We start from the raw sequence: 55745 nt of genomic DNA, 5'->3' as shown, positions 1-55745 counted from the left end.
GCGGCCGGAGGCCGGGGCAGAGCAGACCGCGGTCTGAGTCCGGCCGGGTATCGCCCGGTGGGCGGGTCAGGGCGAGAATCAGGGCGAGAAGGGGACCCAGCGGGGCGTGGCGTCGCGGTCGTAGTGGGCCGGAGTATCGGGGACGACGGCCGTCAAGGGGATCCACTCGTCGTCGGGACACCAGGCGGGGTCGCCGACGGCCTGGGCGGCAAGCGGTGAGTAGGCCCAGGAGATCAGGGCCCGGGGCGGGACGGTGTCACCGGGCGGCGGAATGTCGTCGGGATCTTCGCCGGCGCCGGGATCGTAGCCGTTTCCGTCCTCGTCGACCAGGACGATCCAGCCGAGGAAGTCACGGCCGTCGCGGAGGGTGAGACCGACCTTGTCGCAGCGGTCGGCGCGGGTACGGAGGTAGTCGCACAGGGCTCGGGTCACACCGTCCACGCGACGTACCGCCTCTCCGATGTCGGCACGGCCGGGGGTTCGGGTCGGGCCGGGTCAAGGGGGGGGTCCGGTCGTCATGGGTGGGAGTGGTCGCTCACCGTCGTGGACGAGCCGGGCCCGGGGCCGCTCCCGCACCGGCCCCGGGCCCTCCCGCGTCCCCGCGTCATTCCGCCGGGGTGTGGGGCCGGGGTCAGTCGGCCAGGATGCCGGTGCGGTAGATCGTGCCGGAGCAGTAGCCGACGAGCTGGGCATCGGCCGAAGCGACACCGTTCTCGGTGGTGTGGTGCACAAGGACGACGGGTGCGGTCGGCGGCTCGTTCGGCCCCGGCTGGTTCTCGCCCTCCGCGGGCGGTGCGCCGCCCGGGTTCTCGGCACCGCCGCCGGTGGCGCCCTCGGTGGCGGTGGGATCGGGTGACGGGTTGCCGGTGGGACAGTTCTCGCCCGGGACGAAGCCGAATCGCACCCGGTAGGCGTCGCCGGGCTTCAGCGCCACCGATGCCAGCTCCGCCGACGGGTCGGGCAGACCGGAGGAGGCCGCGTCGCCGCCGATGTGCTCGACGACCTGGATCTTGGACATATCCGCGTCGCCGCTCGCGCCGACGAGCAGTTCGCCCTCACCGCGAACCTCGCAGGGTGTGTCGGAGGAGTTGACGACCCGGAAGGAGCCGTAGATCACTCCGTCCCCGTGCATCGATTCCAGGCCTTCCGTGTCGATGCGGAGTTGGCCCTGCCCGCAGGCCGGAGGGTCGGCGGCGATCACTCCGCCGTCGACGCCACCGGATTGCTTCGGTCCCCTGACGCCGGTCTCGCCGCCGGTGCTGCCCGAGGGGTCACCGGGGCGCTTGTCGGGCAGGTTCTCCTTGCCCTTGCTCGGCGTCGCCGAGGGCCGGGCGGGGCCTTCGCGGTCGCCCGTGGTGCCCGGTTGCCCGCCCTCCTGGCCGCCGGTGGGCTGGTTGTGGCTGGCGTTCGCGGTGTTGGTCCTGTCGCTGCCGCTCGTGTCCGCCACATGGACCAGGGCCGGTACGGCGGTTCCCGTCAGGACCACCGCGGCGACCGCGCCGATCAGCATCTGGCGCTTTCTGGCGCGCCGCGCCGGGACGGCGGTCCGCAGCCGGTGCAGGGCGTTGTCGGCGGGCCGGAGGTCGTCGACCGCGTCGTGGAAGAGCCGTCCGAGGTCGAGGTCGAGAGCGAGCTCCGGTTCGGATCCGGGGACGGGGCCGGGGCCGGAGGCGTGGGCGGGGGCCGTGTCCGGATCCGGGGAGTCCGGCGTATCGGGTGCATCCGGTGGATCGAGCCGCTGTGACGCGTCCGAGGATTCCGGGGCGTCGGAGGAGTCCGGCGCGCCCTCGTCGTGTTCGTGTTCCGGCCCGTTGTTCACAATTCCGTTTCCAGTCCGGTCGTCGGGGGGTCCGTCCGGCCCGTACCGTTCAGATGCTGTGCCGTCGTCGTGCGCGCCGCTCATTTCGTGGCCTCCATGGCCACGCGCAGCGCAGCGATGCCCCGGGAGCCGTACGCCTTCACCGAGCCGAGGGATATGCCCAGCGTCTGGGCGACCTGGACCTCGGTCATGTCCGCGAAGTAGCGCAGGACGAGCACCTCGCGCTGGCGGCGCTGGAGCCCCCGCATGGCCTTGATCAGGTCGTCCCGTTCGAGCTGCTCGTACGCCCCCTCCTCCGCGCTCGCCATGTCCGGCATCGGCTTGGAGAGCAGCTTGAGTCCGAGGATGCGGCGGCGCAGCGCCGAGCGGGACAGATTGACGACGGTCTGCCGCAGATAGGCGAGGGTCTTCTCGGGGTCCCTGACCCGTTTGCGCGCGGAGTGGACCCGGATGAACGCCTCCTGGACGACGTCCTCGCAGGAGGCGGTGTCGTCGAGGAGCAGCGCGGCGAGTCCCAGCAGGGAGCGGTAGTGGGCGCGGTAGGTCTCGGTGAGGTGGTCGACGGTCGTCCCGAGTGCCACCGCGGGCACCGTCGCCGTCATGGTCGCCGTCCCGGCCGGCCGCTCCGCGGTCGTGGCCGGCTTCTGGGCGCCGTCACGCTGCGGAGGGATGCCGGGGGCGAGCGCCGGAACGGCGGCCCGGGAGCCGGGGGGCGTCGAGGGGGTGGACGGCACGGGCGCGATCACCGGCATACCCCCCGGCAGGCGCCGTGGCCTGCGGAAGGGGCGGACGGGGACGCGGGGGGCCGACACCCCGGTGAAATCGAGTACCTCTGCCACGCCTGTTGGACACGCTTCCCCCCGTCAGGGTTGTACGTGCACGCCACCGCTTTTGACCGTCGATTGTTTGCAGCCATGCGTACTCGCTCTTCCCCCATGCCCCTTTGTCGCGGCCTCGACCGGCGATGCCCGCAGAGACGCTTGCGGCACGGCCCGCGGTTGCACCCTCCGGGGGCGGTATGACGGCCGTTCGTCCTCACGCCCGGATCCGAGCCGTGACGACGGGCGGCGGCCTCCGCCGTACCGGCCGTTCGACGTGCTCACGGGGCGTTCACAGATCCTACAAAGTGTAGGTGTCATTTAGACAGGCCGAACGGCCGGAAAAGAGCGGGAAATCGATCATGGGACGTACGGTTCGGAACCGTACAGTTCGGAACCGTACGGTTCAGAACCGCTCGGGCTCCGCCGGCCCGGCCCATGTCTCCGTCAGTGACTGGGCGATGGACTCGGCGATCTGAGCGGTGTTCAGCGCCGCGCCCTTGCGGAGGTTGTCCCCGCAGACGAACAGCTCCAGCGCGCACGGGTCGTCGGGCGAGCGCCGCACCCGGCCCACCCAGACCGGATCGGTCCCCACCACATCGGCGGGTGTGGGGAACTCCCCGGCCGCCGGGTTGTCGAAGAGGACCACTCCGGGCGATGTCGCGAGGATCTCGTGCGCCCGCGCCACGGTCACCTCGGACTCGAAGCGCGCGTGGACGGCGAGGGAGTGCCCGGTCAGTACGGGGACCCGGACGCAGGTCGCGGAGACCCGCAGCCCCGGCAGGTCGAGCACTTTGCGGATCTCGGCCCGCAGCCCCAGCTCCTCCGACGACCAGCCGTCCTCGGCGGGTTCGCCGGTCCAGGGGACGACATTGAGGGCGACGGGCGCCGGGAAGGGCCCGAAACCGGACACCGCCACCGCCGCGCCCCCGGACCCGGGGCCCGGGCCGCGTCCTGTCGTGTCCTCGACGGCCCGCCGGACGTCCCCGGGGGTCTCCCCGAGGTCGGTCCCGGCAACCAGCGCCAACTGGGCGCGCAGGGTCGCGACGGCGTCCCGGCCCGCGCCGCTGACGGCCTGGTACGAGGAGATCACCAGCTCCCGGAGCCCGAACTCGGCGTGCAGCGCGCCGACCGCGGGGAGCGCGGCGAGGGTCGTGTCGTGGGGCCCAGCGACGATGCCGCGGGGTCTGACCCGTACGGCATGGGGGTTGATCTCGGGGACGACCAGCGGGACGTCCGGGTCGAGCCGGAAGGCGGCCGACGCGTCCACGACGACCGCGCCCTTGGCCGCCGCGATCGGCGCCCACTGCGCGGAGACCGGCGCGGGCACCAGGAAGAGCGCCACGTCGATGCCGGTCAGCGCCTCCTCGGTGAGGGGGACGACCTCGCACTCCTCCCCGCGTACGGCCAGCTTGCGGCCGGCCGAGCGCGGGGAGGCGACGAGGCGTACGGCGCCCCACACGTCTTCGTTGCGCGAGAGGATCTCCAGCGCCACCGCGCCGACGGCTCCGGTCGCCCCGACGACCGCGAGCGCCGGCTTGCGGGTCATCGCCCGGTGCCTCCGTAGACCACGGCCTCGTCGGAGTCGCTGTCCAGGCCGAAGCGGGTGTGCACGGCGCGCACCGCCTCGTTGACGTCGTCGGCCCGGGTGACCACCGAGATCCGGATCTCGGAGGTCGAGATCAGCTCGATGTTCACCCCCGCGTCCGTCAGCGCCTCGAAGAACGAGGCGGTGACCCCGGGGTTGGTCTTCATGCCCGCGCCGACGAGGGAGATCTTGCCGATCTGGTCGTCGTACCGCAGCGACTCGAAGCCGATCCCGCCCTTGGCCTTCTCCAGCTCCTCGATCGCCCGCGCGCCGTCCGTCTTGGGCAGCGTGAAGGAGATGTCGGTCAGGGCGGTGGTGGCGGCGGACACATTCTGGACGATCATGTCCAGATTGATGTCGGCATCCGCGATCGCGCGGAAGATGGCCGCCGCCTCACCTGGCTTGTCGGGCACCCCGACGACCGTGACCTTGGCTTCGGAGACGTCATGGGCGACTCCGGAGATGATGGCGTGCTCCATCTGCTGGTCTCCCTGCGGTTCGTTGCTCACCCAGGTACCGCGCAGTCCGGAGAAGGACGAGCGGACATGGATCGGAATGTTGTAGCGGCGGGCGTACTCGACACAGCGGTGGAGCAGCACCTTGGAGCCGGAGGACGCCAGCTCCAGCATGTCCTCGAAGGAGATCCAGTCGATCTTCCGGGCCTTGGGGACCACCCGGGGGTCGGCGGTGAAGACGCCGTCCACATCCGTGTAGATCTCGCAGACCTCGGCGTCCAGCGCCGCGGCCAGGGCGACGGCGGTGGTGTCGGAGCCGCCGCGGCCGAGGGTGGTGATGTCCTTCTTGTCCTGGGACACGCCCTGGAAGCCGGCGACGATGGCGATATTGCCTTCGTCGAGGGCGGTACGGATCCGGCCCGGCGTCACATCGATGATGCGCGCCCTGTTGTGGACCGAGTCGGTGATGACGCCCGCCTGGCTGCCCGTGAAGGACTGGGCCTTGTGGCCCAGGTTTTTGATCGCCATGGCCAGCAGGGCCATGGAGATCCGCTCCCCGGCGGTCAGGAGCATGTCGAACTCACGGCCGGCAGGAATCGGGGAAACCTGCTCCGCGAGGTCGATCAGCTCGTCCGTTGTGTCGCCCATCGCGGACACCACGACGACCACCTGATGGCCGTTCTTCTTGGCATCGACGATCCGCTTGGCGACGCGCTTGATGCCTTCGGCATCGGCAACGGAGGAGCCTCCGTACTTCTGCACGACAAGGCCCACGTGGCGCTCCTCGATCGGTTCTTTCCGCCGCAGTCCGGTGGTGCTGCGGTCGGCTCAGTCTAACGAGCGGCCCCGGGCCGACCTCGGGCACATCACATGGTGAGATGCCCGGCTCGCCCGGTGAACGATGCCTCCCGGCTGACCTACTGCCCCGGAGTCGACGGGCGTACGCACCATGTGGGCCGGGTCACAGGATTCCCACGGGCCCCGGGCGGATCGAGAGCACCGGGCCTCCGCGACCGCTCGGGGCCTCCGAAAGCGCCGCCGGCTCAGGGGACTCAGCGAGCTCAGGAGGCTCAGGGGACTCAGCGGGCTCAGGGGCTCCGCAGCCCCAGCGGCGCCGCGATCTCCGCCGCCATCACCCGGCCCGCCTCCTCGGCGAGCGCGTCCTCGGCCAGGTCCTCGTCGGTGTCGAGTCCGTCCAGCTCCGCCAGCGGCTGGTCCAGCCGGACATGCGCCACCAGCGACTGGAGCGCCCGCAGGGTCGCCGAAGCGGTCGGCCCCCAGTTGGAGAAGTAGGAGAACTGCCACCACCACAGCGCCTCGGTGGTACGCCCGGCCCGGTAGTGGGCGAGCCCGTGCCGCAGATCGGTGACGATGTCCGCGACATTGTCCGATACACGGAACGCGACCGGGGCCTTACGCGGCTCGTACGGGTCAAAGACCTCGGAGAACACGTCCACCGGCTCCAGCAGCCTGGCGAAGCGTTCCCGCAGATCGTCCACGTCCGGTTCGGGACCGGTGTCCGGCTCGTACCGCTCGTCCGGGAGGATGTCCTCGTGGGCACCCAGCCGGCCGCCGGTCAGCAGCAGCTGGGAGACCTCCAACAGCAGAAACGGCACAGCGCTGTCCGGCTCGTCACCCTTCGCGACCTCGGTCACGGCGACGATGAAGGACTCGATCGAGTCCGCGATCTGGACCGCGAAGTCGGCCGGATCCTGATTCACGGCGTGCAGCATGGCGTCAGACATCGAGAAGTCGTCTCCCCTCGAAGGCACGTCCCAACGTGACCTCGTCGGCGTATTCCAAGTCTCCCCCCACAGGGAGACCACTGGCCAGCCGGGTGACCTTCAAACCCATCGGTTTGATCATCCGGGCCAGGTAGGTGGCCGTGGCCTCGCCCTCCAGATTGGGGTCCGTGGCCAGGATCAGTTCGGTGACCGCGCCGTCCGCCAACCGGGCCAGCAGCTCCCGGATCCGCAGGTCGTCGGGGCCGACGCCCTCGATGGGGCTGATCGCCCCGCCGAGGACGTGGTAGCGGCCCCGGAACTCGCGGGTCCGCTCGATCGCCACGACGTCCTTCGACTCCTCCACCACACAGATCACGGCGAGGTCGCGGCGCGGGTCGCGGCAGATGTTGCACAGCTCCTGCTGGGCGACGTTGCCGCAGACCGCGCAGAAGCGGACCTTCTCCTTCACTTCCAGCAGGGCGTGGGCGAGCCTGCGGACGTCCGTCGGCTCGGCCTGGAGGATGTGGAAGGCGATCCGCTGCGCGCTCTTGGGACCGACGCCGGGCAGCCTGCCCAGCTCGTCGATCAGATCCTGGACCACGCCTTCGTACAACGGACTGCCTTTCCCCGCTCGGACCTCTGTCTTACCGCCCTGCCGCCGCCCCGCCCTCACCGTAGTGGCTGAACCGCCCCGTTCAGAAGGGCCGCCCCCGCACCTGTCCCGCGTTCACCGGAGCGGTGCGGACGAGTATGAATTGGTACGGATTTGTACGGATCGGCAGGTAATGGTACGGATCGGTACGTTCCCACGGGCCGGGGCCCGGAAGGCTCCTCAGAAGGGCAGTCCCGGCATCCCGCCGAGGCCCTGGGCCAGCGGGCCGAGCTTCTGCTGCGCGAGCTGCTGGGCGTTCTCGTTCGCGGCCTGGACGGCGGCGACGACGAGATCGGCCAGGGTCTCGGTGTCCTCGGGGTCGACCGCCTTGGGGTCGATCACCAGGGCCCGCAGCTCGCCCGAGCCGTTGACGGTCGCCTTCACCAGACCGCCGCCCGCCTGGCCGTCGACCTCGGTCCGCGCCAGCTCCTCCTGCGCCCGTGCGAGGTCCTGCTGCATCTTCTGGGCCTGCTGAAGCAGCTGCTGCATATCGGGCTGGCCACCACCGGGGAACACGGTCACTCCAGGTATCTCGGGACACCACGGTCTCGCGGTACGCGTCGAGCCTACGTGGTCGTGGAACGGACCGCCGCACCGAGCGGCGGCCCCCGCTCCCGAGGGGCTAAGCTGCGGGGCCACTACCGGATCAAGGACGTCCCGTGGACGGAAATACCGGGATTTCGGCCACACGGCCCCCCATTCGGCGGTAGGAAGGGCCTGTTGTTCCGTACCAGCACGCCAGGAAGACGTCGCACAACGTCGTACAACGTCGTAGAGGAGTGTCCCGGTGAGCCAGCCGGAGATGCAGCCCGGGGGCCCGGCCCGGGACGAGCGGGGCGAGCGGCGCGAGCCGCCGCGCGGTGATCTGACCGGAAGGCCGTTCCCGCTGGGCGACTGGGGCGAGCCCGCCGAACGCCTCGACGAGCTGTACCGCTGGGTGGAGACGGCCGCCCTGCGCACGGTGGACTGGTATCTGGCGGACCGGGTCTGGAAGCGCCGTACGGGACGCCTGCTGCGCCTCGGTACGGCCCTGGGCACGATCGCCGGGGCCGCGCTCCCCCTGCTCGACCTGACCGGCCTGGTGGGCGGTGCGGCGGGCTGGGGCTATCTCGCCCTGCTGCTGGGCGCGGCCTGCTACGCCTGCGACCGCTACTTCGGGGTCACCGCCGGCTGGATGCGCAATATGGCCACCGCGCAGGCCGTGCAACGGCGATTGCAGACGTTGCAATTCGATTGGGCGTCGGAGAGCGTACGGGAGGTCCTGGGCCCGACCGAGGGCACGGCGGGTGAGGCGGCCGAACGCTGCCTCGCCGTGCTGCGCCGGTTCTCGGAGGACGTCCAGGAGCTGGTCAGGGCCGAGACGGCGGACTGGATGCGCTCCTTCCACGGCGGTCTGGACGCCCTGGTGCTCCAGGCGGGCGCGCTGCCGCTGCCCGGCGGGCTCCCGGCGCGCGGTCTCGACCCGGGCGCCCCGGCCGGCCGGACGACGCTCCCCCCGGGCACCCGCCCCAATATGCCCCGCCAGCGCCCGCCGGAGCCGCCGCGCTGATCGTCCGCCGCCCCCGGGCCCGGGGTTCTCCGGAGCCCGCGGCGCCGGTCAGCGCCAGCGTTCGGGGATGTTCGCGATCTGCCGGAACACGTCCCAGCCCTCGGGCCGGAACTCCGGCATCTTCCATCCCATCCCGCGCCCGACCCAGTACCCGCGCAGCTCCCGTATCTGCCCGAGGTTGTCGTCGCCGATCCCGGACTCGTTGTAGCAGCACGGGCAGATGACGTAGTTGGGCATACCGCCCGAGTCGAAGACCTCGTCCCCGTCGTCGTACCCGCAGATCCGGCAGGCGGTCTCGGTGCGGTCCTCTTCGGGTGTCGCGGGTGCCGCGAGTACCGCGGGTCCCGCAGGTGTCGCGGGTGCCGCGGGTCCCGTCGGCTGCGCTGATCGGTCGTTCGTCACGCGGCGCAGCGTACGGAGCCGCGCCGCGCCCGTACAACATATTTAGGGACAAGAGGCCAGGTCACGGGCGTGATCACCACGCCCTGCGGTCAGCTGAAGACGATCATCGACCCCTGGCCGAGGCTCCGGGTGGCCGCCGCGTGGAGGCCGAGCCAGACATGGCGTTCGCGGGCGAAGGGACCGCCGTCGTACGGCACCGGGCCCGCGGGTTCCTCCAGGGCCGTGCCCCGTTCCGGGGGCCGGGGCGCGACAGGCGGGTTCGCCGGGTCGATCCCGATCACGGGGGCGACGTACTCCAGTTCCCGCAGCAGTCCCTGGGTCGACCCCAGCGGGCCGCCGCCCGCGAGGAGTTCGTCGGTGGACAGCGGGGCCCGGAAGTCGACGGGGACGTAGGCGCCCGCGTGGTCGTAGTGCCAGACCAGATGGGACTGCCGGGCCGTCGGCTCGAACATCTCCAGCAGCTGCTCGTAGTCCCCGCCGAGTTCGTCGACCGGGGTCACCGCGAGTCCGCAGAGCTGGAGGAGATAGGCCCGCCGCAGGAAGTGCAGGGCGTCGTAGTCGAATCCGGCGACCGGGGCGACGTCTCCGGAGAGCCCCGGCATATAGGCGAAGACGGGGACGGCGGGGAGTCCGGCGGCCGTCAGCGCCTGGTCGTAGACGGCCAGCTCTTCGGCGAAGGGGTTGTCGGGGCTGTGACAGAGGACGTCGACGAGGGGGACCAGCCACAGGTCACAGGCCAAGGAAGGGCTCGCTCTCCACGGAAGGAAGACACTCGGACAGACAGTGCCGCACCACACGGCACGGTGCCGTGTAGCGCGCGCACCAGCCTAGGTGCCGTCGGGCCCGCCGCGAAGAGGGTCACCGGGACCGGCTCGGATCCTCCGCGCCGTCCCCCACGTCCCAGACGAGCACCCCGTCGACCCAGACGCCGGGCCGTTCCAGCAGCGCCTCCAGCGTCGTCTGGAGCGCTTCCTCGTTGTACCCCGGCGGCAGGACGACCACGCCCGCGTCCCAGGCCGCGAGATCGGCCCGCGCCTGTTCTTGCTGGAGCGGCCCGATGTCGGGCACCCGGCCGGTGTCGCGGACCCGGTCGAGCAACTGAGACGTATGACGGGGTACGGCGCCGTAGATGCCGAGGTCGTCCGGGCCCCAGGGGCCCATGAAGTAGCCGCCGGCGAGCGGGAACCAGGAGCCGGTCGACGACTGCCAGTGCAGGGCGTCGGCGTTGCCCGGGTTCGGCAGCGGGACGGTCACCAGGGACTCCCCCGGGCCCAGATAGCGCCGGTACGTCCCCTCGGTGACGAAGTCGGGGACCGGGTCCCGTTCCCGTACGGGATAGGGCGTGGGCAGGATCGGGAGCAGGGCGGCGGCGAGCGCGGCGGCGCCCAGGACGCGTACCGCGGGGGTCCGGAACCGGCCCGTGCGCGCCGTTCCGTCCATGACCGTCACGGTCGCCGTGGCGAGGAGCATGCCGAGGACCGGTGCGCAGATCATCGCGATACGGGACTCGATCACCGCCTCCAGCAGCGGCGCCTTGCCCAGCGGCGTCCACGGCCCCGGCACGGTGTGGTCGGTGAACGGGATCGGGATCTCCGCGCCGAGGGAGAGCAGCGCGGCGGCCCCGGCGGTCAGCGCGAGCGCGGCGACGAGGGTGCGGTGCCAGAGGCGGACCGCGATCGCGCCCGCGAGGGCGAGCAGCGGCCAGCCGTAGAAGGCGTTCTGCTCGGTGCGGTTCATCGCCAGCGGATCGGCGCGTTCGTCCGTTCCGGCCAGGGACCGGCCGGCGAATTCGAGGAAGGCGCGGGGGCTGTTGAACGTCTCCGGGCTGTGCAGGACCCCCGAATAGCTCTGCGGGCCGAAGAACTGCCAGGCCAGCGGCCCGGCGACCAGCGGCAGACAGACCGCGAGCCCGACCCCGGTACCGCGCAGCAGGGGCCGCCAGGAGCGGCGGGCCGCGTCGCGGTCGAGCAGCGCGTAGCAGAGCGCGAAGAGGAGCATGCCCATCGCGGCGAGCAGCAGCGGCTCCTCGCCGATGAAGATCTGGTACGTGGCCAGCAGGCCGAGCACCACCCCGTCGCGGACCACGTCGCGGCCCGCGCAGAGCCGGAGCGCGCGGTCGACGATCAGCGGGAGCACGAAGAGGACGAGGAAGTTGGGGTGGGCGTTGCCGTGGGAGATCATCGGCGGCGCGAAGGCGGCGACGGCCGCGCCGATGACGGCGGGTCCCCGGCGGCCGGGTGTGACGCGCCGGACGATCAGCCAGTACCAGGCGGCGGCGGTGGCGGCGAGGCCGAAGGTGAGGACGAGGGCCCAGGTGACGGCGGGGCCCAGCAGGAGGGTGACGGGTGTCAGCGGTACGGAGAGTCCCAGCATCACCGTGTTCGCCATCAGATTGACCCCGTCCGGGGCGTTCTGGGCGGTGGTGAAGAGGGGGTTCCGGAAGTTGGTGACGTTGTCGGCGGTGACCGCGAAGAACCACTCCCACTGGTTCTGGTCCTGGCCCGCGTCGGCGAGGTAGCCGCGGTCGAGGTCGAACCACAGGTCCTGGTAGAGGAAGAAGGACGCGAGGCAGAACAGCGCCACGACGGCGAGGTCGGCGCGGGAGACCGCGGAGGTCCGCAGCCGGACGAGTTCGCCCAGGACGCGACCGTAGTCGAGCGGTCTGACCTTGGACCCGGTCCGGTGCGACCAGCGGACGGGCGCCTCCAGTACGGGCCAGCCGGAGCGGCGGAAGTACCGGAGGATCTCGACGTCGATGGCCCAGCCGTCGAGCCGGGACGCGGCGAAGGCGGTACGGGCCCGCTCGCCGTCGAAGAGCTTGAAGCCGCACTGCGTATCGCGCAGCCCGGGTACGGCGACGAGCCGTATCAGCAGGTTGCCCGCGCGGCCGAGCCACTCCCGGCCGCGCCACTGGTGGACGTCGATCCGCGAGTCGGGCAGCGCGCGCGACCCGATAACGGCACCGACGGCGGTTCCGGCCGCGGTTCCGTCGGTGCCGCTGTCGGTGCCGCCGTCGGTGACGAGCAGCTGGTCGAGCTGGTCGAGTTCCTCGATGGGGGTGGCGAGGTCGGCGTCGGTGACGAGGACCCGCCGCCCGTACGAGGCGAGTACGCCCAGCCGCAGGGCGTGCCCCTTGCCCCGGTTGTACGGCGCGGACACGAGATGGATCCGGGGGTCGTCGGCGGCGGCCTCGCGGGCGATGTCCGCGGTGTCGTCGGTGGAGCCGTCGTCGACGACGATCAGCTCCCACGTGCCCCAGCGACCCGGGTCGATGTCGAGGTGGTCGCGGATGGCGCGGAGGGTGGGGAGCAGCCGGGAGGACTCGTTGTAGGCGGGCACGACGACGCTCAGATCGACGGGGTCGCCTCCGGCGCGGGGCGCGGGGGGCACCGCGGCGACGGGATCGCCTCCGGCACGGGACGCGGGGGGCACCGCGGCGACCGGGCCGCCCACGGCCGGGCTCCCGGCGGTGTCCACGGCCGGAGCCGTGCGGACCGCCACTGCCCCGGTGTCCGGCGGCGGGACGGCGGCCGACCCGGTGTCCGGCGGCGGAACGGCGGCCGACCCGCCCGGTGCGGTGTCGCCGGTCGCCGTCGCGGACGCGACGCCCTCCGGGGCGGCGCCGGCGGTCGGGGACGGAGCCGTACCGCGCGCGCGGGCCCTGCCGGGTGCGGGAACCGCCGGAGGCGCGGGCGGCGCCGGAGCCGTGGAAGCCCCCGGACCCCCCGGAACCGCCGCGGGCGCCGGTGGTGGGTTCGGGGGGGTATCCCCGGGCCCGGGGGTGTCCGGGAGGGACGGATGCGTCATGACGTGAACCGTTCGTCGAGCCGGTCGGCCCAGGACAGGGACAGCTCGTGGTAGCCGTTCAGTACCCCGCGCGCGGTCTCCAGCTCCCCGGTGACCAGGGCGTTGATCAGGTCTTCGTAGCCGCTGAAGAGCCACCGCCGGACGTCCGGCTCAATGCGCAGGTGGGGCATGGCGAAGACCCAGATCTGTACCCGAAGCTGATGGAGGAAGTCCGAGATATAGCGATTGGAGACTATCGTCCCCAGCTCGCGCCAGAACCGGAGGTCGTAGCCGATGAGGATGTCGAGGTCACCGCCGCGCGCGGCCCGGTCGGCCTCCTCGGCCCGGCGCCGGACGGGGGCGACGGCTGCCGCGTTGACGCTCGTGCGGCCCTCCCGGTCGGCGTGCTGGAGGATTCCGTCGATCACCAGCGACCGGGTCTCCACCATGTCCCGGAAGTCGGCGACGGTGAACTGGTGGACCCGGAAGCCGCGGTGGTGGTCGGATTCCAGCAGGCCCTGGGCCGACAGATCGACCAGCGCCTCGCGTACGGGTGTCGCCGACACCCCGTACTGTTCGGCGATCTGCTTGACCGTGAACTCCTGGCCGGGCTGGAGGCGTCCGGCGAGCACCTCGTCGCGCAAAGCGTCCGCGATCTGCTGCCGCAGGGTGCTGCGGGTGACCGGGGTGCTGCCGGGACCGGGCATCGATGGCTTCTCCTTCGCCGGGGGTTCCGGACACGATAGGCCAGCCCCGCGTGAGGACGAGGTGAGCGGATGAGGGGGAACGATGGCTGATGTCTTCGAACCGGCGACCGGTGACGGTCCCGCGCGCTCCGGCGCGAACGACGAGGTGGTGCGGGCGGAGGAAGTACGGATGGCGGAAGTACGGACGGCTTACGCGGGGCTGTTGCAGATCCGCCGGCTCAGCGGCGCCGTACCCGCGGCCTGGGAACGCAATCAGCCGGTCCGCGCGGTGGCCCTGACCCTGGAGGCGGCCGGTCTGCCCCCGTCGTCCGTGACCGCCACCGGTGAACGCGCCGCCACCGGCTACCGGGTCGCCCCCGGCCCCCGCCCGGGTACGGCCCGCGTCGAGTGGCTGGGCCCGCCGGGCGGCGGGGCGCGGAACGAGGCGGGCGTCCGGCTCCGGGCGTGCGTCGCGGCCCTGGAGTCGGCGGGCGGCTGGGACGCCCTGCTGTACCGGGGTGAGCGGGGGCACCGCTACATCGAGGTCGAACCCCTGGAGTAAGGCGAACAGGGGGTGGCGGTGGGGCGCGGGTCCGGTCCGGTCCCCCGGAACCCGCGCCCGTAACGGGCCGGGCTACCTGGTCGCGATCACGTACACGCTCCCCCACCGGCGCTTGGGGTTGGCGATCGTCGCGTCGAAGGTCCACGGTTCGACGCGTCCGAACCCGGCCTCGGTGAAGAGCTGGACGAGCTTCTCGTGGTCGTACGCCCAGAGGTGCGGCGTGTAGCGGGGGTCGTCGTCCTGGTCCCGGAAGACCAGGTTCACGAGGTCGAGCCGGGTGTTGATATGCGGCCGGCAGTCCCGTCGGGAGTACCACCGGGCGATGGTCTCGTCGACGGGGTCCAGCGGCCCGTAGTAGCGGCCGAGCGCGAACGCCGCGTCCGGGACGCCGGTGACGATCCGGCCGCCGGGCCGCAGGACGCGGTGGGCCTCCGCCGCGTACCGCTTGGCCGACCGGGGGTAGTCGATGTGCTCCAGGAAGTGCTCGGAGAAGACCAGCTCGACGGAGGCGTCGTACAGCGGGAGTCCTTCGCGGACGTCCCACAGCAGATCGGCGGGCGGCCGGGCGTCGATGTTGAAGAAGCCGTCGGCGCGGTGGGCGCCGCCGCCGATCTGGACGCGGGCGGGCCGGTGTTCGATCCGGCCGCCGGGCCGGGCCCGCCGTCCGGCGAGGTGGTGGCGGTGGAGTTCGAGTTCCTTGGCCGCGGTCCGCAGGGCGCGGGCAAGGCCGTGGGTGGTGCCCGGGTCGGACAGGACGTCGGCGATCTGCTCGCCGAGCCGGTCGGCGGCGAAGGCCGACGGGCCGAAAGTACGCATGACGGATCTCCTCTCCCGTCAAGGAGGGTCGAGACAACAGGGATGAACAGGGATGAACGGAGCGGATCAGGCGGCGCTGGCGGTCGGCGCCGCCCACTGGTTGTTGCGCATCAGCGTGTACTTGATGTCCACGAGCCGGGGCGCGATCGTGAGCGGCAGCTCCTCGACGGGGTGGACATGGCCGGTGTCGTCGCGTTCGGCCCGCCAGACGCGGTAGCCGAGGTGGGGGTAGGCCGGGTTGATGCCGACCTCGCCCTTGGGCATCGTGCCGTTGAAGGGCGCGACGATGCCCATGTGGTTCCAGTAGTTCCAGGCCTGGAGGGCCTTGTACTGGTCGAAGTAGAAGTAGAAGTCGGGGTAGCGGCCGAAGGTGCGCAGCTCGCGGTGGATCAGATGCCCCAGCAGCGGTCCGAAGCGGGGCGCGAGGGCGTCGAACTCCCAGCGGGTGTGGTGCCAGGCGCTGGGGACTCCGCCGGGGGCGATGAGCCGGGCGGCGACGAGGTGGCTGATCCGTTCGACGAGGTAGTCGGCGGCGTGCGCGGGGTCGATACCCGGGTCGATCCGGCGGAACAGTCCCGGCAGCCGTTCGGGGCGCGGATGGAAGGCGGCGAGGTCGAACTTGCCCGCCATATCGGGGTAGGAGGCGAAGAGGACCTCCTTGTAGAGCCAGTTGTTCAGTTCGCCGACCTCGGCGAGGCGGCGGGTGTGCGGGGAGGTCGAGTGGAGCATCAGATACTCGGATACCGCCTCGAAGTAGAGGTAGCCGAGGATGGGTAATCGGGGTACGGCGTCGGCGAGCAGCCGCAGATAGGGACCGGCGGCGATCCGCAGCCCCCGGTGGGTGACGGCGGCGGACGTGGCGAGGAAGACGGCGGAGTTCCGTACCCGGGCCACGACGGCGTCCCGCAGCCGGTGCCGTTCGTCCGTACCGAGCAGATACTCCAGGTGCCGGTAGATCCCGAGGTGGATCTGGCCGAGCCGGAGGTAGTCGATGCCCGCGAGGCCGCGGTAGGCGTGCGGGGGTACGTCGATCTCGAAGACCAGCGGGGTCGGTACGCGGTCGGTGACCCCGAGCCGGGCGAGGAAGGCGGGCGCCTCCTTGGTGAGGATGTACTCGGCCAGGTTGTGCATCCGGAAGCCTCGGTCGGCGGCGGTGAGCGGGGCGCAGTAGACGCTGCCGACGAGACACCCGCCGGAGGGGTAGAGCACCCCCTGGCGGCTGATCCGCTCCAGGGCGTGGGTGACATGGAGCAGATACAGCCGCCCGCCGCCGCTGAGGGCGTCGAACAGGGCGTTCTGCCGCAGCAGATGCCCGTTGGGCGACTCGGCCAGCCGCCGCTCCCAGGCGGCGGTCTGCCGGGACAGGGGGTCGTCGGCCGCGGGGCCGGTGAAGGGGACCCCGGCGGCGTCGAAGAACACATGGGCGTCGGCCCAGGGCCGGTACGCGTCGAAGATCTCCATGGTCAGGCGATGTCCTTCTCCGCCAGTGCGGACAGGACGGCGGCCGTGCTGCCGGCCCCGGCGATCCGGGCCCGTTCGGAGTCGACGACGAGGGTGAAGGCGAGGTTCCTGAAGGCGTCGAAGGCGGGCAGTCTGACCTGCCGGGCGTCGGGCCACCAGCTGGTCCTCGGCAGCCGGTAGCGGTCGAGCGCGTCGGCGGCCTTGACGACGTCGCAGACGGCGGCGGTGGCGGGGTCGCGGTGGTAGTCGGCGAGTGCGGCGGCGGTGCGCGCGGCGGCGGCCGGTGCGGGGGCCGCCGGAGCCCCCGGGACCCCCGGAGCTCCCGGCCCCGTACCCGTACCCGTATCCGTGCCGAACGCCGCGTACGGGACGTCGTGCAGTCGTACGGCTGCGGCGGCGCGCGCGACGACGTCCGGTGGCGGGGCCGGGAGCCCGAAGTGCCCCCATACGGTGTCCGCGCGCTCCGTCAGCCAGTCGGCCGCGCGCTCCCCGTGGCCCCGGTCGTCCCGGTCGTGGCGGCGGCGGCAGTCGTGCACCGCCGCCGCGACGACGGCCGTGGCCGTGGTGCCGGCGTCCAGCCCGCTCGCCTCGGCGAGTACGGCCGCCAGCGCGGCCGTCCGCAGACAGTGCCGGACGCCGTGGACACCGTCGGCGAGCCGGGGCTCGGCCAGCCAGGCGGGCGGCAGCCCGGCCCGGCGTACCAGCGCCCGGGTCGCGGGTCGCGGGACGACCCGGGGCGAACGCGGCGCCGCGGGCCGGTGGGCGGCGATCCACTCGACCGTCGCCCGGTCCGTGTACTGATGCTCGGGCAGCCGCCGAAGCGCCGCCTGTTCCGTCAGGCTGTGCCCGTCGACGGATGTCGTACTCATCGCTGCCGAACCCTCCCCGTTGGGTTGACCTGCTGTCATCGACCGCGCGTTGCCCACCGTCGGCCCTTCTCACGCACCTCGTGCGTCCGGCCTGCCCCGCGCTCCCCCTGTTCCTCCCGTACCTCCTGTACGTTGCTCCGCTCCCGCTCGCGCGCCTCAAAGGCGGCGGTGAAGGCAGCCAGTTCGTCCTCGCTCATCAGGGCCACACCGAGGTCGTCGGCGACGGCCGTGATCCGGGCGACGGCCTCCGCACGGGCCGCGTCCGACGCGCCGTCCGGGAGGAGCACCTCGAACTCGGCGTGGTGCTCCCACGCCCGGCTCCACTTGACCGCGATCTCGACGCCGCCGTAACGGAAGTTGCGGCGCCGGGTGTACGCCTCGTGGCGGGTGTCCGCGAACCCGAGGGTGTCGAAGAGCCGTACGGCGGCCGGGATGTCGTCGGGCGCGAGCCCGAACTCGGTCTCGGGGAAGGCCGCGCCCCGCCCGATCCGGCCGTCCTTGAGGCTGATCTTCGCGGTCCCGGCGGAGGTGTTCTCGACGACCTTGAGCAGCCGGTCCGGGAGTACGTAGAAGTGGATGAGCTTGTCGTCGGGACCCAGGTCGTCACCGTCGCGCCGCAGCAGTGCGACGAGCCGGTCATGGACGTCCTGGGTGAAGCGGGCACGCATCTCGATCTCGATGGGCACGGTCTCTCGCCTCCTCGTTCGGGCACGACGACACCGCCGGATCCGGCTCCGTGGGGTGTGCGGGGTGTGCGGAGCCGGTCCGGCCGGTGGTTACCTGGGTGGGGCGGGTGGGGCGTGGCGGGGGTCAGTCCGGGTCGCCGAAGCGCCCCCGGACCACCCCCTCGTGGAGATACGTCGGAAGCGGTACGCCCCCGACGTCGGTCCGGCGGGTGGCCACCTGGCTCTCCGTCTCGTCCGGGTAGCCGGCCAGCAGCCGCAGACACCGCCGTACCCACACCCGGGACTCGGGCCAGTCGCCCTGGTCACGGTGGCGTACGGCGAGGGCGTACGACGTCTCGGCGGCGGCCCACCGGTCGGACGTCAACTCGTCCCGGAAGACGGACTCCAGCTCCTCGGTGGGAGCCGGACGCGGCTGGTCGCTCATGATCCCTCTCGGCGGTCTCGGCGGTCTCGGTGGTGCACCCGATGCCGTTCAACGCTCCGGCGCCCCCGAGGTGGCGCCGGAGACCGTACGACTCGGGCTCAGTAGGTGTAGATCTCCGCGAGCGTCTTGTAGTCGTGCAGCTCGTCCTTGTCGAACCAGAGCGCGATCTCCTGGTCGGCCTCCGCCTTGTTCCCGGAGGCGTGGACGAGGTTGGCCACGGCCTTGCCCGACGCGATGCTGCCGGCGGAGCTGTAGTGCGAGAAGTCGCCCCGGACGGTGCCCGCGGGGGCCTCGTTCGGGTAGGTACTGCCGACGATCTTCCGTACGGTGGCGATGGCGTCGTACCCCTCAAGGACCAGGGCGATCACCGGGCCCTGCTGCATGAAGGTCGCCGTCAACCGGTAGACCTCGGCTCCGAGCCGCTCCTCCAGATCGGAGTAGTGGCGCCGGGTGAACTCCTCGTCCATCCACGTCATCCTGGTGCCGACGATCTTCAGTGCGGCATCCTCGAATCGGCAGATGATCCGTCCCGCCAGCCCCCGCGCCAGAGCGTCGGGCTTGAGCAGAACAAGTGTGCGCTCGACGGAATGTGCCTGGTCCTCAACCATGGGTGTCCCTTCGATCCTGTGCACGGACAGCGTGACGACCCGCCGGCCGCCGGTGCCGAGGCTACCGGCGGAATCTCACCCGAACGGGTAATCGGGCGGCTCCCCGCACGAGGGATATACCATGATCGAATTCCTGTACTGTGAATCTGGAAAGGCGCCTGATTCGGCCAGTGTGCGATAACGGAGCTGTCGATCACGGCCATTCCTTTAAACTCTTCACCGTTACCGGCAGCACGGCGCGGCACCTGTTCGCATGCGGATTCGCTTTCGGAAAGATCTCCGGGCGGGCGCTTCCGCGGACCGTCCGTTCACCGGACCGCCCGCGGGACCACCCACTTCGGTGAGCCCCATTCTTTCCGGACGCTCCACGCGGCACCATGCGGTGGCAGTGCAGCCGGAGTGCACCTTCAGTGCGGACGTCACGCCACGACGGGGGACGCCGAGGGGGCCGGAAGGGGGCGGGGCGGGTGGATGTCGTCGACGTCTGGAGCGGACGGTACGCCTGTCTGCTCCAGGCCGCGTCGCGCCTCACAAACGAGCAGTTCGCCGCGCAATTGGGCATCGGCGTACGGACGGTGGCGAGTTGGCACGCGGACCCCGGGGTCGTACCGCGCCGGGAGATGCAGCAGTTGCTCGACACGGTCCACGAGCGGGCCGCCCCGGCGGTCCGCCAGCGGTTCGCCCTGCTGGTCGGGCGGGAACGCGCGGACCAGTTGAGGGGCCCGGCCGGTGCGCAGGTCCTGCGGGTGGCGATCGCGGTGGTCATCCGCGGCCACGAGGTTTTGCTGGTATGCCGGCGGGACACCGAGGTCAGCGGTATCACCTGGCAATTCCCGGCGGGCGTCGTCAAGCCCGGCGCCCGGCCGGAAACGACGTCCGTCCGCGAGACGCTGGACGAGACCGGGGTGCGCTGTGTGGTCCGCCGCCGGCTCGGGGAACGACTCCATCCGGTCACCAGCGTTCTGTGCGAATACTTCCTGTGCGAATACCTGGCGGGCGAGGCGACGAACTCCGACACCGTCGAGAATATGGACGTTATCTGGGTCGACGTAAATGCCGTGACGCGTTTCATCCCCCTCGATACGATCTTTCCACCCGTACTGGCCGCCCTGGAGGAGCAGAAATGACGCAGCAGGCAGCCGCACCTGAACCGGGTATCGCGGCGGCGGTCGTCGTCCACGAGGGGCGGCTGCTGATGGTGCGCCGCCGGAGGAGCGAGGGCCGGCTCTCCTGGCAGTTCCCGGCCGGTGAGATCGAGCCCGGCGAGTCGGCGGCCGCGGCGACGGTCCGCGAGGCGAAGGAGGAGACGGGTCTCGACGTCGCCCCGCTCCGCCTCCTCGGCGAACGCGTCCACCCGTCGACGGGCCGCCGGATGACCTACACGGCGTGCGAGGTCACGGGCGGCACGGCCCGGGTCGGCGACCCGGAGGACCTGGCGGAACTGGCCTGGGTACGGCGCGAGGAGATCGCGGAGTTCGTGCCGTACGGCTTCTTCGAACCGGTGCAGCGGTATCTGGACGAGACGCTTCCCGGAAACTAGGGCCTTTCTTGCTCCGGGCGGGGCTCGGGCTCCGCGGCGGTGTCCGGCGACGGGGCGGGTGCCCCGGGGTCCGCGAAGAGGATGTCGCGGGCCTGCTCGGCCGCGCGGGCGATGTTCTCGGAGACGAAGTCGACGAAGCGGGCGACGTTCTCGAGGCGGACGGCGGCCGGGGTGCCGGGGCCGAGGACGCCGGCGCCCTGGCGCGCGACCTCCACGAGCCGGGCGTTGGCCCGTGAGGCGGACATCATCGTCTGGTACCAGACGTCGTTGTCGACGACGTAACGGTCGCGGCGGCGCTCGTCGCGCTCCCGGCGGACGAGGTTTTGGTCCTCCAGGAACGAGATCGCCTTGGAGACGGAGGCCGGGCTGACCCCGAGGCGGCGGACGAGTTCGGACGCGGTGAGGCTGCCCGCGTCGGTGGTGTAGAGGCAGACCAGCACCCGGGCCATCATCTTGGGCAGCCCGGACTGCATGAGGACGGTGGTGAACACCTCCTCGTACTCCCGCACGGCCTCGTCGCCGCCCTCCGCCCCCCTCCCGGGCGGCCGTTCCCCCGGGGGCACGGTCCGCCCGCGCCGGTGCGCGCGGCGTTCGGTGGCGCGATGGGCGAGGTCGGCGCGGTAGGTGGTGGGGCCGCCGTTGCGCATGACCTCCCGTGTGACGGTCGAGGTCGGGCGGTCGAGGCTCCTGGCGATCTCCGCGTAGGCGAGGCCGTCGGCCAGCCCCAGCGCGATCTGCTGGCGTTCCTGCTGAGTGAGCCTGCCTCCGGGCACGGTTTCCTCCTCCATGGGGCGCGCCGTGGGGCGCGTTCTGTCGCGACCATAGCGTTCAGCGACTCATCATTGCAACGCGCAAGCGCCCCAACATTGCATTAAACAACATGCCGTTGCAACGAATTATCACCTCTGACCTGCATGTTTGATGTTCTTGCGCAACGAACTTGTTGCCCGAACAGGAAAGGCAACGTAGCGTTTCACTCATCGGAAACAGCAAGCAGTAAGCAGCAAGCCGAAGGAGCGCACCATGCAGACGTTCGCCACCACCGCCCCGGTCTCCGCCGTCCTCGACATCCCCGCGGGACGTATCCGGTTCATCGCCGCCGACCGGGCCGACACCACGGTCGAGGTCCTGCCCGCCGACGCCTCACGGAGCCGCGATGTGAAGGCGGCGGCGGAGACCGAGGTCACCTTCGGCGCCGGTTTCCTGCGGATCGCCGCCCCGGAGCCGAAGAACCGGATCCTCGGCGCCCGCGGTTCCGTCGAGGTGACGGTCCGGCTGCCCGCCGGCTCCCGGATCGAGGCGAAGGCCGCGAGCGGTGAGTTCCGCGGCGTCGGACGGCTCGGGGACGTCGCCTTCGAGGGCGAGCTGGCCACGGTCAAGCTCGACGAGGCGGACAGCGCCCGCCTCACCGTCTCCTCGGGCGACGTCTCGGTCGGCCGGCTGGGCGGCGACGCGGAGATCAGCATCCAGAAGGGCGCCATCCACATCACGGAGGCCACGCGCGGCGCGGTCACCCTGCGCACCGAGCACGGCGGGATCACGGTCGGCGCCGCACGCGGGGTCTTCGCCTCCTTGGACGCCGGGACCTCGTACGGCCGGATCGACAACGCCCTCAAGGGCGGCGACGGCGACAGCGCGACCCTGGCCATCCACGCGACCACCTCCTACGGCGACATCACAGCGCGCAGCCTGTGACCGTCCGGGGTACGCCGGGCGCGGTGTCCTCCGGACGGGGCTCCTCGCCGGGCTCCTCGCCGAGCGGTGCGACGGGCGCGTCCCGGCGCACCGCCTTCCGGAGTACGTCCCGGTAGTCGGCGCGCTCCGCGGCGCTGCCGTCGGGCCTCCGCCCGAAGGCGCTGACGAGCACGGCCGCGAGGTCCACCGCGGGCACCTCGGCCCGGATCTCCGCCAGGACCCCGGGGAACTCGTCGTCGCCGATCATCCCCAGATACTCCTGCCGCAGCCGGTACACGACCTCGACCAGCTCGGGCCGCAGCCGCATCCAGGCGCGGGAGGTCCGGATCTCCTTCTCGACCTCGCCCGTGAACCACTTCATGACGTCGTACGGAATGTCGTGGTGCGGCCCACCGGAGTCGAAGCAGACCGTCGGCTCCCGCGCGGGCTCCTCGTCGGGCACTATCGCGGTCACGAGGGTCCGCTGCCCGGCCACGAGATCCAGCTCCAGATACCAGGCTTCATCGGGCACGGAGTACATGAAGGTGATCGCGTAGGCGCCGTCGGGATGGTGCAGGGACATGACGGCATGGTGCCACGCGGGTCGGACACGGAGGTGGTGGAACCCCCCTCGGCCCGGCCTGCGGAAACATCCGCCCGGTAAAGCAATATGGCGAGAATGAACAGATCATCCGAGCGGCTGCGGGACGCGGCCGCCCTCTGGGACGAACAGCGCCGGGCCCCCTTCCCGGCCGGCCTACGAGGTGTCGCGTTCGGGGACACGGACCTGGTGCTGCTCGACGCGGACATCGCGGGCTGCGTTCTCACCTGGCTGAACAACGACGGCGTCCTCGACCTGTGGCGAATCGGCATCCTGCGCGGCTGTGTCGAGGATCTGGACCGGGTCATCCCCGAACTCACTCCGCTCACCGGGCCCGCGGGAGTCCGGTACTACGAACGCCTGCGCAGGCTCGCCCTCCTCACCCTGTCGGCAGGGCCGCCGGTCATGAGCGAGAGCCTCTGATCCCCCGGAGCGCCCGTCAGCCCGTGTCCTTGCGGATGTAGACGCCTATCCGCACCGTGCCCACCTTCCGCTCCTCCACGAGTGTGAACGACTCCGCCAGCACCTCGCGTTTCACCCGCTCCGCCGGGAACGGGTCCACGGGTTTGCCCCGGTGGTCCTGGACCGCCACCACGCGGGGCGTGCGGAGCATCGTGGCGCGGATGGCGGCCGGGGGGAGTTCCGTACCGAAGAGGGTGTGGGAGGCGCGGGGGGACGACGCCAGGGACACATCCTTGAGGGCGTGGAAGTCGGCCGGGGTCACCAGGGTGTAGACGCGGCGGCGGGTGGGGGTGAACAGCACGCCGTCGCCCGGGGACGACAGCTCCGCGACCACCTTCGCCACCTCGGCCATGTCGTTGCTGCGGCTCTCCGGGGCGCGCAGGGCCGGACCGTTGACGAGGAGGGTGGCGGTGATCGCCGCCGTCGTCGCCAGGACGAGTGCGCGGGGCCAGTAGTGGTCGAGCGCCGCGCCCAGGAGCAGGGCGGCGCCGATGGTGTACGTGAGGACGTAGCGGTCGACGTACAGCGGATGCAGTACGGAGACGGCGAGGAGGATCGCCGTCGGCAGGGCCAGGATCGGTACGGCCACCGCCGTGAGACCGGGCGGCAGGGGCAGCCGCGGGCTCACCCGGGCCAGGGCCACGACCGCCGCCACCAGGACGAGTTCGGGGGTGCTGGGGAAGGCTATCCAGTCGACCTGCTGGGACTGGGTGACGCTGAGGACCGCCAGCGGCGCCAGACCGGCGGTGACGGCGCACGCGGCGGCCCGCCAGCCGGACGGCAGGGCCCTGACGGCGGCGAGCAGCCGCTCCCCCGGGCCGTCGTGGAGCGTCCTGGTCCGGTGGGTCTGCCACAGCGTCACACCGTGCGCCACCAACGCGAGGATCGCGAACTCGTGCAGCAGACAGGCGATCAGCATCACGATCGTGTACGCGGCCCACCGGCGCCGCAGCAGCAGCCATGTGCCCCAGGTGACGAACGCGCACACCAGCGCGTACGACCGGCCCTCCTGGGCGTACCGCTGCACCGTCGGCAGCCACGGCAGCAGCAGGCCCGCCAGCAGCCCGGCGCGCGGGCCCGCGAGCCGGCGGCCGATCAGCGCGACCCCGGCTGCCGTCGCCGCCATCGCCAGCACCGACGGCAGCCGCATCGGTACGACTCCGGGCTCCCAGACCGCGAACACCGCGTGGATCAGCAGGTAGTAGAGGCCGTGGACCGCGTCCGCCGTGCCGAGCGTGCGCCAGATCTCCGGGACCGTACGGGTCGCCATGTCGTACGTGACCGCCTCGTCGGCCCAGATCGCGCCGTCCCTGCCCAGGCCCCACAGCCCGAGTACCAGCATCAGCAGGGCGGGCGGGACGGCGACCCGCCAGGCGGCGGACATCGGCACGGCGGGTGAGGCGGCGGAGGGGGCGGGGACGCGACGGACTGCGGTGTCGAGCATGGAACGAGTCGAACCGGCGCCCCTGTTGATAGGCAGGCCCCCTCTCCGGGCCCATCAATTGGCTACCCTCGCGGTCGGCGCCCCAGGGAGAGCCGGGCAGCGCCGCGACGGGGGGAGAGCCCGATGGGACGCCGTGAGAACCCGCTGGACCCGGACGCCGGGCCCGTCCAGCGGTTCGCGTACGACCTGCGGGAGCTGCGCCGCACCGCGGGCGGCCCCACCTACCGGGCCATGGCCCGCGACTGCCCGTACTCCGCGCCCACCCTCTCCGCCGCCGCCGCGGGCGAGCGGCTGCCGTCGCTCGCCGTCACCCTCGCGTACGTCGCCGCCTGCGTCGGGGACGCGTCGGCCGCCGCCGACTGGGAGCGGCGGTGGCGCGCCGTCGCCGAGGGCGCCGCATCCGCGCCGGACGACGCCGGCTGTCCGTATCCGGGGCTCAACCGCTACGGCCCCGAGGACAGCGACCACTTCTTCGGCCGGGACGACCTGGTCGCCGAACTTCTCGACCTCACCCGCCGCCGCCCGTTCGCCGCGCTCGTCGGCGCGTCGGGCAGCGGCAAGTCGTCCCTGCTGAGGGCCGGTCTCGTGCCCGCGATACGGGCGGGCGGGAGCGGGGGCGCGGGCGGGGGGCCCGCGCCGTCCGTGGTCCGGATCCTGACGCCGGGCCCCACCCCGGCCAGGACCCACAAGGACCTCTTCACCAAGGGCGCCCTTGTCGTCGTGGACCAGTTCGAGGAGGTCTTCACCCTCTGCGCCGACCCCGCCGAACGCGCCGCGTTCACCGATCTGATGGTGGACGGCGGCGCCCGGGTCGTGATCGCCGTACGCGCCGACTTCTACGGCCGGTGCGCCGACCAGCCCGCCCTGCTCCGCGCCCTCAAGGACGCCGTACTCCTCGTCGGGCCGATGGGCCGCGAGCAGATACGCGAGGCCGTCGTCGGGCCCGCGACCGCCGCGCGGCTCGTCGTGGAACGCGCCCTGACCTCCCGGATCGTGGCCGATGTCGCCGACGAGCCGGGCGGGCTGCCGCTGATGGCCCACACCCTGCGGGAGGTCTGGCGGCGCCGCCGGGGCCGGACCATGACCGTCGCCGCGTACGACGCCGTCGGCGGGGTCAGGGGCGCCGTCGCGCATACCGCCGAGGACGTCTTCGGCGCGTTCACGGCCGACGAGGCCGAGGTGGCCCGGGTGATGCTGCTGCGGCTGGTCTCCCCCGGCGAGGGCACGGAGGACACCCGGCGGCCCGCCGCGCGTACCGGATTCGCCCCGCCGGGGTACGAACACGTCCTGGAACGGCTCGTACGGGCCCGGCTCCTCACCGTCGACGACACGACGGCCGACCTGGCGCACGAGGCCCTGCTCACGGCCTGGCCCCGGCTGCGCGCCTGGATCGACGCCGACCGGGACGTGCTGCGGCTGCGCAGACGGCTCGCGGAGGGCTCGCGGGTCTGGGCGGAGCTGGGCGGCGACGCGGGCGCGCTGCTGCGCGGCGGCCAGTTGGAGGCGGCGCGGGACGCCTTCGGCGCGACGGGCGCGGGCACGGCCGGAGCAAAGGGCGCGGGCACGGGCACGGGCACGGGCGGCCCCGCGGCGTTACGTATCCGATGGCGACAAGGGTGGCGGTACGGACGGGCCGCGGCCGGTCGCGCCGTACCCGACACCGCGGAGACGCCCCCGCCCCACCCCGCCCGGATCCCCCTCACCCCCGCCGAACGCGCCTTCCTCGACGCGTCGCTCGCCGCCCGTGCCCGCGAGGCACGGGCCGCCCTACGGGCCGCGCGGAGGCTGCGCGGGCTGATCGTCGCGCTCTCCGTGCTGCTCTGTCTGGCGGCCGTCGCCGGGGGCGTCGCCTGGCAGCAGAGCCGGGTGAGCGAGCGGCGCGCCGACGAGTCGGCGGCCCGGTGGCTCGCCGGGGTGGCCGACGCGCGCAGGACGACCGATCCGAGGACCGCGATCCGGCTCAGCGTCGCCGCGTGGCGGCTCGCCGAGACGCCCGAGACCCGGGAGGCGCTGTTCGCGGCGGCGGCCCAGCCGTTCACCGATGTGTACACCGCGCCGCTCCCCGATATCCCCAACGAGATCAACAATGTGTGGATCCGGCTGAGCGACGACGCCCGCACCATGACGGCCGTCGGCCCGGACACCACGGAACGCTGGGACGTCACGGGCCGTACCGAACTCCCCGCCCTGTCCGGCATGGGCGCGCACGCCGACCACATCCTCGATATATCGCCGGACACCACGAAGGTCGCCTACTACGCCCCCGACGGCATCCGGATCCGGGATCTGCGGACCGGCGGCCCCACGGACACCGTCTACGGTCCGTCCCGCCCCCGGCGGGAACCCAACGGCGACTACGCCTGGTTCGGCCCCGGCGGCCGGACCCTCGTCACGCACCGGGACGGCGAACCGGTCCGGCTGTACGACGTCCGCACCGGCCGCGCCCTCCTGGGCACCGGACCCGAGCGGCACGATCTGCGGCGCGTCCGGGTCGCGCCCGACGCCGAATTGCTCACGTTCTGCCCGGCCGACGGGCCACTCCAGGTCTGGGACGTCCGCACGGACCGCCGGCTCCCCGGCACCTGGGCCCGGAAGGCCGGGATCTGCGACGCCGCGGAGGACCACCTGTTCCTGCCGGACGGGCGGACGATCGCCGTCACATCGGAGGACGGGATCCGGCTGTGGGACGTGACGACGGGCCGCGAGCGCCCCGGGTTCCCCACCGGCGGCTACCCGTATCCGGCCTTCAGCGCCGACGGAAGCCATGCCGTCACCGTCGCCCACGAGGAGATCCGGCTCTGGCGGCTCCCGGCGGACGCCGCGCCCGTGAGCGTGCTGCGGGTCGACACCGGGAACCGGTCGTTCTCCGAACCCCACCTCGACCTGGAGCGGGGGATCATCCGCTTCCGGGACGCCCGGTTGCCCGGCGCCTCCGTGTGGACCCTCTCGTTCCAACTGCCCTCCTCCGGCGCGGAGCGGTCGGCGGCCCCCGTCCTCGGGGCGCGGTACAGCCCGGACGGCCGGACCCTCGCCACCGAGCACGACGGCGTCCGGCGGCTCCGTGAACTCCCCGGCGGCCGGGTCGTCGCCGAACTGCCCGCGCCCCGCCGCCCCGAGCCGTGCGGGACGCTGTGCCGGGGCGCGGAGTTCAGCCCGGACGGCCGGCACTTCGCGTACCGCGAAGGACCCGGATCGCTCGCGGTCCGCGATATCCGCTCCGGCGCCATCCGCTCCGTACCCCTGCCGCCGGACGCCACCGAGGGCCTGAGCGTCTCGCCCGGCGGCCGGAAGGTCCTGACCTCCCGTTCGGCCGTGGAGCGCAAGTCGCTGGACGTCCTCGACGTCCCCGGCCGCCGCTGGTCGACGCTGTTGGACGGACCGTACGGAGAAGTACGGGCGACCGCGCCCGACGGCCGGGTACTGACCAATACGCGTTACCTGGCCGATCCCCGCACCGGCCGGTTCGAGACCGTCGTGCCGGGCGAGGACCACATCGACGCCGCCGCGTTCGACCCGGACGGCCGCTTCCTCGCCGTCGCCGACAGCGGCGGCCGGACGACCCTGTGGGACGGCACGGGACGGGAACTGATCGCCGTCCTGCGGGACACCGACCGGGCCGCGCGGTCGGTACCGGTACTCGCCTTCTCGGCGGACGGCCGGTGGCTCGCGGTGGGGGACCGGGACAGCGCGATCCGAGTCTGGGACACGGCCGCGCCCGACACGGACGGCTCGCCCCTGCCGTCCGCCGACGGGCCGGTGCTGGCGATGGGGTTCTCCCCGGACGGGCGGGAGCTCCGGGTCACGACCCCGGACACCCCGACCCGCTCCTACTCCCTCGCCGCCGAGGACGCGGTACGGGCGGCCTGCGCCCGCGCGGGCGGCGGCCCGGAGCCCGGGCAGTGGGCCGGCCATCTCCCCGGCGTGCCGTACCGCGACGTCTGCCGGGACCGGTGAGCAGGTGAGCAGGTGAGCACGTGAGCACGTGATCGCGACGTCCGCCGAGCGTCCGCCGAACCCCGTGAGCACGTGATCGTGACGAGGGGGACGAAGGGCGTCGACGGGGCGGTGTCCCCGATGTCAGCATGTGCCGTATGACCTTTATCCCCCGAGGCGGCAACGCTCCCGTCCCCGCCGTGCCGTTGCGGATCCTGGTGGGGCACGCGCATTCCCCGTCCGTGCCCGGCATCGAGGCGGTGGCGCTGCTGCTCGACGCCGGGGGCGGCTGCCGGCCCGGCCGCTCGGACGTGGTCGGTCCGACGTCGACGCCGCACCCTTCGGGTGCGGTCGGGTACGCGGGGCGGACCGACGGGCACGGCCAGTCCGCGATCTGGCTGGACGTGAATCTCACCGCCGTGGAGCCGGACGTCGAACGCGTGGTGTTCATCGCGTCCGTGGACGGGATCGAGGGGCTCGTCTTCGGGATGGTGCCGGGTCTCTACATCCAGGCGCAGGGGTACGACGGTGTGCCCGTCGCACGGCACGAGATCACGGGCGCGGCGCAGGAGCGGGCGATCCTCCTGGGCGAGGTGTACCGGCGGGACGGCGGCTGGCGGTTCCGTGCGATCGGACAGGGGTACGCGTCCGGGCTCGCGGGCGTCGTCGCGGACTTCCAGCGGTCCGCCCCGGCACCACAGGCAGCCCATATAGCCCAGTCGCCGGAGCTGTACCGGGCGCCCGTCGCGCCGCCGGATCGGTACGCGCCGGGCGCCGATGTGCCGCCGTTCGTCCCGGAGCACCCGAACGGTACGACGGGCACGATGCGGGCGCCCGTGGCCGGGCACTCGTACGCCCCGGGGCATCGGATCGTGGACCCGACGCCTCCGGCGGGCCCGGCGACCCCGCCCGGCTTCCTGGCCCCCGACCCGGGCCACCAGGCCCCGCAGTTCCAGGCCCCGGCGCCCGCGCCCGGGCATCCGTACACCCGGCCCCACGGCCCGTCCTACGCACAGTCGTACGGCCAGTCGTACGACACCGCGCCCGCCGACCCCTTCGCCGCGTTCCCCTCCTTCTCGCCCCAGCTGATCCGGGGCCACGGCAGCGCGACACCCTCCTTCCACCAGCCCCTGCCGCGCGGTCCCGTCATCCTGGAGATGGTGTTCCGGGACCGGGACACGGACTGGCCGGTGGTGTACCAGCTCAACCGGCGGCGGGAGACCGGCAATCTGCTGCTCTCCGGCGAGGGCGACGACTTCGTGGCCCGTACGCCCGCCATCGCCCCGGACAGCTATCCGCTGAGTCTGGAGATCATCACCACCGCCGAGTGGACGATCACCGCGCTCCCGCTGTCGTCGGCCCGGCGGCTGCTGGTCTCCGTACCGCTCAACGGGCACACCCACGACGTGCTCGCCTATCACGGCCCGGACGCCGAGCTGGAGATCGAGTACCGGGGCGAACCGGGGCGGCACGACGCGACGATGAGCCTGACCGCCCTGGGCCCCGGCGAGCTGGACATGGACGACGCCGACTTCGTCCAGACCGACTGTCTGCTGATGTCGGCGATCGGGCCGTTCCGGCAGCGGGTCCATCTGAACGGCGGCGCCCGGCTGATCCATGTGGACGCCAAGGGGTCGTGGACGCTCACCGCGCACCCCCTCTGACCGGCGCGAACCCGCCCGCGCGCCCGCCCGCCGCTACCAGCCGTCCGCTCACCCGTCCGCTCAGCCGTCCGCTCAGCCGGTGACGACGTACGCGTCCGCCGCCGACAGCGCCGCGTCCAGCGCCTCCAGGCCCTCCTTCGCCTCCGCCTCCGAGATGGTGCACGGCGGGACGACATGGGTCCGGTTCATATTGACGAACGGCCAGAGCCCGGCCGCCTTGCAGCCCGCCGCGAAGGACGCCATCGCCGCGTTGTCGGCCGGGGCCGGGTTGTACGGCACAAGGGGCTCGCGGGTCTCCCGGTCCCGTACGAGGTCGAGCGCCCAGAACACGCCCGTACCCCGTACCTCCCCCACGCTCGGGTGCCGCTCCGCCAGTTCGCGGAGGCCGGGGCCGAGGACGTGCTCGCCGATCGCGGCGGCGCGGGCCACCACGTCCTCCTCCGCCATCACCCGGATCGTGGCGACGGCGGCGGCGCACGCCAGCGGGTGCCCCGAGTAGGTGAGCCCGCCGGGGTAGGGCCGCTTCTCGAAGGTGGCGGCGATCTCCGCGGAGATCGCCACACCGCCCAGCGGTACGTAGCCGGAGTTGACGCCCTTGGCGAAGGTCAGCAGGTCGGGGACGACGTCGAAGTGCTCGGCCGCGAACCATTTCCCGGTCCGGCCGAAGCCCGTCATCACCTCGTCGAGGACGAAGACGATGCCGTGGCGGTCGCAGATCTCCCGGACGCCCGCGAGATAGCCGGGCGGCGGGACCATGATCCCGGCGGTGCCGGGGATGGTCTCCAGCACGATCGCGGCGATGGTGCCCGGCCCCTCGAAGAGGACGGTGTCCTCCAGGTGCCTCAGCGCCCTGGCGCACTCCTCGGCCTCGGTGGTGGCGTGGAACGGCGAGCGGTAGAGGAACGGCGCCCAGAAGTGGACGACGCCGGCGGTGCCGGTGTCGGAGGGCCAGCGGCGCGGATCGCCGGTGACGTTGATCGCGGTCTGGGTGCCGCCGTGGTACGAGCGGTAGGCGGCGAGGATCTTGGGGCGGCCGGTGTGCAGCCGGGCCATCCGTACCGCGTTCTCGATGGCCTCGGCACCGCCGTTGGTGAAGAAGATCTTGTCCAGATCGCCGGGGGTGCGCTCGGCGATCAGCCGGGCGGCTTCGGACCGCGGCTCGACGGCGAAGGCGGGCGCGAAGGTGGAGAGTTTCCCGGCCTGCTCCTGGATCGCGGCGACGACCTTCGGGTGCTGGTAGCCGATGTTGGTGAAGACGAGACCGCTGGTGAAGTCGAGATAGCGGCGGCCGTCGTAGTCCCAGAAGTACGAGCCCTCGGCCCCGGCGACGGCGAGGGGGTCGATCAGCCCCTGGGCGGACCAGGAGTGGAAGACGTGCGCCCGGTCCAGGGCCTTCACATCGGCGCCGGTGAGCGGCGGCGGCGGGGTGTCGGGGGCGGCGGAGCCGGCGGAGGGCGTGGCGCCGATGGTGGCCGGGTCACCGGCGGAAGGCGGGTCGCCGGCGAGGGGCGTGTCGCCGGTGGGGCTCGGGTCCGTGCTTCGAGGGGTCATACGCGCCAGCGTAGGCAGCGGCGCACCGTGCCGGGCAGCGGCACGTTGTCTGGAATGCGCCGCTGAGCTGCGGCGTTCTGTCGGCCCTCGGGGGGGAGTCCCATCCCATCATTGACAGCATGCTGTCATCATGACAGTCTACTGTCATGATGACAGCAGCGCAGCACGGGACCCGCACCGTTCATCTGGCCGTGTACGACACCTGGGCCGACTGGGAGACGGGCCACACCACCGCCCATCTCGCCCAGCACGGCTGGACGGTACGGACGGTCGGCCCCACCACCGACACCGTCACCACCATGGGCGGTCTGCGGATCCGGCCCGATCTGGCGCTCGGCGACCTCGACCCGGCCGACAGCGGGCTGCTGATCCTGGCCGGGGCGTCCGCCTGGGACACCGGGGACGAGCTCGCGCCGTTCGCGGCCAAGGCCGGGGAGTTCCTCGCGGCGGGCGTCCCGGTCGCCGCGATCTGCGGCGCCACGGCCGGGCTCGCCAGGGCCGGGCTGCTGGACGACCGGGACCACACGAGCGCCGTCTCCTTCTATCTGGCCGCCACCGGATACGCCGGGGCCGAGCGCTACCGCGAGGCCGACGCCGTCACCGGCGGCGACCTGATCACGGCCGGGCCGACCGAACCCGTCGCCTTCGCCCGTGAGGTCTTCGCCCGGCTCGGCGTCTACGAGGGCGAGCGGCTCGACGCCTGGTACCGGCTCTTCCACGACTCGGACGCCTCGGCCTTCGCGGTCCTCGAAGGGGACGGCGGCGGCGAGGAGGGCGCCGCGTGAGCAGGGCGGAGGAGCCCGATCCGCGGGAGTTGCTGACCAGGACCGCGCTCGGGGTCTTCCGGCTCAACGGCCACTTTGTCGCGATCTCGGACCGGATCGCCGGGGACGGCGGTCTTACGGCGGCCTCGTGGCAGGTCCTGGGCGCGGTCGCCCGGGAGGCCCGGACCGTATCGGATCTCGCCAGGTCGATGGGCCTGACCCGGCAGAGCGTCCAGCGGACCGCGGATCTGCTGGCGGAGCGGGGGCTGGCGGTCTACGGGCCCAATCCGGCGCACCGCCGCGCCAAACTGCTGGCGGCCACCGAGGACGGCCGGGCGGCCCTGCGCCTGCTCGACCCGGGCCACGCGGCGCTCGCCGCCCGGCTCGCCCGCGCCCTGGGCCCGGCGGAGTTCGCGGAGACGGCCCGGGTACTGGAGCGCCTCGGCGCGGTGCTGGCCGAGCTGGAGGAGGAGTAGACGGTACGGGTACGGGGGCGGCGCCTCCGTACCCGTACCGCTGCCCCTGACTACGGCTGGAGCACCTCGATGGCGAACTGCTGGCTCTCCTTGGCCAGCTGGCACTCCGACTGGACGATCGGCGCGCCCGCCGCCTCACTTCCGCCCTTCACGTCGAGGCACTGGCCCGCGAAGGTATGGATCACATAGCCCTCGGCGCCGGACACCGGCTGGAAGCGCTGGTTGGGCTGCCCGCCGCAGGGCGCGCCGACGACCGGCGCGTCGGCGGCCGTACTGGCGTCCTTCACATCGAGGCAGTGGCCGGTGCCCAGCTCGCGGATCTCGTACGCGCCACCGCCCGCCGAGACGAACTCGAACTGCTGCTCGGCCGTGCCCGTACAGTCCGTCTGCACGAGCGCCCGGTCCGCGGGGCGCAGTTCGAGGCAGAGGCCCGCGAACGACTCGGCCTGGTAGAGCGTCGCGGACGCGGCCTGCGCGCCCGGCGCCGAGAGCAGACCGGTCGCCGCGGCGCCCGCGATCACCAGGGCAGCCAGGGACTTCTTCCCCGTACGCATAGGAACACCTTTCTCAGGGCGGGCGCGCCGCGCCGAACGACAGCCGAACGGCGGGGAGATGCCCGGAGGACAGCAGGAGGGACGGAGGACGGGACCGGGCCGCGAGGGGGGTCGGGCTCGTCCCGCCGGGCCAGTGTTGGGCCCGTCGCGACCGCCGGAAAGGGGCGGCAGGGGTTCTTCCCGCCTTCGGGTGAACGGCGCGGCGGTCCGGTGACGCCGGTCGGCGCAACCGGCGCCTGGGACCGCGACCGGGTCGGCGGCCGTGACCGCGACCGGTCGGCGACGGGGGTGCGGGTCCGGGCTCGTGACCAGGGGCGGGGCGGCGGCCCCCGCGAACGGCGCCTATCCTCAATGCATCCAGCGACGGGGATGCGGGTCCGGGGGGAAGCGATGGAACAGCTGGCGCCTGGGGATCCGCGGCGCATCGGCGCGTACCGGCTGGTCGCCCGGCTCGGCGCGGGCGGTATGGGCCGGGTGTTCCTGGCCCGGAGCGACCGCGGCCGTACGGTCGCCGTCAAACTCGTCCGGCCCGAACTGGCCGCGCAGGAGTCCTTCAGATCCCGGTTCCGGCACGAGGTGAACGCCGCCCGCCGCGTCGGCGGCGAGTGGACCGCGCCCGTCCTGGACGCGGACACGGAGGCGGCCGTGCCGTGGGTCGCCACCGGCTATGTCGCCGGGCCGTCGCTGAGCACTGTGGTGTCCGAGGGCCACGGGCCGCTGCCGGAACGTTCCGTACGGATCCTCGGCTGGGGACTCGCGCAGGCGCTCGGCTCCATCCACGCCGCCGGTCTCGTCCACCGCGATCTGAAGCCGTCGAACATCCTCGTCACCATCGACGGCCCCCGGGTCATCGACTTCGGTATCGCCCGGGCGCTGGAGGCGTCGGCGGACGCGGGCATCACCAGGACCGGCGCGGTCGTGGGATCCCCCGGCTATATGGCGCCCGAGCAGGTACGCGGGCTGCGGCTGACACCCGCCGCCGATGTGTTCTGCCTGGGGACGATCCTGATGTACGCGGCGACCGGCCGGCTGCCGTTCGGTCCGGCGGACGGCTCCGGACACGCGGTGATGTTCCGGATCGCGGAGGAGGAACCGGATCTGACGGGCCTGCCGCCCGGACTTCTCCCGTTGGTACGGGACTGTCTGCGCAAGGCACCGGAGGAGCGGCCCACCCCGGCGGAGCTCCTGGCCCGGACGACGGCACCGACGGCGGACGGCGAGCCGTGGCTGCCGGGCGCGCTGGTCGCCGAATTGGGACGGCACGCGGTACAGCTGCTGGAGGTGGAGCACAACACCGGCCCGCAGCAGCGGGTCACGCTCCCGGAGAACCCGGCATACGGGTACGGACGGCCGCAGCCGCAGCCGCAGTCGCAGTCACAGTCACCGCAGGAGCCGTACCGTCCAGTGGTCTCCACTGCGGCTCCGGTCGAACCGCACTCGCCGGGGCGGGTGTTCCGTGCGGGCGGGCGGCGCCGGAAGAAGGTCCGTCTCGCTCTCGTCGCCGTACTCGCCCTGGCCGGACTCGTCGTCGGCGGCATCGGCTATGCCATCTACGCCGCCGGACAGGACGACGATTCCTCCGGCGCGCCTACCGGGAAAACGACCGAAAAACCGGATGTTGGTGATAGGGGCACCGATGGTAGCGTTCGGCCTGGCGGGGGCGGCATTCCGGGGGCCTATCTGGGTACCTGGCGTGCGACTTTCGCGTCGTCCCAGGGCGAGAACATCCGCGAGATGGTTATCGAGAACGGCACCACCGGCGAGAAAGTCATGAAGCTCACCGGAACCGGACCCGATTACTCCTGCACCTGGTCGGCGACGCTGAGGTCCGCCGGTAAACCGATCGAACTCGGCCCGACCAAGGTCGAATCGGGGGACCAGGCGACATGCTCACCCGGGCAGTGGAGCGTACTCACCATGCCGGACAGCTCGACGATCGTTCGTGAGCTGGTCGGTTCCGGCGGGAAACCGCTCCACTACATCAAGCAGTAGGAACTCCCCCACTGGCTTCCACTGCTCTCCCCGTCCGGGTTTCCGCGCGCAGTGACCACTCATGTTTCGCGACTCCCCATTGCAAGGATTCATTTTCATGCAGAACACCGCTTTCCGTCGCGGCGCCGTCGCGGCGTCCGCCGTCTCCCTCGCCCTGCTGCTCTCCGCTTGCGGCGGTGACGACAAGAAGGACGACGCCGCGAAGGGCGACACCAAGAAGAGCGACGCCAAGTCCGCCCCGGCGAAGACGCAGGCCGAGCTGGACAAGCTGATCGTGGCCTCGGCCGACGTCAAGCCGATGACCTCGGAGGCCCGGCCGGCGTCCGAGGTGGCGGACGCGCAGGTCGCCACCAGTGACAAGGCCGAGTGCACGGCGCTGAGCAAGCTCATGGTGGGTGGCACCCCCGGTGAGCCGAAGGCCCTCGTCATCCGTCGCGTCTCCGACCCGATGCCGAAGGAGGGCGAGAAGAAGGCCGACAACCCGGAGGACGAGGCCAAGGCCGCGCTTGAGGCCCTGGAGAAGATGAAGTCCATGACGATGAACCAGGTCGGCCTGGGAAGTTACGAGGGCGACGGCGCCGAGAAGGCCATGGCCGACCTCAAGCAGGCCGGCGAGAAGTGCGCGGCCGGCTTCACCTCCAAGGTGAAGTCCGACAGCACCAAGGTCAACAAGGTCACCGCGGACACCTACACCGGCGGCGACGAGTCCCTCGCCTACACGCTGGTCTCCGAAGCCGAGGGCATGAAGATGTCGGTCCCGGTCGTGGCCGTGCGCAAGGGCAACGAGGTCTTCACCGTGGTGAGCATCAACCTCTCCGGCAAGGGTGAGATGCCGAAGGCGATCGTCGACGCCCAGCTGAAGAAGCTCGGCTGACGCCTCTCCCACACGGCCCGGCACCCCGCTCCCCGGGGTGCCGGGCCGTCCCCTTTGCAGCCTCGCCGCAACGCTTGACACGGAGTCCCGTCCGCACGGAGGCAACTCCACATCAACCCCTACGGCGAGGGCGCCTGTAACAGGCACTGGCGTCGCTGGAGTCGTACTCTATAGTTAGGGTCGCCTTAGCTGATCGTCGGCGTCGGGGGGACGCATGTCCGCAGGGGGAGTCACGTTCCGCGCGGTCGGGCATGCCTACCGCGGCCGGGAGTTGTTCCATGGGCTCGATCTCGATGTGCCCGCGGGGACGGTGCTCGCCGTGCTCGGTCCTTCCGGGGTCGGGAAAAGCACCCTGCTCCGGCTGGCCGCCGGTCTCGAACGGCCGGGGGCGGGGGAGGTCGCGGCGCCCGCGAGCGTCGGATACGCCTTCGCGGAGCCCCGGCTGATGCCCTGGCGGACCGCGGCCGAGAACGTCGTATTCGCCCTCGGCCGCCGCCCCTCCGACGACGACCGCGCCCACGCCCGTACCCTCCTCGCCCGTCTCGGGCTCGCCGAATCCGCCGACGCGTACCCCGCCGCCCTCTCCACGGGCATGCGGCAACGCGTCGCGCTGGCCCGCGCGCTGGTCGTCCGCGCGCCGCTGCTCGTCCTCGACGAACCCGCGTCGGCGCTCGACATCACGCTCCGCGCCGAGGTGCGGCGGACCCTGCTGGAGCTGGCGCGGGACGCCGGTTCCACCGTGCTGTGGTCCACGCACGATCCCCGCGAGGCCGCGCTCACCGCCGAACAGGCCCTGGTCCTGGGGGTCGAAGGCCATCAGGTCCTCGCCCTCGACCCGGCCCCCGACGGTCATGACCGCGAGGCGACCGACCGCGCCGAGGAGGCCGTCGTCCGCGCCCTCACCGAACCCGGATCCGGATCCGAACCCGGCCCGGCAACCGGCCAGGGGCCCGGACCCGCACCCCGTAAAGAAGCAATCGCACCCTTAGGACCGCAGCACATCTACAGCTCAGGAGCGCCCGAGTGATCACGCCCGTCCTTCGCACGCCCCGCCCGCCCCGCACCTCCCGCGCCCGGATCGCGGTGACCGCCCATGTCCTGGTGGCCGCGGCGCTGCTGACCGGCTGCGGCGACTCCGGGGACGACGGGAAGTCCGCGGGGCTGCGGATCGGTATCGCGCCCAACGCCGTCCTGGACGCCGCCACCGCCGGGCTGCGGACCGACGAGAAGCTGAAGGCCGAGGCGGGGAAGGTCTCCTTCAGCTCCCTGCGCTCCCCCGACGAGATGCGGACCCAGCTCACCAGCGGCTCCGTGGACGTGCTCACCCTCCCCAGCAATATCGCCGCCAATCTGCACAGCCGGGGCGTCGACGTCCGGATCCTCGGCATCATCGACGGCCCGGTCGACGTCCTCGTCGGACCGCCTTCGGCGAGCACCTCCTGGGAGTCGCTGCGCGGCGAGACCGTCCATATCGCCTTCAAGGGCGACGTCAACGACGTCCTCTTCCGCAGCCTGGCCGAGAAGAACGGGCTCAAGCCGGGCGAGGACTTCGAGATCGTCAACCACCCCTCTCTTCCCGACCTGTTGACGGCGGTCGGCGCGGGCAAGGCGGAGTACGCGCTGCTCCCCGAGCACCAGGCCAGCCTGGCGTCCGCGCGCGCCCAGTCGGCGGGCAAGCCCAAGAAGCCGATACTCGCCCTGGGCGCGGAGTGGAAGAAGAAGACCGGCCAGGAGACGCTGCCGACGTACGCCGTCGGGGTGCGGGGCAAGTACGCCGACGCCAACCCGGAGGTCGTCCGCCATCTCCACCAGGCCCTCGCCCGCTCCACCCAGAGCGCCGGGGCCCACGGCGACGACCTCGCGGCCGGGGTCGCCGAACGCACCGGGGCGCCGCAGCCCCTGGTCACCGGGCTCCTCGCGCGCCTCGAACCCGCCTACAGCACCGCGCGTGACGTCCAGGCCGGTCTGACCGCCCTCTTCACGGAACTCGCCGCCGCGTCGCCGGCCCTGGTCGGAGGGAAGGTGCCGGGTGACGGTCTCTATGTCACGGAAGGTTCGTGACACGGCGCTCGTCGTCGCGGGATCGGCGGTCCTGATCGGGCTCTGGCAGTTCTCGGCCGCCCGTCAGCCCGCCGTCCTCGTCCCCTCGCCCGTCGAGACCGCACGGGCGCTGGGACGGCTCGCCGCCGACGGTGTACTCCACACCGAGGTCGTACGGAGTCTCGGCCGCGCCCTCACCGGCTCGGTGCTCGCCCTCCTCATCGGTGTCGCCTGGGGCCTGGTCGGCGGCGGCAGCAGCGTCGCCGATGGGCTGGGGCGGCCACTGCGGGCCGTGCTCCTCGGAATCCCCCCGATCGTGCCCGTCGTGATGGGCATGGTCTGGTGGGGCGGCGGCGGCGAGGTTCCCGTCTTCGTAGCGACCCTCGTCTCCGTGCCGGTGGTCGCGGTGACGATAGCCGAGGCGGTACGCGCCCTCGATCCGGACCTCAAGGAGATGGCGACCGCCTTCCGCGTACCGCTCGCGCACCGGCTGCGCCATCTGGTGCTGCCCGCCCTGACCGCCCCTCTGCTCGCCTCGGTCGCGCTGGTGACCACCACATCGCTGCGGACCGTGATCATGGCCGAACTGCTCGCCGCCCCGGACGGGGTCGGCGCCCGGATCGCCACCGCCCGTACCAACCTCGCCACCGACGAGGTCTTCGCCTGGGCCGCCGTAGCCGTGGCCGTCGCGCTGCTCGCCGAGCATCTGCTGATCGGCCCGCTGCGCCGCCGGGCCCGCCGCTGGCAGCGCGACACCGCCACGAGCGGAAGCGGCGGCGGGACCACGGGCGAACCCGTACTCGAAAGGACCCTGCCGTGACCACGGCCCCCACAGCCGCCATCCCCCACACCGACGACGTGCCCGTCCTCGTCGCCGGCGCCGGGCCCGCCGGGCTCGCCCTCGCCCTGCTCCTCGACCGGCTCGGCGTCCCCTTCCTCGTGGTCGAGCGGCGCACCGCGCCCTCGGTGCTGCCGCGTTCCCGGGCGGTCAACGCCCGCACCATGGAGATCTTCCGGTGGCTCGGCGTCGCCGACGAGATCACCGGCGCGGCCCTCGCCCAGGAGCGGGCCGGGCTGCGGTTCGCCTTCGCCACGACCCTCGCGGCGCTCGACGCGCCCGAGACCCTGCTCGCCCAGAGCGTGGTCGCCGGGCGCCGGGCCGCCCTCAGTCCCACGGCGACGGTGATGTGCCCGCAGGACGTCGTGGAGGCCGTGCTGCGGCGGCGGCTCGACCCGTCCCGGGTGCGGTACGGCACGACCGTCACAGCCGTCGAGACCACGGACGCGGACGTCACCGTCACGGTCACCGGGCCGGACGGCGCGGCCCGCCGGATCCGCTGCCGCCAACTCGTGGGGTGCGACGGCGCGCACAGCGCCGTACGCCGGGCGACCGGTACGGAGTTGCTGGGCGGCGGGACCGTCACCGAGAACCACCAGGTCCTCTTCGAGGCCGATCTCGCACCCCTCATGGGGGATCTGCGGGCCACGATCACGTTCCTGCACGCCGGCGGGGTGCGCGGCTATCTCCAGCCGACGTCCGTCCCCGACCGCTGGACGTTCAACCGCGTCCTGGAAGGCACCACGGAGCCGGGAGGCCCCGCCGATCCGGCCGATATGGTCCGGGCCGTCGCGGGCGATCCGTCGCTCGCGGTGAAGGTGCTGGAGGAGTCGTACTGGACGAGCCGCAGCCAGGTCGCCGAGCGGCTGTCATCGGGCCGCCGGGTCCACTTCGCCGGTGACGCGGCCCATCTGGTCACCCCGTTCAGCGGCTCGGGCCTCAACCTGGGCGTCCAGGACGTCCACAACCTGGCCTGGAAGCTGGCGGCCGTCGTCCACGGCTGGGCCGCTCCCGCCCTGCTCGACAGCTACGACCCCGAGCGCCGCCCGATCGCCGAGTGGACCGCCCGCGAGGACCGCGCCAACAACGCGGACGCGATCGCCACCGGCAACTGGGACCGCTGGCGGGAGGAGTTGCCCAAGCGCCGCGTCAAGGACGGCATCATCCTCGGGTTCCACTACACGGAGGGCGCGCTGGTCCCCGAGGACGCCCCCGAGGACGCCCCCGCCGAGGAGGCCGTCGCCGACGCCTACACCGACTACCGGCCCACCGCGCGCCCGGGGCACCGGGCGCCGCATCTGCCGCTCGGCCCGGACGGCGGCTCCGTGATCGACCTGTTCGGGCCCGGGTTCACCCTGCTCGCCGGTGCCGAAGGCGGATCGGCGTGGACGGCGGCGGCCGGGCGGGTGGCGGACCGGCTGGGGGTGCCGCTGACCGCGCGCGTCCTCGGTACGGTCCCCGGCGAGATCGCGCCCGACTGGCCGGAGGCGTACGGCCTCACCGGCTCCGGCGCCGTCCTCGTCCGCCCGGACGGCCATGTCGCCTGGCGCAGGCCGGCGGGCTCCCCGGACGCGGCGGACCTGCTGGAGGACGCGCTGCGGACGGTCCTGTGCCGCCCGGCGGACGGGACGCGCGGAACCGGCGCCGTACAGCCGTAACAGCAGCTGTACGGGTACGAGACCGGCCCCCGGGCTCCATCCACGGCCCCGGCCCGGGGGCCTCCCACCCGTCTCCCGCCCGTTCCCGTTCAGGGCGCGGGCACGACCCTGAGCAGCGTCACCGTGACCACCCCCGGGCTGACCTCGTACCGCACCACCGCGATCCGCCCCACCGACGCGTCCCGGCGGTCCCGGTTGCCGCGCACCCCGCACGATCCGGCGCCGTACGGATCGCGCGCGAGCGCCGCGACGCCCGTGTCGAACTCCTTCCGCCGCACCCGCGCGAGGGCGGCCCGGCCCGCGCCCGCCTCGTCGGTGTAGGCGATCCGGTAGGTCACGGGGCGCCCCGGTACTCGTCGTCGCCCAGGTCGTCGGTGAACGTCACCCCGGTGAAGTCGCCCGCGACGAGCCGGGCGGCGACCGCGTCCTCCGCCGCGTCCTGCTCGGTCGGGATCCGCATCGCCCACCGCATCAGCGTCATCTGGAGCCCGTCGGCGGGCACCGACTCGATCTCATGGGTGAACACGGCGCGTTCGGCCTCGGGCAGCGCCTCCCGTACGCCCCCGATCGTGGCCGGTACCGCGACCGGACCCCCCGTCATATACATCGTCAGCGACAACCGATCGCCGCCCCCGCTCATCACCGGCTCCCTCCGGTCGCGTACGCCGACTGGCGCGAACGCGACGAGCGTAGGGCGCTCAGGACCCGGCCGGAACCCGCGCGCGGGGTCGGGTCCGGCGCACACCACCACCCCTTGACCTCAACATTGGTTCAGGTTCTACGGTTCCTGTCATGAGTATGGAGACCACGGCCTGGGTGCAGGCCTACCGCGCCATGCACGCCGAACAGGACCGGCGGCCCTTCAACCGCGCGAGCCTGCGCCGCATCGGCACTTTCGCCCGCCCCCACAAGGGCCGGATCATCCGCTTCCTCGGCCTCAGCGTCCTCACGGCGCTGCTGGCCGTCGCCACCCCCGTACTCGCCGGACGGGTCGTGGACACCATCGTCACCGGCGGCGAGACGGGGACCGTCGTCCGGCTGGCCCTGCTGATCGCGGCGATCGCCGTCGCCGAGGCCGGACTGGGCCTCGTGGAGCGGCTGCTCTCCACCCGCCTCGGCGAGGGCCTCATCCTCGACCTGCGGCGGGCCGTCTTCGACCACGTACAGAAGATGCCCGTCGCCTTCTTCACCAGAACCCGCACGGGCGCGCTGGTCAGCAGGCTCAACAACGACGTCATCGGCGCACAGCGCGCCTTCAGCACCACACTCTCCGGGGTCGCCGGTGACATCGTCACCCTGCTGTTCACCCTGATCGTGATGGTCGCCCTGTCCTGGCAGATCACGCTTCTCGCGCTCGTCCTGCTGCCGGTGTTCGTACTGCCCGCACGGCGGATGGGCACCAAGATGGCCGCCCTCCAGCGCGAAGGGGCCCGGCTCGACGCGGAGATGGGCACCCGGATGACGGAGCGGTTCTCCGCGCCCGGCGCGACGCTGGTCAAGCTGTTCGGCCGGCCCGACCAGGAGTCCCGCGAGTTCGCCGAACGAGCGGAACGGGTACGGGACATCGGCATCCGGACCGCGATGGCGCAGACCGTCTTCATCACGGCCCTCACCCTCGTCTCGGCGCTGGCGCTCGCCCTCGTCTACGGCCTCGGCGGCTGGTACGCGCTGCGCGGCAGCATGGAGCCCGGCGCCGTCGTCGCCCTCGCCCTGCTGCTGACCCGGCTCTACGCCCCGCTGACCGCCCTGGCCGGGGCGCGGGTGGAGGTGATGGGCGCGCTCGTCAGCTTCGAGCGGGTCTTCGAGGTACTCGACCTCAAGCCGCTGATCGAGGACCGCGAGGACGCCCGGAAGGCCCCGGAGGGCGCGCTGTCGGTCGAGTTCGACGACGTCCGCTTCGCCTACCCGTCGGCGGACAAGATCTCCCTCGCGTCCCTGGAGGAGGTCGCGGCGCTCGACACCCGGGGCGGCGAGGAAGTCCTCAAGGGCATCTCCTTCCATGCCGCGCCCGGCCAGACAATTGCCCTGGTCGGCACGTCCGGCGCGGGCAAGTCCACCATCGCGGGCCTGCTGCCGAGGCTGTACGACGTCGACGCGGGGGCGGTCCGGATCGGCGGGGTCGACATCCGCGACCTGTCGGCCGAGTCGCTGCGCGCCACCGTCGGCATGGTCACCCAGGACGGCCATCTCTTCCACGAGTCCGTACGCGCCAATCTGCTGCTGGCCCGCCCGGACGCCACGGAGGACGAGCTGTGGTCGGCGCTGGAACGCGCCCGTCTCGCGCCTCTCGTACGGTCCCTCCCGGACGGACTCGACACGGTCGTCGGCGAGCGGGGCTACCGCCTCTCCGGCGGCGAGCGCCAGCGGATGACCATCGCCCGGCTGCTGCTCGCCCGCCAGCGGGTGGTGATCCTCGACGAGGCGACCGCCCATCTCGACAACACCTCGGAGGCGGCGGTCCAGGCGGCCCTCGCGGAGGCCCTGGCGGACCGCACGGCCCTGATCATCGCCCACCGGCTGTCCACGATCCGCGCGGCGGACCAGATCCTGGTGATCGAGTCGGGCCGGGTCGTGGAGCACGGCACGCACGAGGAGCTGCTGTCGGCGGACGGGCGGTACGCGGAGCTGTACCGCACCCAGTTCGCGGCGGCGGAGGAGCCGGTGGTGGCGTAGTACATACACCTCCGGTGCGCGCGTCACGGGCCGAACCCCTCGTCGGGGGTCGGCCCCGCGCCGTGCCGGACGGCGCAGTCGGGGCACGCGTACAGCACATGCGGCGGCCCGCTCGCCCGCTCCACGGCCCCCACGGCGACCGGTACGGCCGTCGTCCTCCGGCAGTGCGCGCACGGGGTGTCGGCCGGGGCGGCCGGGGCCGTGGCGAGGAGTGCGTCCCGGGTCATACGGCGGCCTCCTCCATGTACGGCGGTACGCGGAATGTGCGCCCCGGAGCGGGCATGGTCCTGCGCAGGGTGTGCGCGTGTACGGGCCGGGCGGGCGCGCAGATCACCAGCGGCGCCCGCCGCCTGATGTCACGGTGCGTGCCCCGCCGCCGGGAGCCGGTGTGCCGGTGCCGTCCGTGCGCGGGGACGACGAGACGTAACACCCGTTCGAGGGTACGGAGGATAAGGTCGCGCATGGTGGTGACAGCTCCTTCGACAGCTGTTGCGACAAGCCCCGACGGGCCGGGCCAACGGCCCGTCGGGGCGCCTTTTTGATGTTTCGTGTGGTCAGCGCCGGTGGTCGGCCCTCTGATGCCGACGGAGGAGTACGCGGCAGTCGACGGCGCGCGAAAGGTCCCCCGCGCGCTCGGCCGTCAACTCCGCGACCGCGTACTCCCGGCAGATCCCGCACTCCGGCATCGGCGGCTCATCGCCCCGCCCGTGCCCCGCGTCCTGACCGGGCCGCGCCTGCTGATCGGACATCGTTCGCCGCTCCTTGGCTCCGCCGCCGAGTTGTTTGTTTGCTCGCTCTAGGCAACGGGACGGTCACGCACGGCGGTACTGTGGGAGCAGCACACCCGCGATAAAGGCAATAAGCGTCGTGCCGCGAGGAGTTGACCACCCTTGGCGATCCGCGAACCCAATGAGCGGTTGGACCTGCTGTTCCGCGAAACGGGCTGGACCGAACGGCAAATGGCCCAGGCGGTCAACCGCATCGGTACGGAACGGGGCACCCCGACGAAGTACCAGCAGCCGTCGGCCCATCAATGGCTCAAGGGCTGTATCCCCAAGACGACGACCCAGCCGCTGATCCTCGAAGCGCTCGCGCGGAGGCTGGGCCGACCCGTCACCCATGACCAGGCCGGTTTTCCCGCCCGCCCCGATCAGTCCGAGAGCTATTCGCTACTGGAAGACCTCATCGATCTGGGAAGGCAGGACATGGAGCGTCGCAACTTCCTCGGAGTGAGCATATTCGCCGCCGCCATGCCCGTTCCCGCGTGGGCCGAGGCCGTGGAGCGAAGGGAATCCGTCCGTTCCGGTGCGACTCAGCGCGTGGGGATGTCGGACGTCGAGCTGGTCGGCAAGATGACGGAGCAGCTGTTCGCCACGTTCAACAGCTTCGGTGGGCGCTACACCAGGCCTATGGCCGCTACCTTCATGGTCGACTTCGTCGCCCCGTATCTGCGGCTGGACGGGCCGCCGGACGTGCAGCGGAAGATGCTCTCGGCCGCCGCCTACCTCTGCTACAACATCGGCTGGATGGCGGTCGACGAGGGAGTGCACGGCCTTGCCCAGAGGTGGTACGTCAAGGGTCTTGAATTGGCGCAGGCGGGCGGGGACCGCAAGTGGTACAGCTACATTCTGCGCGGACTCTCCGGGCAGGCCGTAGATCTCGAACACGCCTCCGACGCGGTGCGGTTCGCGAATTCCGCCGCCGCGTCCTCACCCGAGACGACACCGAGGCTGAAGGCCTTCATGCTCGGCCAGCAGGCCCATTCCTTCGCGGTCGCCGGTGAGCGGACGGCGGCCCTTCGCACGATTCGTGAGACCGAACGACAGATCGAGAAGGCGGAGAGCCCGCCGGGACCATTCGGCGGATACGACCCCTCGGTGGTCGCCTATCACGCCTCCCAGGTGCGGTACTACCTGGGCGACCTCGAAGGCAGTATCGAATCGCTCCATCTGCACTTCCGGCTCAGGCGCCCGAACGACACCCGCCGCTCCGCCGCCCGCTTCAACTCCATGCTCGCGGAACGGCAATTGGAACTGGGCCACTTGGAGGCGGCGTGCGCCACCTGGGGCGGGGTCCTCGACGAGTACCCGACGCTCCACTCGGGCCGCGTCGACCGCCATGTCGCGGACATCCCGCGCCTCCTGAACCCGTATCTGTCCAACGCAACAGCTCGGCAGACGTACGAACGGGCTCAGGAGACCCGGCGGACCGCCTGACGTCAGACCTGTTCCCAGACCGGCAGCCAGACGTCGTTGTCCGCGCCGTCCGCCGCACACGGCCACTGGATCAGGCCGTTGCCCTGGCCGACCCCGCCCGCGACGTTCAGGCACTTGCCGCTGTGGCGGGCCACGATCTGGTAGCCGCGCCCCTTCGGGACGAGCTGCCACTGCTCGTTGTGGTCCGTGCCGCAGGTCCACTGGATGGCGCGGGCGCCGTTGTCGTTGCTGGCGCCCTCGATGTTCAGGCAGAGCCCGCTGTTGACGGACTTGAAGCGGAAGTAGCCGAAGTCGGCGGGCTCCGGCTCCCACCGCTCGTTGGCCGCGCCCGACCACGGCCACTGGATGACCTCGGCGCCATTGGCGGTCGACGCGCCCTTGACGTTGGCGACCTGCCCCGGGTCGCTCGACAGCCGCAGGGTGACCTGCTGGACGGTGACCTCGGCGGCTGCGGCGCCCTCGGCGCGCGGCGGCGGGGCGGGTGCGCCGGCCGTCGCCGTACCGGACATTCCCAGCGTCAGCGCGACCGCCGACGCGACCGTCACGACCCTCGCCCTCAGACCAGAACGCATCGGAGAACCATCCTTTACTCGCGGTGTGCGTACAGACCATCACCATGAGTAACCGAGTATGGGGACAGGTATGCGAGGGTTCCCCCCGAGGAGCTATTAGGCGGATGAGCATACGAAGGCGCCCGGGCGGGACCGGATAGGTCCCGCCCGGGCGCCTTCAGCGGCTCACGGCCCGTGGCCTAGAGGAACGAGTTGATCTCGATCGTCTCGGTCCGGCCGGGGCCGACGCCGATCGCCGAGATCGGCGCGCCCGACATCTCCTCCAGCGCCTTCACGTACGCCTGCGCGTTCTTCGGCAGGTCGTCGAAGGTCTTCGCCTTGGTGATGTCCTCCGACCAGCCCGGCAGCATCTCGTAGATCGGCTTCGCGTGGTGGAAGTCGGTCTGCGAGTACGGCAGCTCCTCGACCCGCTTGCCGTCGATCTCGTACGCCACACAGACCGGGATCTGCTCCCAGCCGGTGAGGACGTCCAGCTTGGTGAGGAAGAAGTCGGTCAGGCCGTTGACCCGGGTCGCGTACCGCGCGATCACCGCGTCGAACCAGCCGCAGCGGCGGTCACGGCCGGTGGTCACACCCCGCTCGCCGCCGATACGGCGCAGCGCCTCGCCGTCCTCGTCGAACAGCTCGGTCGGGAACGGACCGGCGCCGACGCGGGTCGTGTACGCCTTGAGGATGCCGATGACCCGGCTGATCTTGGTGGGGCCGACGCCCGCGCCCGTGCAGGCACCGCCCGCCGTCGGGTTCGACGAGGTGACGAAGGGGTACGTCCCGTGGTCCACGTCGAGGAGGGTGCCCTGGCCGCCCTCGAAGAGGACGACCTTGCCCTCGTCGATGGCGTCGTTGAGGATCAGGGTCGTGTCGGCGACGTACGGGCGGAGCTGGTCCGCGTACTGGAGCAGTTCGTCGACGATCCGGCCGGTCTCGATCGCCCGGCGGTTGAAGACCTTGGCGAGGAGCTGGTTCTTCTGCTCCAGCGCCGCCTCGACCTTCTGGGTCAGGATCGACTCGTCGTACAGGTCCTGGACCCGGACACCGACGCGGTTGATCTTGTCCGCGTAGGTCGGGCCGATGCCCCGGCCCGTCGTCCCGATCTTCCGCTTTCCGAGGAACCGTTCCGTCACCTTGTCGAGCGTGACGTTGTACGGGGTGATCAGATGGGCGTTTCCGCTGATCAGCAGCTTGGACGTGTCGACGCCCCGGTCATTGAGCCCGCTCAGCTCGGAGAGCAGGACGGCCGGGTCCACGACCACACCGTTGCCGATCACCGGGGTACATCCCGGTGAGAGGATTCCGGAGGGGAGGAGATGCAGCGCGTACTTCTGGTCGCCTACGACAACCGTGTGGCCGGCGTTGTTGCCGCCCTGGTAACGCACTACGTAGTCGACTGACCCGCCGAGCAGGTCGGTGGCCTTCCCCTTGCCCTCGTCACCCCACTGAGCACCGAGCAGCACAAGTGCGGGCACAGGCGTACACCCCTTCCGGGCGGGGCATGTCCAAGGTCAGGGGGATCAGTGTGTCCCGTGTTTTTCCTGGATCCCTCGGACCGGTTGCCCCGGAATAGACGAAGCCCCTGGCGCAATCGCGCAAGGGGCTCTTGCACAAAGATGCTACCCGAGGAAGGACCGAGGTGTCGGATCGCGACCAGTTGCTGGTGGTCATCGACCCGGTCGCCCGCCGTCAGGACGGGGAATCGGTGCGGATCGCGAAGGACGTGCTGTGCGGTGGTTCCCGGGCGAAGGTCTGTCTGCCGGAGAGCCCGGAGGAGTTCGCCAGGGCCCTGGCGCGGCGCGGTACGAGGCGTCCGGTGATCGTCGGCGACGACCGGGCGCTCCTGCGCGCGGTGGCCCTGCTCCACCGGGACCGCTGGCTGGGTGACGGCGCGCTCTCCCTCGTCCCCGTCGGCTCCGGTGTCGGGCTCGCGCACTCCCTGGGTGTGCCGCCCGGGCCCGTCGCGGCGGCCCGCGCGGCGCTGGACGGCGGGGTACGGCGGCTCGACCTGCTGGTCGACGAGAGCGACGGCGTCGTCGTGGGCGACCTGATGATCCCGGCCGGTCCCCGCCGGGCCGGCTCACGGGGGTGGTGGCGGGCGCTCCTGGGGCGGCGCGCCCGGTCCCCTCGGGGGGTCGCGGGGCCGGGGCGGCGGCTGCGGGTGGAGGCGGACGGGGCGCTCCTGTGCGACCTGCACCAGGAGGTGGACGCGGTCACGATCCGTACGGCCCACGGCCGCGCCGAGATCACCGTCCACCACCCCGGCCCCGACCGGCCGGTCACGGTGAAGGCGCTCGCGGTGACGGTCTCCGGCGCCGACTTCCGCTATCGCGCGGACGCGGTGGTGACGGGTCCCGTCCGCACCCGCACCTGGTCGGTGCGGGCGGGCGCCTGGGGTTTGACGCTCCCGTAGCCCCCCGGGGCGGGGCCTTCCCCCCCCCAGGGCCTTGGCTACCCGTGGCCCGGGGCCCAAGACCGGACGCGTCCGGCATCCACAGGTGCTCTTCGGCCCGCGCGCCGGTGGGTGGCTTGTCGCGCAGTTCCCCGCGCCCCTGGATAGCCGACTCACCGTTGTCAGCTGCGGGCAGACCAAGGTTTTTAGGGGCGCGGGGAACTGCGCGATCAACCACAGACGGCCTGCGGTCGGCGAAGGCGCCCCGGGGGCACTCACGAACCCCGTGCGGGGGCGACGGCGCCCCGAGGGCACCCGGCCCACCCCCGCCAGGGGGAGCCGTAGTCCTTGAGGCGGAGGCGCAGGGATCCGTATCCGTGCGGACGACGGCCCCGGCGCCGCCCCGTACCGTCATCGGCGTGACCAAGATGACCCGCAGCCCCGAATACCGCCTGGCCGTCGGGGTCCTCCACGGCCTACGGCAGGACCTCATCCAGGACGCCTTCGCCTACCGTCCCCTACCGCCCCTGCGCACGAACGGCCCGGTGATGGGCCTGCTTCCGGCCGGGATAGCGCACTACGTGCGATGGGCCCCGCACGCCCTGCTGCTCGCGGTCGCGTTCATCATCACCGCCGCCGGGGTCGCCGTTCAGGGCTTCTCGGCCGACTCGTTCTTCGAGACCACGTTGCCCTCCGGGCTGATCGCCCTCGCGGTGATCCGGCCCGTCGGAGCCTTCTGGCTCTCCCTGACTGCGCCGACCTGGAAATCGCTGTTCACCGGCTACTACGACTCCTGGCACTGGCTTCCGGGCGCGTTCGCCGCACATCTGCTGATCATGCTGGTGATCGTCCTCAGGAACCGGCCCAGGACGGCCGTCTGGATGTGGGTGCTCACCGCGCTCAGCACCGGCGCCGCCGAGATCGTCATCGGCAACTACTACAACCAGAACATGGCGCACATGCTCGTGGTCTCCGCCATGATGCTCGCGGTGGCCGTCGCCTTCACCGTCCGCAGGACCGCCGAACAGGAGGTCCGCGCCGAGCGGACCGTCACCGCCGTCGAACGCGACAAGCGGACCCTGCTGGAGGAGCGCACCACGATCGCCCGTGAGCTGCACGACGTCGTCGCGCACCACATGTCCGTCGTCGCCATCCAGGCGGAGGCCGCGCCCTATCGGGTGGAGAACCCGCCGGAGGAGCTGGCGAAGGCGTTCGCGACGATCCGTGAGAACGCCGTCGCCGCCCTCACCGAGCTGCGCCGCATCCTCGGTGTCGTCCGCGCGGAGGACTACGAGGCCCCCGACGCGCCCCAGCCCGTACTCGCCGACCTCGACCGGCTGCTGGTCAACGTCCACGACACCGGTCTGACGGCGGAGAAGGTGGTCACCGGATCGGTCCGGGTACTGCCGCAGGGCGTCGAGCTGTCGGCGTACCGGATCGTGCAGGAGGCCCTGAGCAACGTCCTGCGGCACGCGCCGGGCGCCACGGCTCGGGTGGAGGTGTCGTACGTCCTCGGCGGGCTCGGGCTGCGGGTGGTCAACACCGCGCCGGAGGGGCCGGTCCAGCCGTCGCCCGGGGCCGGGCACGGGATCACCGGGATGCGGGAGCGGGTCGCGATGCTCGGCGGCGAGCTGACGGCCGGGGAGACCGCGGACGGCGGCTACGAGGTGGCCGCGTTCGTACCGGTCGCGCCGCCGGAGCCGGTGACCACCGTCTCCCGGGACGAGCCGGCCGGCGGATCCGCCATCCTGGAGAAGCCCGCCCCCAAGCTCGCCATCACCAAGGAGCCGTCGCCGTGACCACACCGACCATCCGGGTCGTGATCTGCGACGACCAGATGATGATCCGGGAGGGTTTCTCCGTCCTGCTGAACGCGATGCCGGACATCGAGGTCGTCGGCGAGGCCGTCAACGGCCGCGAGGCGGTCGACCGGGTCGCGGCGCTCGCGCCGGACGTCGTCCTCATGGACATCCGGATGCCGGAGCTGAACGGAATCGAGGCCACCCGCGAGATCGTCACCTCGTACGCCGACTCCAAGGTGCTGGTCCTGACGACGTTCGATCTGGACGAGTACGTGTACCAGGCGCTGCGCGCCGGGGCGTCCGGCTTCCTGCTGAAGGACGCGTCGGCCCGCCAGCTCGCCGACGGCGTCCGGGTCGTCGCTGCGGGCGAGGCGCTGCTCGCGCCCACCGTGACGCGCCGCCTGATCACCGAGTTCTCCCGGGTCACCCAGGGCCCGAAGGTGGGGGCCGTGGCACAGGTCGGCGATCTGACCGAGCGGGAGACGGAGGTCCTCGTCCTGATCGCCCAGGGTCTGTCGAACGCGGAGATCGCCGAGCATCTCGTAGTCGCCGAATCGACCATCAAGACCCATGTCAGCCGGGTCCTGGTGAAGCTGGGGCTGCGGGACCGCACCCAGGCGGCCGTGTTCGCCTATGAGGCACGGCTCGTCACACCTTCATAGCTTTTCGGCATCCGTGCTGGTCAGAGCCTGGCCAACCGGTCTCATCGGAGTTAGCGTCCGGATATGGACGCACTTTTCGAGCCATGGTCGCCCGCCTTCGTCGCCGATCCGTATCCCGCCTACGAGCGGCTGCGGGCCGACGGGCGGGTGCACTGGTTCGAGCCCACCCGGCAGTGGCTCGTCCCCCACTACGCCGATGTGTCGGCGCTGCTGCGGGACCGCCGGCTGGGCCGTACGTATCTCCACCGCTTCACGCACGAGGAGTTCGGCCGGACCCCGCCCCCGGCGGCGCACGAGCCGTTCCACACCCTCAACGACCACGGGATCCTCGATCTGGAGGCCCCCGACCACACCCGGATCCGGCGGCTGGTCACCAAGGCGTTCACACCGCGCACGGTGGCCGCGCTGGAGCCGACCGTACGGCGGCTGGCGGCCGAACTGGTCGCGGACCTGAAGAAGGCGGGCGGCGGCGATCTGCTGGCGGACGTCGCCGAGCCGCTGCCGGTCGCGGTGATCGCGGAGATGCTGGGCGTCCCCGAGGACGACCGGCATCTGCTGCGGCCCTGGTCCGCCGACATCTGCGGGATGTTCGAGCTGAACCCGTCGGAGGAGACCGCGCGGAAGGCGGTGACGGCGTCCGTCGAGTTCTCCGGATATCTGCGGGGCCTGATCGCCGAGCGGCGTACCGAGCCCGGCGACGATCTGATCTCGGCGCTGATCGCCGCGTACGACGAGGGCGACCGGCTGACCGAGCAGGAGATGGTCTCCACCTGTGTACTGCTGCTGAACGCGGGCCACGAGGCGACGGTCAACACCACCGCCAACGGCTGGTGGACGCTCTTCCGCCACCCGGAGCAGCTCGCCGCCCTCCGCGCGGACCACTCCCTGCTGCCGACGGCGGTGGAGGAGCTGATGCGGTACGACACCCCGCTCCAGATGTTCGAGCGGTGGGTACTCGACGACATCGAGATCGGCGGCACGGTCGTGCCGCGCGGCGCGGAACTGGCGCTGCTCTTCGGCTCGGCCAACCGTGACCCCGCGCGTTTCGCCGACGCCGATGTCCTCGACCTGTCCCGTGCGGACAACCCGCACATCACCTTCGGCGCGGGCATCCACTTCTGCCTGGGCGCGCCGCTGGCCCGCCTCGAACTCGCGGCCTCCTTCGGCGAACTCCTCCGCGAGACCCCGACGCTGCGCCTGTCGGCCGAACCGGAATGGAAACCGGGCTACGTGATCAGGGGCGTCCACCGACTGTCTGTGGAGCTGTAGCCGGAGTAGCGCCGCCCGGGATGTTCGACCCGCCGTTCGCGGGTGCGGGCAGGTGGAGGTTTTCCCCAAACACAACCCCGCCCGGAGGGCCCGGGCTACCCCGTCAGGAGGTCGCGGCGGCGCAAGGACAGGAGGCCCGCGCCCGTGGTCACGGCTGCCAGGCCGGTGAGGAGGAGCACCGGGGGCCAGGACATCGCGTCGCCCGGCATCTTCGGGAGGTGGCTGAACGGCGACAGGTTCAGCACGGCCGCCGGGAGGTCCAGCGCCGGGCCCAGCCAGCCGATGGCGAGGGCCAGGCCGACGAGGGACCAGGCGGCGGGGGCGTACCGGGGGAAGAGGCCGTAGACGAGGACCGCGACACCGGCCAGCAGCCAGACCGCCGGGAGCAGGACGAGCGCCGCCCCGACGACCGCCCCCGCGTCCTTCCCGTGGCCGATCGCGAGGCCGAGGCCCGCCGCCGTGACGACGGCGACCGCGCCGCCGAAGGCGATGGTCAGATGGCTCGCGGCCCAGCGGATCCGGCCGACCGCCGCGACCAGGACGGGTTCGGCGCGCTGCCCGGCCTCCTCGCCGTACAGCCGTAGCACCGACGCGACCGCGTATACGGCGGCGAGCATGCCGAAGAGCCCGGCGATCGCGGCGAGGAACGCGTCCGTCATCCCGGACTGCCCGCCCATCCGCTCGAAGATCTCCCGGGTGCCCTGGTTCTCGCCCACGAGGTCGGCCGCGCCGTCCGCCATCCCGCCGAAGACGATCCCGGCGGCCAGGAACCCGGCGAGCCAGCCGTACAGCGTGCCCCGCTGGAGGCGCCAGGCGAGGGCCGCGGGGGTGCCGATGCGCCCTTCGGCCGGGCCGGGGCGGGTCGGCAGGAAGCTCATGCCGACGTCGCGGCGGCCCGCGAGGACGAAGGCGACCGCGCCCTGGGCCACCACGGCGGCGCCGAGCAGCAGCAGGATCCACCAGCGTTCCGCCGCGTACGGACGCAAGTACTCGGCCCAGCCGAGCGGGGAGAGCCAGGTCAGGACGGCGTCGCCGTGCGCGGTCCCCGCGTCGCCCGCGGCGCGCAGCCCGAAGGCGAGGCCGAGTACGGCGCCGGTCAGGCCCCGGGCGAGCCGGGCGCTCTCGGTGAGCTGGGCCGCGATCGCGGCCACCCCGGCGAAGAGGAGGCCGACGCCGGCGATACCGAGGCCGAGCGCGATACCGCCCGCGGGGTCGCCGGTGGGCCCGGCGAGACCCGCGGCGACGAACACGGCGACCGCCGCGTTGGCGGCGCCGGCGGTCAGCAGCGCCGCGGTCAGGGCCGCCCGGCGCCCGACGGCACCGGAGGCGATCATCTCCTGACGGCCGGTCTCCTCCTCCTCGCGGGTGTGGCGGACGACGATCAGCAGGCTCATCACGGCGGCGAGTACGGCGGCCGACGCGCCGAAGCGCCAGGCGACCAGGCCGCCGACGGAGTCGCTGAAGACGGGTCCGTAGAGCGCGCGGAGCGAACCGTTCGTACTCATGGACGCGGCGAATTCGGCGCGCTTCGCGGCGGTGTCGTACAGCCCCTCGATCGTGCCGGAGCCGCTGACGACGACCAGCGAGAGCAGCAGCACCCACACCGGGATCATGATCCGGTCCCGGCGGAGGGCGAGCCGGAAGAGGGTCCCGGTCCCGGCGAAGGGCCGCTCGTGGCGGGCGCGGAGCGGGACGGCGGCGCTCATCGTCCGGCCCCCTCTGCGGCCCCTTCGACGGCCCCGGCAGCCTGTGCCGGTCCGGGCGTCGCGTAGTGCCGGAGGAACAGCTCCTCCAGCGTCGGCGGGGTACTGGTCAGGGACCGTACACCGGAGTCGGTGAGCGCCCTGAGCACCGCGTCCAGCTGGTCCGTTTCCACCTGGAGCCGCACCCGGTGTCCTTGGATGTCGAGGTCGTGCACGCCCGGCAGCCGGGCGAGCCCGTTCGGCGGGGCCGCGAGTTCGGCGGTGACGCTGGTACGGGTGAGGTGCCGGAGCTCGGCGAGTGAACCGGTCTCCACCGTCCGGCCCCGCCGGATGATCGACACCCGGTCGCAGAGGGTCTCCACCTCGGAAAGGATGTGCGACGAAAGCAGGACGGTCCGGCCCCGGTCGCGCTCCCGGATCACACATTCCTGGAACACCTCTTCCATCAGCGGGTCGAGTCCGGACGTCGGTTCGTCCAGGACGAGCACGTCCACGTCGGAGGCGAAGGCCGCGACGAGGGCGACTTTCTGGCGGTTCCCCTTGGAGTAGGTCCGCCCCTTCTTGGTGGGGTCAAGCTCGAACCGTTCGATCAGCTCGGCCCGCCGCGTCCGGTCGAGCCCGCCGCGGAGCCGGCCGTACAGATCGATGACCTCGCCGCCGGAGAGATTGCGCCACAGGGTGACGTCGCCGGGGACGTACGCGATTCTCCGGTGCAGCTCGACCGCGTCGTGCCACGGATCGCGGCCCAGCAGCCGGGCCGTGCCCGAGTCGGCGCGCAGCAGGCCGAGCAGGACGCGGATGGTGGTCGACTTGCCGGAGCCGTTGGGCCCCAGGAAGCCGTGCACCTCCCCGGTCCCGACGGTGAGGTCGAGGCCGTCGAGGGCGTGCGTACGGCCGAACGACTTGTGCAGTCCGGAGACGGTGATGGCCTTCGTCATGCTTCCGAACGTACGCTTCCTTCAGAAATTTGTGAAGTTAACGAAGGATATAAAATCGAGGGGGACCATGGGCGGCCATGGGCGGCCATGGGATCCATGGGAATGCCGGGAATACCGGGAATCGGGAACGTGAGGGCCGGGCAATGACGACCGAGCAGCGGCAGCCGGAGCGGGACGAGGCGATGGTCTCCGCCTTCGTCGAGCGGTTCGCCGCGCAGTTGGTGGAGGCCGGTATGGCCCGGATGCCCGCCCGGGTCTTCGCGGCGGTCCTCGTCTCCGACGAGGGGCTGCTGACCTCGGCCGAGCTGGGCGAGCGGCTCCGGGTCAGCCCGGCGGCGGTCTCGGGCGCGGTCCGCTATCTCTCCGGGATCAATCTGCTGTCGCGCGAACGCGAGCCGGGTTCACGACGGGAGCGCTACCGGGTCCACTCCGGCCAGTGGTACGAGGCGCTGGCCAACCGCGAACAGATCATCCGCCGCTGGGAGGAGACCCTGCGTCAGGGCATCTCGTCCCTCGGCGAGGACAGCCCGGCGGGCGTGCGGATGTCGGAGACGCTGGCG

General features: G+C 72.2%; 56 protein-coding genes (2 of these 56 cut by a window edge). 24 read left to right on the top strand and 32 right to left on the bottom strand.

Going from position 1 to position 55745, the window contains the following annotated elements; all coding sequences use genetic code 11:
• A protein-coding gene (locus ACFXG1_RS00820; protein ID WP_384709273.1) for an SURF1 family protein crosses the window boundary here: on the top strand, window positions 1–37 show its 3' portion. The gene continues 818 nt to the left of window position 1, outside the view; the window shows 37 of its 855 coding nt (coding positions 819–855); its start codon lies off the left edge, out of view; the stop codon is at window positions 35–37.
• A gap of 41 nt (window positions 38–78) precedes the next feature.
• On the opposite strand, the gene ACFXG1_RS00815 is transcribed toward ACFXG1_RS00820, so the two are convergent.
• The 8 genes from ACFXG1_RS00815 to ACFXG1_RS00780 form a co-directional block, all read right to left on the bottom strand.
• The gene (locus tag ACFXG1_RS00815; protein ID WP_384709270.1) at window positions 79–432 is read right to left on the bottom strand and encodes a hypothetical protein; all 354 of its coding nucleotides are present in this window, start codon (window positions 430–432) and stop codon (window positions 79–81) included.
• 199 nt (window positions 433–631) lie between these two features.
• Window positions 632–1819, bottom strand: a complete 1188-nt coding sequence (locus ACFXG1_RS00810; protein WP_384739996.1) for a hypothetical protein — start codon at window positions 1817–1819, stop codon at window positions 632–634.
• A gap of 80 nt (window positions 1820–1899) precedes the next feature.
• The gene (locus tag ACFXG1_RS00805) at window positions 1900–2658 is read right to left on the bottom strand and encodes a SigE family RNA polymerase sigma factor (RefSeq protein ID WP_384709264.1); all 759 of its coding nucleotides are present in this window, start codon (window positions 2656–2658) and stop codon (window positions 1900–1902) included.
• 385 nt (window positions 2659–3043) lie between these two features.
• On the bottom strand, window positions 3044–4186 hold the full coding sequence (locus ACFXG1_RS00800) for an aspartate-semialdehyde dehydrogenase (RefSeq protein WP_384709261.1): 1143 nt from the start codon (window positions 4184–4186) through the stop codon (window positions 3044–3046).
• Window positions 4183–5454 (bottom strand): aspartate kinase, encoded by a 1272-nt coding sequence (locus tag ACFXG1_RS00795; protein ID WP_384709258.1) that lies wholly within the window; start codon window positions 5452–5454, stop codon window positions 4183–4185. The genes ACFXG1_RS00800 and ACFXG1_RS00795 overlap by 4 nt, the downstream gene beginning before the upstream one ends.
• Before the next feature lie 314 nt (window positions 5455–5768).
• Window positions 5769–6425 carry a DUF5063 domain-containing protein gene (locus ACFXG1_RS00790; protein WP_384709255.1) on the bottom strand — a complete coding sequence of 219 codons (657 nt, stop codon included), beginning with the start codon at window positions 6423–6425 and terminating at the stop codon, window positions 5769–5771.
• Window positions 6418–7017 carry a recombination mediator RecR gene (gene recR / locus ACFXG1_RS00785; RefSeq protein ID WP_384709252.1) on the bottom strand — a complete coding sequence of 200 codons (600 nt, stop codon included), beginning with the start codon at window positions 7015–7017 and terminating at the stop codon, window positions 6418–6420. Before recR ends, ACFXG1_RS00790 begins: the two co-directional genes overlap by 8 nt.
• Before the next feature lie 219 nt (window positions 7018–7236).
• Window positions 7237–7572 carry a YbaB/EbfC family nucleoid-associated protein gene (locus ACFXG1_RS00780; RefSeq protein ID WP_384709297.1) on the bottom strand — a complete coding sequence of 112 codons (336 nt, stop codon included), beginning with the start codon at window positions 7570–7572 and terminating at the stop codon, window positions 7237–7239.
• A 271-nt stretch (window positions 7573–7843) separates the two neighbouring features.
• On the opposite strand from ACFXG1_RS00780, the gene ACFXG1_RS00775 reads away from it, so the two are divergent.
• Complete coding sequence (locus ACFXG1_RS00775) at window positions 7844–8605, top strand: SLATT domain-containing protein (protein ID WP_384709249.1); 762 nt, start codon at window positions 7844–7846, stop codon at window positions 8603–8605.
• A gap of 48 nt (window positions 8606–8653) precedes the next feature.
• On the opposite strand, the gene ACFXG1_RS00770 is transcribed toward ACFXG1_RS00775, so the two are convergent.
• From ACFXG1_RS00770 to ACFXG1_RS00755, 4 genes are all read right to left on the bottom strand, one after another.
• Window positions 8654–9007, bottom strand: coding sequence for a hypothetical protein (locus tag ACFXG1_RS00770; RefSeq protein ID WP_384709246.1), 354 nt, complete (start codon window positions 9005–9007; stop codon window positions 8654–8656).
• An 89-nt stretch (window positions 9008–9096) separates the two neighbouring features.
• Window positions 9097–9747, bottom strand: a complete 651-nt coding sequence (locus tag ACFXG1_RS00765; protein WP_384709243.1) for a hypothetical protein — start codon at window positions 9745–9747, stop codon at window positions 9097–9099.
• 118 nt (window positions 9748–9865) lie between these two features.
• Window positions 9866–12397 (bottom strand): dolichyl-phosphate beta-glucosyltransferase, encoded by a 2532-nt coding sequence (locus ACFXG1_RS00760; RefSeq protein ID WP_384740030.1) that lies wholly within the window; start codon window positions 12395–12397, stop codon window positions 9866–9868.
• 413 nt (window positions 12398–12810) lie between these two features.
• The gene (locus ACFXG1_RS00755) at window positions 12811–13500 is read right to left on the bottom strand and encodes a GntR family transcriptional regulator (RefSeq protein ID WP_384709023.1); all 690 of its coding nucleotides are present in this window, start codon (window positions 13498–13500) and stop codon (window positions 12811–12813) included.
• A gap of 82 nt (window positions 13501–13582) precedes the next feature.
• On the opposite strand from ACFXG1_RS00755, the gene ACFXG1_RS00750 reads away from it, so the two are divergent.
• Entirely contained in the window at window positions 13583–14041 is a 459-nt protein-coding gene (locus ACFXG1_RS00750; protein ID WP_384709026.1) for a hypothetical protein, read from the top strand.
• 72 nt (window positions 14042–14113) lie between these two features.
• Here ACFXG1_RS00750 and ACFXG1_RS00745 read toward each other — a convergent pair whose 3' ends face one another.
• The 6 genes from ACFXG1_RS00745 to ACFXG1_RS00720 all read right to left on the bottom strand — a co-directional run bounded on the left by ACFXG1_RS00745 (window position 14114) and on the right by ACFXG1_RS00720 (window position 18905).
• The gene (locus tag ACFXG1_RS00745) at window positions 14114–14857 is read right to left on the bottom strand and encodes a class I SAM-dependent methyltransferase (RefSeq protein WP_384709029.1); all 744 of its coding nucleotides are present in this window, start codon (window positions 14855–14857) and stop codon (window positions 14114–14116) included.
• Between the two features lie 66 nt (window positions 14858–14923).
• Window positions 14924–16318 (bottom strand): hypothetical protein, encoded by a 1395-nt coding sequence (locus tag ACFXG1_RS00740; protein WP_384709032.1) that lies wholly within the window; start codon window positions 16316–16318, stop codon window positions 14924–14926.
• Between the two features lie 2 nt (window positions 16319–16320).
• A complete protein-coding gene (locus tag ACFXG1_RS00735) occupies window positions 16321–17187 on the bottom strand; it encodes a hypothetical protein (RefSeq protein ID WP_384709035.1) in 867 nt (288 codons plus the stop codon).
• Between the two features lie 35 nt (window positions 17188–17222).
• On the bottom strand, window positions 17223–17873 hold the full coding sequence (locus ACFXG1_RS00730; RefSeq protein WP_384709038.1) for a hypothetical protein: 651 nt from the start codon (window positions 17871–17873) through the stop codon (window positions 17223–17225).
• A 124-nt stretch (window positions 17874–17997) separates the two neighbouring features.
• Window positions 17998–18297 carry a hypothetical protein gene (locus ACFXG1_RS00725; protein ID WP_384709041.1) on the bottom strand — a complete coding sequence of 100 codons (300 nt, stop codon included), beginning with the start codon at window positions 18295–18297 and terminating at the stop codon, window positions 17998–18000.
• 98 nt (window positions 18298–18395) lie between these two features.
• Window positions 18396–18905 (bottom strand): nucleoside-diphosphate kinase, encoded by a 510-nt coding sequence (locus ACFXG1_RS00720; protein ID WP_384709044.1) that lies wholly within the window; start codon window positions 18903–18905, stop codon window positions 18396–18398.
• Between the two features lie 467 nt (window positions 18906–19372).
• Between ACFXG1_RS00720 and ACFXG1_RS00715 the strand changes: the two genes are divergently transcribed.
• Both ACFXG1_RS00715 and ACFXG1_RS00710 read left to right on the top strand, forming a co-directional pair.
• The gene (locus ACFXG1_RS00715; protein ID WP_384709047.1) at window positions 19373–20032 is read left to right on the top strand and encodes an NUDIX hydrolase; all 660 of its coding nucleotides are present in this window, start codon (window positions 19373–19375) and stop codon (window positions 20030–20032) included.
• Window positions 20029–20445: an NUDIX hydrolase gene (locus ACFXG1_RS00710; protein ID WP_384709049.1), complete on the top strand. Its 417-nt coding sequence runs from the start codon at window positions 20029–20031 to the stop codon at window positions 20443–20445. The genes ACFXG1_RS00715 and ACFXG1_RS00710 overlap by 4 nt, the downstream gene beginning before the upstream one ends.
• Here ACFXG1_RS00710 and ACFXG1_RS00705 read toward each other — a convergent pair.
• Entirely contained in the window at window positions 20442–21218 is a 777-nt protein-coding gene (locus tag ACFXG1_RS00705; protein WP_384709052.1) for a helix-turn-helix domain-containing protein, read from the bottom strand. The two genes, ACFXG1_RS00710 and ACFXG1_RS00705, sit on opposite strands and share 4 nt — an antisense overlap.
• Before the next feature lie 250 nt (window positions 21219–21468).
• On the opposite strand from ACFXG1_RS00705, the gene ACFXG1_RS00700 reads away from it, so the two are divergent.
• Complete coding sequence (locus ACFXG1_RS00700; protein ID WP_384709055.1) at window positions 21469–22140, top strand: DUF4097 family beta strand repeat-containing protein; 672 nt, start codon at window positions 21469–21471, stop codon at window positions 22138–22140.
• On the opposite strand, the gene ACFXG1_RS00695 is transcribed toward ACFXG1_RS00700, so the two are convergent.
• On the bottom strand, window positions 22121–22702 hold the full coding sequence (locus tag ACFXG1_RS00695) for a hypothetical protein (RefSeq protein WP_384709058.1): 582 nt from the start codon (window positions 22700–22702) through the stop codon (window positions 22121–22123). The two genes, ACFXG1_RS00700 and ACFXG1_RS00695, sit on opposite strands and share 20 nt — an antisense overlap.
• A gap of 96 nt (window positions 22703–22798) precedes the next feature.
• On the opposite strand from ACFXG1_RS00695, the gene ACFXG1_RS00690 reads away from it, so the two are divergent.
• On the top strand, window positions 22799–23143 hold the full coding sequence (locus ACFXG1_RS00690; protein ID WP_384709061.1) for a hypothetical protein: 345 nt from the start codon (window positions 22799–22801) through the stop codon (window positions 23141–23143).
• A gap of 16 nt (window positions 23144–23159) precedes the next feature.
• Here ACFXG1_RS00690 and ACFXG1_RS00685 read toward each other — a convergent pair whose 3' ends face one another.
• Window positions 23160–24626: a hypothetical protein gene (locus ACFXG1_RS00685; protein WP_384709064.1), complete on the bottom strand. Its 1467-nt coding sequence runs from the start codon at window positions 24624–24626 to the stop codon at window positions 23160–23162.
• Between the two features lie 123 nt (window positions 24627–24749).
• Between ACFXG1_RS00685 and ACFXG1_RS00680 the strand changes: the two genes are divergently transcribed.
• Entirely contained in the window at window positions 24750–28580 is a 3831-nt protein-coding gene (locus tag ACFXG1_RS00680) for a WD40 repeat domain-containing protein (RefSeq protein ID WP_384709067.1), read from the top strand.
• A gap of 137 nt (window positions 28581–28717) precedes the next feature.
• Window positions 28718–30223, top strand: a complete 1506-nt coding sequence (locus ACFXG1_RS00675) for a TerD family protein (RefSeq protein ID WP_384709070.1) — start codon at window positions 28718–28720, stop codon at window positions 30221–30223.
• A 72-nt stretch (window positions 30224–30295) separates the two neighbouring features.
• On the opposite strand, the gene ACFXG1_RS00670 is transcribed toward ACFXG1_RS00675, so the two are convergent.
• A complete protein-coding gene (locus ACFXG1_RS00670) occupies window positions 30296–31774 on the bottom strand; it encodes an aspartate aminotransferase family protein (RefSeq protein WP_384739982.1) in 1479 nt (492 codons plus the stop codon).
• 146 nt (window positions 31775–31920) lie between these two features.
• On the opposite strand from ACFXG1_RS00670, the gene ACFXG1_RS00665 reads away from it, so the two are divergent.
• Window positions 31921–32559 (top strand): DJ-1/PfpI family protein, encoded by a 639-nt coding sequence (locus ACFXG1_RS00665; protein ID WP_384709073.1) that lies wholly within the window; start codon window positions 31921–31923, stop codon window positions 32557–32559.
• On the top strand, window positions 32556–33014 hold the full coding sequence (locus ACFXG1_RS00660; RefSeq protein ID WP_384709076.1) for a MarR family winged helix-turn-helix transcriptional regulator: 459 nt from the start codon (window positions 32556–32558) through the stop codon (window positions 33012–33014). The genes ACFXG1_RS00665 and ACFXG1_RS00660 overlap by 4 nt, the downstream gene beginning before the upstream one ends.
• Before the next feature lie 50 nt (window positions 33015–33064).
• On the opposite strand, the gene ACFXG1_RS00655 is transcribed toward ACFXG1_RS00660, so the two are convergent.
• Entirely contained in the window at window positions 33065–33568 is a 504-nt protein-coding gene (locus tag ACFXG1_RS00655) for an RICIN domain-containing protein (protein WP_384709079.1), read from the bottom strand.
• A gap of 390 nt (window positions 33569–33958) precedes the next feature.
• Between ACFXG1_RS00655 and ACFXG1_RS00650 the strand changes: the two genes are divergently transcribed.
• The 6 genes from ACFXG1_RS00650 (at window position 33959) to ACFXG1_RS00625 (ending at window position 40970) form a co-directional block, all read left to right on the top strand.
• Window positions 33959–35560 (top strand): serine/threonine-protein kinase, encoded by a 1602-nt coding sequence (locus ACFXG1_RS00650; RefSeq protein WP_384739978.1) that lies wholly within the window; start codon window positions 33959–33961, stop codon window positions 35558–35560.
• Window positions 35561–35657: 97 nt separating this feature from the next.
• Window positions 35658–36434, top strand: coding sequence for a hypothetical protein (locus ACFXG1_RS00645; RefSeq protein ID WP_384722698.1), 777 nt, complete (start codon window positions 35658–35660; stop codon window positions 36432–36434).
• Between the two features lie 214 nt (window positions 36435–36648).
• Window positions 36649–37461, top strand: a complete 813-nt coding sequence (locus ACFXG1_RS00640) for an ABC transporter ATP-binding protein (protein WP_384714490.1) — start codon at window positions 36649–36651, stop codon at window positions 37459–37461.
• Entirely contained in the window at window positions 37458–38495 is a 1038-nt protein-coding gene (locus tag ACFXG1_RS00635; protein WP_384714493.1) for an ABC transporter substrate-binding protein, read from the top strand. Before ACFXG1_RS00640 ends, ACFXG1_RS00635 begins: the two co-directional genes overlap by 4 nt.
• On the top strand, window positions 38476–39294 hold the full coding sequence (locus ACFXG1_RS00630; protein ID WP_384714496.1) for an ABC transporter permease: 819 nt from the start codon (window positions 38476–38478) through the stop codon (window positions 39292–39294). Before ACFXG1_RS00635 ends, ACFXG1_RS00630 begins: the two co-directional genes overlap by 20 nt.
• On the top strand, window positions 39291–40970 hold the full coding sequence (locus ACFXG1_RS00625; RefSeq protein ID WP_384714499.1) for an FAD-dependent monooxygenase: 1680 nt from the start codon (window positions 39291–39293) through the stop codon (window positions 40968–40970). The genes ACFXG1_RS00630 and ACFXG1_RS00625 overlap by 4 nt, the downstream gene beginning before the upstream one ends.
• Before the next feature lie 89 nt (window positions 40971–41059).
• Here the strand turns inward: ACFXG1_RS00625 and ACFXG1_RS00620 are convergent, their stop codons facing one another.
• Both ACFXG1_RS00620 and ACFXG1_RS00615 read right to left on the bottom strand, forming a co-directional pair.
• On the bottom strand, window positions 41060–41308 hold the full coding sequence (locus ACFXG1_RS00620) for a hypothetical protein (protein ID WP_384714502.1): 249 nt from the start codon (window positions 41306–41308) through the stop codon (window positions 41060–41062).
• Window positions 41305–41610 (bottom strand): hypothetical protein, encoded by a 306-nt coding sequence (locus ACFXG1_RS00615; RefSeq protein ID WP_384714505.1) that lies wholly within the window; start codon window positions 41608–41610, stop codon window positions 41305–41307. The genes ACFXG1_RS00620 and ACFXG1_RS00615 overlap by 4 nt, the downstream gene beginning before the upstream one ends.
• A gap of 152 nt (window positions 41611–41762) precedes the next feature.
• Between ACFXG1_RS00615 and ACFXG1_RS00610 the strand changes: the two genes are divergently transcribed.
• On the top strand, window positions 41763–43643 hold the full coding sequence (locus tag ACFXG1_RS00610) for an ABC transporter ATP-binding protein (RefSeq protein ID WP_384714508.1): 1881 nt from the start codon (window positions 41763–41765) through the stop codon (window positions 43641–43643).
• A 23-nt stretch (window positions 43644–43666) separates the two neighbouring features.
• On the opposite strand, the gene ACFXG1_RS00605 is transcribed toward ACFXG1_RS00610, so the two are convergent.
• From ACFXG1_RS00605 to ACFXG1_RS00595, 3 genes are all read right to left on the bottom strand, one after another.
• Window positions 43667–43870, bottom strand: coding sequence for a hypothetical protein (locus ACFXG1_RS00605; RefSeq protein WP_384714511.1), 204 nt, complete (start codon window positions 43868–43870; stop codon window positions 43667–43669).
• Window positions 43867–44106 (bottom strand): hypothetical protein, encoded by a 240-nt coding sequence (locus ACFXG1_RS00600; RefSeq protein ID WP_384714514.1) that lies wholly within the window; start codon window positions 44104–44106, stop codon window positions 43867–43869. Before ACFXG1_RS00600 ends, ACFXG1_RS00605 begins: the two co-directional genes overlap by 4 nt.
• 91 nt (window positions 44107–44197) lie before the next feature.
• Window positions 44198–44392: a hypothetical protein gene (locus ACFXG1_RS00595; protein WP_384714516.1), complete on the bottom strand. Its 195-nt coding sequence runs from the start codon at window positions 44390–44392 to the stop codon at window positions 44198–44200.
• 141 nt (window positions 44393–44533) lie between these two features.
• On the opposite strand from ACFXG1_RS00595, the gene ACFXG1_RS00590 reads away from it, so the two are divergent.
• A complete protein-coding gene (locus ACFXG1_RS00590) occupies window positions 44534–45859 on the top strand; it encodes a tol-pal system YbgF family protein (RefSeq protein WP_384739969.1) in 1326 nt (441 codons plus the stop codon).
• 2 nt (window positions 45860–45861) lie between these two features.
• Here the strand turns inward: ACFXG1_RS00590 and ACFXG1_RS00585 are convergent, their stop codons facing one another.
• On the bottom strand, window positions 45862–46431 hold the full coding sequence (locus tag ACFXG1_RS00585; protein WP_384724510.1) for an RICIN domain-containing protein: 570 nt from the start codon (window positions 46429–46431) through the stop codon (window positions 45862–45864).
• Between the two features lie 179 nt (window positions 46432–46610).
• On the bottom strand, window positions 46611–47894 hold the full coding sequence (locus tag ACFXG1_RS00580) for an adenylosuccinate synthase (protein ID WP_384723184.1): 1284 nt from the start codon (window positions 47892–47894) through the stop codon (window positions 46611–46613).
• Window positions 47895–48058: 164 nt separating this feature from the next.
• Between ACFXG1_RS00580 and ACFXG1_RS00575 the strand changes: the two genes are divergently transcribed.
• The 4 genes from ACFXG1_RS00575 (at window position 48059) to ACFXG1_RS00560 (ending at window position 52544) form a co-directional block, all read left to right on the top strand.
• On the top strand, window positions 48059–48832 hold the full coding sequence (locus ACFXG1_RS00575; protein ID WP_384739965.1) for a diacylglycerol kinase: 774 nt from the start codon (window positions 48059–48061) through the stop codon (window positions 48830–48832).
• A 407-nt stretch (window positions 48833–49239) separates the two neighbouring features.
• Window positions 49240–50610, top strand: a complete 1371-nt coding sequence (locus tag ACFXG1_RS00570) for a histidine kinase (protein ID WP_384715686.1) — start codon at window positions 49240–49242, stop codon at window positions 50608–50610.
• Window positions 50607–51275: a response regulator gene (locus ACFXG1_RS00565; protein WP_384715668.1), complete on the top strand. Its 669-nt coding sequence runs from the start codon at window positions 50607–50609 to the stop codon at window positions 51273–51275. Before ACFXG1_RS00570 ends, ACFXG1_RS00565 begins: the two co-directional genes overlap by 4 nt.
• A gap of 63 nt (window positions 51276–51338) precedes the next feature.
• Complete coding sequence (locus ACFXG1_RS00560; protein ID WP_384715671.1) at window positions 51339–52544, top strand: cytochrome P450; 1206 nt, start codon at window positions 51339–51341, stop codon at window positions 52542–52544.
• 95 nt (window positions 52545–52639) lie between these two features.
• Here ACFXG1_RS00560 and ACFXG1_RS00555 read toward each other — a convergent pair whose 3' ends face one another.
• Window positions 52640–54250: an ABC transporter permease gene (locus tag ACFXG1_RS00555; RefSeq protein WP_384715674.1), complete on the bottom strand. Its 1611-nt coding sequence runs from the start codon at window positions 54248–54250 to the stop codon at window positions 52640–52642.
• Window positions 54247–55185, bottom strand: a complete 939-nt coding sequence (locus ACFXG1_RS00550) for an ATP-binding cassette domain-containing protein (protein ID WP_384715677.1) — start codon at window positions 55183–55185, stop codon at window positions 54247–54249. Before ACFXG1_RS00550 ends, ACFXG1_RS00555 begins: the two co-directional genes overlap by 4 nt.
• Window positions 55186–55328: 143 nt before the next feature.
• On the opposite strand from ACFXG1_RS00550, the gene ACFXG1_RS00545 reads away from it, so the two are divergent.
• A protein-coding gene (locus ACFXG1_RS00545; RefSeq protein ID WP_384715680.1) for a GbsR/MarR family transcriptional regulator crosses the window boundary here: on the top strand, window positions 55329–55745 show its 5' portion. Its footprint extends 99 nt past the window's final position; only the first 417 of its 516 coding nucleotides appear in the window; it begins with the start codon at window positions 55329–55331; its stop codon lies off the right edge, out of view.

Source organism: Streptomyces sp. NPDC059248, from assembly GCF_042753905.1.
Lineage (GTDB): Bacteria > Actinomycetota > Actinomycetes > Streptomycetales > Streptomycetaceae > Streptomyces.
Note: the sequence above shows the minus strand (reverse complement) of the source record. Positions and strands in the feature narration are given on the sequence as shown.

Excerpts from the sequence above, each read along its gene's own strand:
- ACFXG1_RS00735 (WP_384709035.1), bottom strand. The coding sequence starts at position 17,187 with ATGAGTACGACATCCGTCGACGGGCACAGCCTGACGGAACAGGCGGCG.
- ACFXG1_RS00555 (WP_384715674.1), bottom strand. The coding sequence starts at position 54,250 with ATGAGCGCCGCCGTCCCGCTCCGCGCCCGCCACGAGCGGCCCTTCGCC.
- ACFXG1_RS00720 (WP_384709044.1), bottom strand. The coding sequence starts at position 18,905 with ATGGTTGAGGACCAGGCACATTCCGTCGAGCGCACACTTGTTCTGCTC.
- ACFXG1_RS00650 (WP_384739978.1), top strand. The coding sequence starts at position 33,959 with ATGGAACAGCTGGCGCCTGGGGATCCGCGGCGCATCGGCGCGTACCGG.
- ACFXG1_RS00750 (WP_384709026.1), top strand. The coding sequence starts at position 13,583 with ATGGCTGATGTCTTCGAACCGGCGACCGGTGACGGTCCCGCGCGCTCC.
- ACFXG1_RS00800 (WP_384709261.1), bottom strand. The coding sequence starts at position 4,186 with ATGACCCGCAAGCCGGCGCTCGCGGTCGTCGGGGCGACCGGAGCCGTC.
- ACFXG1_RS00740 (WP_384709032.1), bottom strand. The coding sequence starts at position 16,318 with ATGGAGATCTTCGACGCGTACCGGCCCTGGGCCGACGCCCATGTGTTC.
- ACFXG1_RS00595 (WP_384714516.1), bottom strand. The coding sequence starts at position 44,392 with ATGTCCGATCAGCAGGCGCGGCCCGGTCAGGACGCGGGGCACGGGCGG.
- ACFXG1_RS00655 (WP_384709079.1), bottom strand. The coding sequence starts at position 33,568 with ATGCGTACGGGGAAGAAGTCCCTGGCTGCCCTGGTGATCGCGGGCGCC.
- ACFXG1_RS00680 (WP_384709067.1), top strand. The coding sequence starts at position 24,750 with ATGGGACGCCGTGAGAACCCGCTGGACCCGGACGCCGGGCCCGTCCAG.
- ACFXG1_RS00725 (WP_384709041.1), bottom strand. The coding sequence starts at position 18,297 with ATGAGCGACCAGCCGCGTCCGGCTCCCACCGAGGAGCTGGAGTCCGTC.
- ACFXG1_RS00600 (WP_384714514.1), bottom strand. The coding sequence starts at position 44,106 with ATGCGCGACCTTATCCTCCGTACCCTCGAACGGGTGTTACGTCTCGTC.
- ACFXG1_RS00630 (WP_384714496.1), top strand. The coding sequence starts at position 38,476 with ATGTCACGGAAGGTTCGTGACACGGCGCTCGTCGTCGCGGGATCGGCG.
- ACFXG1_RS00690 (WP_384709061.1), top strand. The coding sequence starts at position 22,799 with ATGAACAGATCATCCGAGCGGCTGCGGGACGCGGCCGCCCTCTGGGAC.
- ACFXG1_RS00645 (WP_384722698.1), top strand. The coding sequence starts at position 35,658 with ATGCAGAACACCGCTTTCCGTCGCGGCGCCGTCGCGGCGTCCGCCGTC.
- ACFXG1_RS00695 (WP_384709058.1), bottom strand. The coding sequence starts at position 22,702 with ATGTCCCTGCACCATCCCGACGGCGCCTACGCGATCACCTTCATGTAC.
- ACFXG1_RS00585 (WP_384724510.1), bottom strand. The coding sequence starts at position 46,431 with ATGCGTTCTGGTCTGAGGGCGAGGGTCGTGACGGTCGCGTCGGCGGTC.
- ACFXG1_RS00675 (WP_384709070.1), top strand. The coding sequence starts at position 28,718 with ATGACCTTTATCCCCCGAGGCGGCAACGCTCCCGTCCCCGCCGTGCCG.
- ACFXG1_RS00685 (WP_384709064.1), bottom strand. The coding sequence starts at position 24,626 with ATGCTCGACACCGCAGTCCGTCGCGTCCCCGCCCCCTCCGCCGCCTCA.
- ACFXG1_RS00745 (WP_384709029.1), bottom strand. The coding sequence starts at position 14,857 with ATGCGTACTTTCGGCCCGTCGGCCTTCGCCGCCGACCGGCTCGGCGAG.
- ACFXG1_RS00710 (WP_384709049.1), top strand. The coding sequence starts at position 20,029 with ATGACGCAGCAGGCAGCCGCACCTGAACCGGGTATCGCGGCGGCGGTC.
- ACFXG1_RS00755 (WP_384709023.1), bottom strand. The coding sequence starts at position 13,500 with ATGCCCGGTCCCGGCAGCACCCCGGTCACCCGCAGCACCCTGCGGCAG.
- ACFXG1_RS00570 (WP_384715686.1), top strand. The coding sequence starts at position 49,240 with ATGACCCGCAGCCCCGAATACCGCCTGGCCGTCGGGGTCCTCCACGGC.
- ACFXG1_RS00670 (WP_384739982.1), bottom strand. The coding sequence starts at position 31,774 with ATGACCCCTCGAAGCACGGACCCGAGCCCCACCGGCGACACGCCCCTC.
- ACFXG1_RS00640 (WP_384714490.1), top strand. The coding sequence starts at position 36,649 with ATGTCCGCAGGGGGAGTCACGTTCCGCGCGGTCGGGCATGCCTACCGC.
- ACFXG1_RS00560 (WP_384715671.1), top strand. The coding sequence starts at position 51,339 with ATGGACGCACTTTTCGAGCCATGGTCGCCCGCCTTCGTCGCCGATCCG.
- ACFXG1_RS00610 (WP_384714508.1), top strand. The coding sequence starts at position 41,763 with ATGAGTATGGAGACCACGGCCTGGGTGCAGGCCTACCGCGCCATGCAC.
- ACFXG1_RS00790 (WP_384709255.1), bottom strand. The coding sequence starts at position 6,425 with ATGTCTGACGCCATGCTGCACGCCGTGAATCAGGATCCGGCCGACTTC.
- ACFXG1_RS00550 (WP_384715677.1), bottom strand. The coding sequence starts at position 55,185 with ATGACGAAGGCCATCACCGTCTCCGGACTGCACAAGTCGTTCGGCCGT.
- ACFXG1_RS00700 (WP_384709055.1), top strand. The coding sequence starts at position 21,469 with ATGCAGACGTTCGCCACCACCGCCCCGGTCTCCGCCGTCCTCGACATC.
- ACFXG1_RS00605 (WP_384714511.1), bottom strand. The coding sequence starts at position 43,870 with ATGACCCGGGACGCACTCCTCGCCACGGCCCCGGCCGCCCCGGCCGAC.
- ACFXG1_RS00615 (WP_384714505.1), bottom strand. The coding sequence starts at position 41,610 with ATGAGCGGGGGCGGCGATCGGTTGTCGCTGACGATGTATATGACGGGG.
- ACFXG1_RS00665 (WP_384709073.1), top strand. The coding sequence starts at position 31,921 with ATGATGACAGCAGCGCAGCACGGGACCCGCACCGTTCATCTGGCCGTG.